Origin of the sequence: Azospirillum sp. TSO5, assembly GCF_003116065.1 — a bacterium.
Taxonomy (GTDB): Bacteria; Pseudomonadota; Alphaproteobacteria; order Azospirillales; family Azospirillaceae; genus Azospirillum.
This window is the reverse complement of record NZ_LGQY01000105.1, coordinates 1-55235: the sequence shown is the minus strand read 5'-3', so window position 1 is coordinate 55235 and position 55235 is coordinate 1. Positions and strand designations below refer to the sequence as shown.

45 protein-coding genes are annotated in these 55235 nt (G+C 69.0%); 17 read left to right on the top strand and 28 right to left on the bottom strand.

The features are described from left to right. From TSO5_RS24050 to TSO5_RS24015, 8 genes are all read right to left on the bottom strand, one after another. On the bottom strand, positions 1–1016 hold a 1016-nt coding region (locus tag TSO5_RS24050; RefSeq protein ID WP_146203829.1), incomplete at its 3' end, for a DUF4347 domain-containing protein. Between the two features lie 394 nt (positions 1017–1410). Next, the gene (locus TSO5_RS24045; RefSeq protein WP_109153988.1) at positions 1411–2001 is read right to left on the bottom strand and encodes a YigZ family protein; all 591 of its coding nucleotides are present in this window, start codon (positions 1999–2001) and stop codon (positions 1411–1413) included. Between the two features lie 7 nt (positions 2002–2008). After that, complete coding sequence (locus tag TSO5_RS33720; RefSeq protein ID WP_109153987.1) at positions 2009–4405, bottom strand: hypothetical protein; 2397 nt, start codon at positions 4403–4405, stop codon at positions 2009–2011. Positions 4406–4503: 98 nt separating this feature from the next. Further along, positions 4504–4800, bottom strand: coding sequence for a hypothetical protein (locus TSO5_RS24035; protein ID WP_044553747.1), 297 nt, complete (start codon positions 4798–4800; stop codon positions 4504–4506). Positions 4801–4947: 147 nt separating this feature from the next. Continuing rightward, positions 4948–6528, bottom strand: coding sequence for a flippase (locus tag TSO5_RS24030; RefSeq protein WP_109153986.1), 1581 nt, complete (start codon positions 6526–6528; stop codon positions 4948–4950). 184 nt (positions 6529–6712) lie between these two features. Then, positions 6713–7960 (bottom strand): UDP-4-amino-4,6-dideoxy-N-acetyl-beta-L-altrosamine transaminase, encoded by a 1248-nt coding sequence (gene pseC / locus TSO5_RS24025; RefSeq protein ID WP_109153985.1) that lies wholly within the window; start codon positions 7958–7960, stop codon positions 6713–6715. Next, positions 7960–9036: a UDP-N-acetylglucosamine 4,6-dehydratase (inverting) gene (gene pseB / locus TSO5_RS24020; RefSeq protein WP_109153996.1), complete on the bottom strand. Its 1077-nt coding sequence runs from the start codon at positions 9034–9036 to the stop codon at positions 7960–7962. The genes pseC and pseB overlap by 1 nt, the downstream gene beginning before the upstream one ends. 140 nt (positions 9037–9176) lie before the next feature. Beyond that, positions 9177–10475, bottom strand: a complete 1299-nt coding sequence (locus TSO5_RS24015) for a glycosyltransferase family 4 protein (protein ID WP_109153984.1) — start codon at positions 10473–10475, stop codon at positions 9177–9179. Positions 10476–10655: 180 nt separating this feature from the next. Here TSO5_RS24015 and TSO5_RS24010 point away from each other — a divergent pair, with 180 nt between their 5' ends. The 3 genes from TSO5_RS24010 to TSO5_RS24000 all read left to right on the top strand — a co-directional run bounded on the left by TSO5_RS24010 (position 10656) and on the right by TSO5_RS24000 (position 13816). Next, positions 10656–11321 (top strand): aspartyl/asparaginyl beta-hydroxylase domain-containing protein, encoded by a 666-nt coding sequence (locus tag TSO5_RS24010; protein ID WP_109153983.1) that lies wholly within the window; start codon positions 10656–10658, stop codon positions 11319–11321. A 150-nt stretch (positions 11322–11471) separates the two neighbouring features. Then, positions 11472–13328, top strand: coding sequence for an ABC transporter ATP-binding protein (locus TSO5_RS24005; protein WP_247870936.1), 1857 nt, complete (start codon positions 11472–11474; stop codon positions 13326–13328). Further along, positions 13325–13816: a hypothetical protein gene (locus TSO5_RS24000; protein WP_247870935.1), complete on the top strand. Its 492-nt coding sequence runs from the start codon at positions 13325–13327 to the stop codon at positions 13814–13816. The genes TSO5_RS24005 and TSO5_RS24000 overlap by 4 nt, the downstream gene beginning before the upstream one ends. Before the next feature lie 191 nt (positions 13817–14007). Here the strand turns inward: TSO5_RS24000 and TSO5_RS23995 are convergent, their stop codons facing one another. Continuing rightward, positions 14008–14952, bottom strand: coding sequence for a replication protein RepA (locus tag TSO5_RS23995; protein ID WP_012978551.1), 945 nt, complete (start codon positions 14950–14952; stop codon positions 14008–14010). A gap of 763 nt (positions 14953–15715) precedes the next feature. On the opposite strand from TSO5_RS23995, the gene TSO5_RS23990 reads away from it, so the two are divergent. The 6 genes from TSO5_RS23990 (at position 15716) to galE (ending at position 25082) form a co-directional block, all read left to right on the top strand. Continuing rightward, positions 15716–17188 (top strand): mannose-1-phosphate guanylyltransferase/mannose-6-phosphate isomerase, encoded by a 1473-nt coding sequence (locus TSO5_RS23990; RefSeq protein WP_109153994.1) that lies wholly within the window; start codon positions 15716–15718, stop codon positions 17186–17188. Positions 17189–17344: 156 nt separating this feature from the next. After that, on the top strand, positions 17345–17755 hold the full coding sequence (locus TSO5_RS23985; RefSeq protein WP_109153982.1) for a hypothetical protein: 411 nt from the start codon (positions 17345–17347) through the stop codon (positions 17753–17755). Between the two features lie 3 nt (positions 17756–17758). Continuing rightward, a complete protein-coding gene (locus tag TSO5_RS23980; protein WP_199230996.1) occupies positions 17759–19969 on the top strand; it encodes a peptidase domain-containing ABC transporter in 2211 nt (736 codons plus the stop codon). Positions 19970–19972: 3 nt separating this feature from the next. Then, on the top strand, positions 19973–21502 hold the full coding sequence (locus tag TSO5_RS23975) for an HlyD family type I secretion periplasmic adaptor subunit (RefSeq protein WP_109153981.1): 1530 nt from the start codon (positions 19973–19975) through the stop codon (positions 21500–21502). Positions 21503–21673: 171 nt separating this feature from the next. Further along, positions 21674–23893 (top strand): hypothetical protein, encoded by a 2220-nt coding sequence (locus TSO5_RS23970; protein ID WP_109153980.1) that lies wholly within the window; start codon positions 21674–21676, stop codon positions 23891–23893. Between the two features lie 187 nt (positions 23894–24080). Further along, positions 24081–25082 carry a UDP-glucose 4-epimerase GalE gene (gene galE, locus TSO5_RS23965; RefSeq protein ID WP_109153992.1) on the top strand — a complete coding sequence of 334 codons (1002 nt, stop codon included), beginning with the start codon at positions 24081–24083 and terminating at the stop codon, positions 25080–25082. Positions 25083–25103: 21 nt separating this feature from the next. On the opposite strand, the gene TSO5_RS23960 is transcribed toward galE, so the two are convergent. From TSO5_RS23960 to TSO5_RS33045, 11 genes are all read right to left on the bottom strand, one after another. Then, positions 25104–26669 (bottom strand): calcium-binding protein, encoded by a 1566-nt coding sequence (locus TSO5_RS23960; protein WP_109153979.1) that lies wholly within the window; start codon positions 26667–26669, stop codon positions 25104–25106. Positions 26670–26797: 128 nt separating this feature from the next. Then, positions 26798–27913, bottom strand: a complete 1116-nt coding sequence (locus TSO5_RS23955) for an acyltransferase family protein (RefSeq protein WP_109153978.1) — start codon at positions 27911–27913, stop codon at positions 26798–26800. A 260-nt stretch (positions 27914–28173) separates the two neighbouring features. Next, entirely contained in the window at positions 28174–29130 is a 957-nt protein-coding gene (locus TSO5_RS23950) for a UDP-glucuronic acid decarboxylase family protein (RefSeq protein WP_109153977.1), read from the bottom strand. Positions 29131–29260: 130 nt separating this feature from the next. Further along, positions 29261–30124, bottom strand: a complete 864-nt coding sequence (gene rfbA / locus TSO5_RS23945) for a glucose-1-phosphate thymidylyltransferase RfbA (protein WP_109153976.1) — start codon at positions 30122–30124, stop codon at positions 29261–29263. A gap of 11 nt (positions 30125–30135) precedes the next feature. Further along, positions 30136–31038, bottom strand: coding sequence for a dTDP-4-dehydrorhamnose reductase (rfbD, locus tag TSO5_RS23940; protein WP_247870934.1), 903 nt, complete (start codon positions 31036–31038; stop codon positions 30136–30138). Beyond that, positions 31035–32102, bottom strand: a complete 1068-nt coding sequence (rfbB, locus tag TSO5_RS23935) for a dTDP-glucose 4,6-dehydratase (protein ID WP_109153975.1) — start codon at positions 32100–32102, stop codon at positions 31035–31037. The genes rfbD and rfbB overlap by 4 nt, the downstream gene beginning before the upstream one ends. A gap of 73 nt (positions 32103–32175) precedes the next feature. After that, a complete protein-coding gene (gene rfbC, locus TSO5_RS23930) occupies positions 32176–32727 on the bottom strand; it encodes a dTDP-4-dehydrorhamnose 3,5-epimerase (protein ID WP_109153974.1) in 552 nt (183 codons plus the stop codon). Positions 32728–32730: 3 nt separating this feature from the next. Then, positions 32731–36123 carry a glycosyltransferase gene (locus TSO5_RS23925; RefSeq protein WP_247870933.1) on the bottom strand — a complete coding sequence of 1131 codons (3393 nt, stop codon included), beginning with the start codon at positions 36121–36123 and terminating at the stop codon, positions 32731–32733. Between the two features lie 214 nt (positions 36124–36337). Next, entirely contained in the window at positions 36338–37762 is a 1425-nt protein-coding gene (locus tag TSO5_RS23920) for an ABC transporter ATP-binding protein (RefSeq protein ID WP_109153972.1), read from the bottom strand. Further along, positions 37752–38582, bottom strand: a complete 831-nt coding sequence (locus tag TSO5_RS23915) for an ABC transporter permease (protein ID WP_109153971.1) — start codon at positions 38580–38582, stop codon at positions 37752–37754. Before TSO5_RS23915 ends, TSO5_RS23920 begins: the two co-directional genes overlap by 11 nt. Before the next feature lie 721 nt (positions 38583–39303). Then, the gene (locus tag TSO5_RS33045) at positions 39304–39543 is read right to left on the bottom strand and encodes a hypothetical protein (protein ID WP_199230999.1); all 240 of its coding nucleotides are present in this window, start codon (positions 39541–39543) and stop codon (positions 39304–39306) included. A 6-nt stretch (positions 39544–39549) separates the two neighbouring features. Between TSO5_RS33045 and TSO5_RS23910 the strand changes: the two genes are divergently transcribed. Genes TSO5_RS23910 through cysN form a run of 3 tightly spaced genes read left to right on the top strand, consistent with a single transcriptional unit; the run spans position 39550 to position 43266 of the window. Then, positions 39550–40314 carry a sulfotransferase gene (locus TSO5_RS23910; RefSeq protein ID WP_247870932.1) on the top strand — a complete coding sequence of 255 codons (765 nt, stop codon included), beginning with the start codon at positions 39550–39552 and terminating at the stop codon, positions 40312–40314. Beyond that, positions 40304–41317, top strand: a complete 1014-nt coding sequence (gene cysD, locus TSO5_RS23905) for a sulfate adenylyltransferase subunit CysD (protein ID WP_282183530.1) — start codon at positions 40304–40306, stop codon at positions 41315–41317. Before TSO5_RS23910 ends, cysD begins: the two co-directional genes overlap by 11 nt. Further along, positions 41317–43266, top strand: coding sequence for a sulfate adenylyltransferase subunit CysN (gene cysN / locus TSO5_RS23900; protein WP_109153970.1), 1950 nt, complete (start codon positions 41317–41319; stop codon positions 43264–43266). Before cysD ends, cysN begins: the two co-directional genes overlap by 1 nt. 70 nt (positions 43267–43336) lie before the next feature. Here cysN and TSO5_RS23895 read toward each other — a convergent pair whose 3' ends face one another. Then, positions 43337–44224: an S-methyl-5'-thioadenosine phosphorylase gene (locus TSO5_RS23895; RefSeq protein WP_109153969.1), complete on the bottom strand. Its 888-nt coding sequence runs from the start codon at positions 44222–44224 to the stop codon at positions 43337–43339. A gap of 191 nt (positions 44225–44415) precedes the next feature. Between TSO5_RS23895 and mtnA the strand changes: the two genes are divergently transcribed. Continuing rightward, positions 44416–45507 carry an S-methyl-5-thioribose-1-phosphate isomerase gene (gene mtnA / locus TSO5_RS23890; RefSeq protein WP_109153968.1) on the top strand — a complete coding sequence of 364 codons (1092 nt, stop codon included), beginning with the start codon at positions 44416–44418 and terminating at the stop codon, positions 45505–45507. A gap of 31 nt (positions 45508–45538) precedes the next feature. On the opposite strand, the gene TSO5_RS23885 is transcribed toward mtnA, so the two are convergent. The 3 genes from TSO5_RS23885 to TSO5_RS23875 are packed head-to-tail and all read right to left on the bottom strand — an operon-like array spanning position 45539 to position 48400. Next, on the bottom strand, positions 45539–45724 hold the full coding sequence (locus TSO5_RS23885; protein ID WP_109153967.1) for a hypothetical protein: 186 nt from the start codon (positions 45722–45724) through the stop codon (positions 45539–45541). A 42-nt stretch (positions 45725–45766) separates the two neighbouring features. Then, positions 45767–47185, bottom strand: a complete 1419-nt coding sequence (locus TSO5_RS23880; RefSeq protein WP_109153966.1) for a UdgX family uracil-DNA binding protein — start codon at positions 47183–47185, stop codon at positions 45767–45769. A 3-nt stretch (positions 47186–47188) separates the two neighbouring features. After that, positions 47189–48400: a putative DNA modification/repair radical SAM protein gene (locus TSO5_RS23875; RefSeq protein WP_109153965.1), complete on the bottom strand. Its 1212-nt coding sequence runs from the start codon at positions 48398–48400 to the stop codon at positions 47189–47191. Between the two features lie 428 nt (positions 48401–48828). Here TSO5_RS23875 and TSO5_RS23870 point away from each other — a divergent pair, with 428 nt between their 5' ends. Next, on the top strand, positions 48829–49524 hold the full coding sequence (locus TSO5_RS23870; protein ID WP_109153964.1) for a DUF2076 domain-containing protein: 696 nt from the start codon (positions 48829–48831) through the stop codon (positions 49522–49524). A gap of 58 nt (positions 49525–49582) precedes the next feature. On the opposite strand, the gene TSO5_RS23865 is transcribed toward TSO5_RS23870, so the two are convergent. The 4 genes from TSO5_RS23865 to TSO5_RS23850 form a co-directional block, all read right to left on the bottom strand. Next, a complete protein-coding gene (locus TSO5_RS23865; RefSeq protein WP_282183529.1) occupies positions 49583–50959 on the bottom strand; it encodes a nucleotide sugar dehydrogenase in 1377 nt (458 codons plus the stop codon). Between the two features lie 123 nt (positions 50960–51082). Continuing rightward, on the bottom strand, positions 51083–51400 hold the full coding sequence (locus TSO5_RS23860) for a HigA family addiction module antitoxin (protein WP_014190039.1): 318 nt from the start codon (positions 51398–51400) through the stop codon (positions 51083–51085). 7 nt (positions 51401–51407) lie between these two features. Continuing rightward, positions 51408–51731 (bottom strand): type II toxin-antitoxin system RelE/ParE family toxin, encoded by a 324-nt coding sequence (locus tag TSO5_RS23855; RefSeq protein ID WP_109153962.1) that lies wholly within the window; start codon positions 51729–51731, stop codon positions 51408–51410. A gap of 61 nt (positions 51732–51792) precedes the next feature. Next, positions 51793–52728 carry a neutral zinc metallopeptidase gene (locus tag TSO5_RS23850; RefSeq protein WP_109153961.1) on the bottom strand — a complete coding sequence of 312 codons (936 nt, stop codon included), beginning with the start codon at positions 52726–52728 and terminating at the stop codon, positions 51793–51795. A 406-nt stretch (positions 52729–53134) separates the two neighbouring features. Between TSO5_RS23850 and TSO5_RS23845 the strand changes: the two genes are divergently transcribed. The 3 genes from TSO5_RS23845 to TSO5_RS23835 form a co-directional block, all read left to right on the top strand. Beyond that, positions 53135–53347, top strand: coding sequence for a hypothetical protein (locus tag TSO5_RS23845; protein WP_109153960.1), 213 nt, complete (start codon positions 53135–53137; stop codon positions 53345–53347). Between the two features lie 56 nt (positions 53348–53403). Further along, positions 53404–53937 carry a translation initiation factor IF-3 gene (infC, locus tag TSO5_RS23840; RefSeq protein WP_081506050.1) on the top strand — a complete coding sequence of 178 codons (534 nt, stop codon included), beginning with the start codon at positions 53404–53406 and terminating at the stop codon, positions 53935–53937. A gap of 220 nt (positions 53938–54157) precedes the next feature. Then, a partial coding sequence (locus tag TSO5_RS23835) for a PAS domain-containing sensor histidine kinase (protein WP_109153959.1) occupies positions 54158–55235 on the top strand: 1078 nt, incomplete at its 3' end.

Sequence of the window (55235 nt, the reverse complement as noted above, 5' to 3'; positions counted from 1 at the left end):
CGGCCATACATCAGGTCGGTGCCGCCGCCGCCGAAGATGGTGTCGTTGCCGTCGCCGGCCTCCAGCGTGTCGTTGCCGGCGCCGCCATACTCGACGTCGTTGCCACCATGGCCCCAGAACCAGACGGCGGTGTCGCCGGCGGTCAGGCTGTCGGCATGCTCCGACCCGACCCAGCGCTGGATGTTGACGAAGGTATCGCCGGCCGCCTCGCCGGTGTTGTTGGCACCGTTGGTCAGGTCCAGGGTGAGGCCGGTGGTGGCGTTCTCGTAGGTGACGATGGTGAAGCCGTTGCCGCCGACATAATGGTCGCCACCCAGCCCGCCGTTCAGCGTGTCGCCGGCCGACTGGCCGCTGTTGCCGCCGCCGACCAGCGTGTCGTCGCCCGTCCCGCCCAGCAGGCTGTCGTTGCCGGTGCCGCCGGTGATGCTGTCGTTGCCGGCCCCGCCGTTGATGGTGTTGCCGCCATTGTCGCCGACCAGCGTGTCGTCGCCGTCGGTGGCCGTGCCGCTGTAGGCCAGACGGTGGACCCAGGCGCCGGTGTCGGAGACGGGCAGGGACGCGGCGATCGGCCCGGTGGTCACGTCGAGGTCCCAGGAGGCGCCCAGCGATGAGTGCCCGACCGGATGGCTGGCGGCGGCGACGCGGGCGCCGGTCGCCTGCGCAAGCGCCGCGGCGAAACGTCCGCCGTCGGCGCCGGTGTCGCAGGCATGGATCAGGATCTCGGTCCCCGGCGCCTGCGGCCAGACGCGCCCCTCTGCCTTGCGGCCGGACAACGCCGCGACGTCGAGCCGGCCGGCACCCAACCGCACCGCGCCCGGTTCGCCATGGGCCAGCAGATGGATGGCGGCGGGCCGGTCGGCGAGGGCGTCGCCCAGGGCGTCGGCGAATGCGTTGGCCAGGGCCTCCCCGCCATCTCCGTCAGCCGTTACCCGGACGATCCGGACGTCGGGCCGGCAACGGTCGAGCAGCAGGTCGAGATCGTCGAGGCTGGCGTCCGCAATCAGTACGTCGCGCAAGGATGCTCCTCCTTCATGGCCGCCGGCGGTAGCGGCAATATTCCCTCAGACCGAACGGCCGTCCTCCCCCAAATGTGAGGAATGAACGCCCATCAACAATTCGATAAGTCGGGGTATTGCCGGCAAGAAAGGGTGATCACCTCTAGGAAATCGCAAGAAGGAGAATGCGATTTCAGACGGTGACTTCAGCGCATTTTCGCGTCCGGCGGTATTTGACCGAAATTGCCTCTTTGCGAGAAACTTCCATTTTGCGCACACGAAAAAGAGGTGGTTCGGAGCGGGGCTGCGGCAAGACTCCAGGCCATGAAACCAATATTTCAGATCATGATTTCATGGCATCAAATAGACACATAAGGATGTTTATGGAAAACAGCCAAGCTCCAGATCCGGCCACTCACTCCCCGGCGGGTTCGACCACCGCTTGCCCGCGGGAGATGTCGGCGACCAGCCGGATGAACGCGTCGGCCCGGTCGCGGGGTAGCGTGACGTGAAGCCGGACCCCCTCGGGGGTGAAGCCCGTCGTCTCAACCCGCGTGCCGGGAAAGCCGCCGAGGCTGGAGCGGATGCGCGCCTCGTCGGCGAAGGCACAGGCAACCGACAGAGTGGCGTAATCGACGATGGGCTCGCGCTCCGCCGCCTTCAGGCAGCTGGCCGCCGTGCCGCCATAGGCGCGCAGCAGCCCGCCCGCGCCCAGCAGGATGCCGCCGAACCAGCGGCTGACCACCACCGCCACCCGGTCCAACTCCTGCCCCTCGATGGCTTGCAGGATCGGCCGCCCGGCCGTCCCGCCCGGCTCGCCGTCGTCGCTGAAGCGATAGACGTCGCCGACCCGCAAGGCCCAGCAATTGTGGCCGGCGTCGGGCATGCTGTGTTCGGCGATGAAGCGGCGCGCCTCCTCCTCGCTGTCGGCTGGGGCGGCCTGGGCCAGGAAGCGGCTCTTCTTGATCTCCTGCTCGAACCGTTCGGTCCTGACGAGGGTGAACATCGCCCGCCTACAGCACGAAGTCGAAGGCGGAGAAGCTGTAGTTGGCGATGTTGACCTGGACGCGGAAATCGGCCGCCCCGTCGCCGTTCACGTCGCCCTCGATCAGCGTCACGGCGCCGGAGGCCTGATAGCGCAGCTGGCCGGCCGCGCTGAAGCCGGCGGTGCCGATGAAGGTGAAGGCGTCGTTGTCGGTGGTACCGGTGATGGCGTCGATCTCCGACAGGTCGATGCGGTCGCCCTCAGCGCCGACGGTGGCATAGCTCGCCAGCCCCTTCAGCGCCTCCGCCGCCACGACGGCGCCGTTGAAGTTGATGATGACGTCGGGGGCGGCCAGGGTGGATTCGGTCAGGTTGCGGATGGAGAAGACGTCCGCCCCGGCGCCGCCGTCCATCAGGTCGGCGCCATAGCCGCCGATCAGCGTGTCGCTGCCGTTGCCGCCCAGCAGCACGTCCTCGTAGGTGGTCGTCGTGTCGCTGGCGTTGACGGAGATCTCGTGGCTGCGGTCGGAATAGACGTCGCCGAACATCACGTCGTCGCCGCTGCCGCCGCGCAGCACGTCGCTGCCCAGCCCGCCATAGAGCGTGTCGTTGCCGCCGCCACCGTCCAGCCAGTCGTTGCCGGCCCCGGCATCGAGCCAGTCGTTGCCCTCCTCGCCCAGCATGGTGTCGTTGCCGACGACGTCGATGACGTCGCCGCGCATCAGATCGTCCCCCGCCCCGCCGAACATCAGGTCGTTGCCCGCCCCGCCCTCCAACTGGTCGGCGCCGTCGCCGCCCAGCAGAAGGTCGTTGCCGGCATTGCCGAACAGCGTGTCGTTGCCGGTCAGCCCGGCGATGGTGTCGTTGCCGCCGCCGCCGCCGATGGCGTCGCCCATGATCCCGCCGACCAGATAGTCGTTGCCGGTGGAGGCCGAGGACGAGACGGTCAGCCCGGTCAGCGAGGGCTGGGAGAAGCTGACCAGCGACCCCACCGGATAGACCCCGTCGGTCGCCTGCAGCAGCTCGATGCCGGTCAGCGTGTCGGTACCGTCGGGCCCGCTGACCAGCAGGGTGCCGTTGGCATCGATGGACAGCGAATAGGAGGCGAGCGCCCCGGTCAGCACGAAGGTATCGATGCCGCCCAGCCCGTCCACCGCGTCGGTGATCGGATTGCCCAATGCATCGAAGGCGGCGCTGCCGCTCAGCGTGTCGTTGCCGGTCGTTCCGGTCACCACGACCGGTGCACCCAATGGCGCACCTTGCGGGGACAGCAGGCCCGCCGCCCAGGCGGGAGCCGCGGCCCCCGACAGGCGGGGCGTCGCCCGCAGCGGCCGGCCCTCGTTCCGCCCGAAGACGAGGTAATGGAGTTCGGCCGCCGTGGCGTCGCCGCCGGTTGCCGCCGCCACATCGGCGTTGGCCGCCAGATAGGCCGCCGCGTCGAAGGTGATGCCGCGCCCCTCGCTCCGCCCGAAGCTCAAATAATGGAGGGTCGCGGCCCGGCTGTCGGTGCCGAAGGCGGCGATCAGGTCGGGATAGGAGGCGAGATAGCCCAGCGCATCGAAGCCGGTCGTCCGCCCTTCGCGGGCGCCATAGACCAGATAATGCTGTCTGGCGGCCTCGGCATCGACGCCGACCGCCGCCAGCACGTCCGGGTTGGCCGCCAGATAGCTCAACCCGTCGAAGCCGCCGAGGCTGCGCCCCTCGTTCCGGCCGTTCCAGGCGTAATGGGCCGCCGCCGCGATCGTGTTGTCGCCGAAGGCGACGGCGAGGTCGCGGTTGGCCGCGAGGTAGCTGCGCGCGTCGAAGGCGAAGGCCGAGGGGGCGGCAGTGCGGCCGTCGATGGTCAGCAGCTCGACATCGGTCAGGGTATCGATGCTGCGGCTCGACACCACGGCGTAGCGCCGGCCGCTGCCGTCGAGCGCCACCACCACCGGCGTCTCCGCCCGGTAGCTGCCGCCCTGCAGGGCATAGCGGCGCGGATCCGCGGTGTAGATGGCGCGGTCGGTACCGGCGCCGCCGTCGAAGCTGCGTCCGCCGGGGATGCCCAGATAGACGCTGTCGTTGCCGTCCGCCCCGACGAAGCCGTCGATCTGCTGGAAGATCCGGGCGCCGAGCCGGTCGAGCGTCCCGCCGGTCAGCGGAACATTCAGCCCCTCGATCCGGTAGCGCAGGGCGCCGGCCGGATCGCGGTCGGTCAGGCCGGTGAAGCCGACACTCGCCGCCGCCCCGCTGCCGGCGGCGGCATAGTCGAGCGTGGCGGCATGCGCCCGACCGGCGACGGTGCGGGTGACGGTCTGGCTGCCGGTCCCGGCGGCGATGGAGGCGGCATCCGGCAGGGTGGTGAAGGCATCGGCGACGAACCCGTTCGCCAGCCGGGACTCGTCCATATCGAGGGCGAAGCCCTGCCCCGCCACCAGCCGCGCCATGCACGCCCCCCTAGCCGTCCCCCCTGGCGCCGCAAGGCGGCGCCGACCGGCCGATCAGGCCGGATGAACCGGCCAAACAGACCGGCCAGATGAACCGGTCAGATGACCTGGAGATAGGCCGGGTCGAGCGCGCCGTGGCGGAACGGGATCCAGTCCTTGTGGTCGGCGCGGTACTGCAGGCCGTAGGGGTTCTTGAAGAAAATCTTCTGCAGCGGCTGGCCGCCTTCGGCGCGGGTGCGCTCCAGGTCGATCAGCGGCGAGGAGGCGAACACCTTCTCCCACAGCTCGGTGTTGTCCACCTCGCGGCCGGCGTTCTTCACATAGTCGCGCGCGGTGTCGCTGAGCTGCCAAGCCTCTTCGACCATCGCGTAATAGTCCACAGTACCCTCGGCCATGGCCTTCGAACTCCAACCAGCGTTGCACAGAGTTTCCGCTCACATAGCGCATTTCCGGCGGCAAAGGAACCACCTGCGCGCCGCAGCGGTCGAGCGCGGCCGGCCCCCGCGGACCACGCCCGCGCCGGCCACGCTCATGAGACGATGTCACGGACGGTCCGTCGCCGCTCCGTCGATGGCCCGCCCGTCGATCATGGGGGCGGGCAGCGCGGCGGCCGGCCGCGTCTTGCGCAGCGGGGCGGCCAGCTTCTCCCACGACCGGGTGCGCAGCAGCCGGCCGGCCACCCCAAGCCCGACCGCCAGCAGCCCGGTCAGGCTGATCGCCGCCCCCACCGGCCCGCCGACCAACAGACCGGCCAGCCCGGCCGCACCGGCCAGCAGCGCGCGCAGGCCGATGGTCAGCGCCACCGCCCCGGTTCCCGGCGCCAGCCGCGGCAGCAGCACCAGCAGAAGCCCGCAATCGACCGCGGTGCGCAGACTCCAGGCCACGGCGGCGCCGACCGCGCCATAGCGCTCGGCCAGCAGCCACAGCACGCCCAGATAGACCGGCAGCTCGGCCATCTGCAGCCGGGCCGTCACATCGACGCGGCCGACACTCTGGATCAGGGTGTTGGGCACATAGGCGGTGGCGTTGAAGAAGACGCCCAGCATCAGGATCGACAGAACCGACGCGCTGTTGGCGGCGAAGGCCGGCCCCAGCCACAGCTCCAGCGCCGTCTCGCCGCCGACGATGGTGGCGGCCTGCATGACCAGGAACACCGCCAGCGTCAGATGGCCGCCGGCATCCAGGATGCGGCCCAGCGCCGGCGGGTCCCGCCGGAACAGGCTGGAGGCCAGCGGAAACAGGGCCAGCGACAGCGCGCCCGGGATCACCATCAGCCGCGACAGAAGCTCGAACGGCGTCGTGTAGAAGGCGACCATCGCCGCCGGAACGAGGCTGAGCAGGATGAAGCGGTCGGCATAGAGCATCGCCGGGCCGACCAGATTGTTCAGCATCATCCAGGCGCTCATGGTGAACAGCCCGCGCAAGCTCGGCCGGCCCCAGCGGCCGGGCCGCAGCAGGTCCGGCACTTGGCCCACCGCCAGGATGCCGTAGCCGACCAGCCCGATGAAGCGCCCCACCGCGATGGCGGCGATCACCGGCACCAGGCTCTGGCTGAAGGGCAGCACGCAGAGCGGGCTCAGGTAATTCAGCACCCCCACCGTCATCCGCACCAGGCTGATCGGGCGGAAGCGCTGGTGCGCCTCCAGCACGCCGCGCAGGCCGGCGGAGACCAGCGCGATCGGCACGATGGCCGCCGCCACCAGCAGGCTGTTGCGGATTTCCTCCGGCGAGGTGCCGGTCTCCAACTGGAAGCGGTCGGCCAGCAGCCCGGCGCCCAGCGCCACCACCCCGCCGGTCAGCAGGCCGACGGCGCCCATCAGGGCGATGGCCGGCCCGGCGATGCCCGCAGTGTTCGCAGAGTTGTTCGCAGAGCTGTCGGCAGAGGCGTTCGCAGAGCCTTTGCCGTGCTCCGCATCATGCCCGATCCGGTCGGCGACGACCTGGACCAGCGACCGCCCCAGCCCGAGGTCCAGCACGCCCAGATAGCCGAGCAGCGCCCAGATCAGGGTCAGCGCGCCGAAGCGCTCCATCCCGACGGCGGAGATGAGCCACGGAATCGACAGCAGGGCCGCCGCCATGGGCAGCCCCTCGCCGAGCAGATTCCAGAGCGTGTTGCGAAGCAAAATCGAGGGTCCGTACGCGAAACACTGTGGAGCGGCGTTCGGGATGACCCGACCCCGGCCATGCGGCTCTTCAGCCGTTGGACCTAGGCCTATGCCGTCCTGACGACGCCATTGTTATCCGTCCATCCTGTCCAAAACGCTAACGGAATCGCTTGGACGAAACGGTCTGGACCCTGATCTTCTGTCAGGACAGAGCCCGCTCCAGCGCCGCGGCGACCCGGTCGACGTCGACGTCGGCCATGGCCGGGAACAGCGGCAGCGACAGCGTGTGGGCATAATGGGCCATGGCGCCGGGCAGGGCGAGATCGCCGTAGCGGCGGCGCCAGTAGGGTTGGCGATGGACCGGGATATAGTGCACCTGGGTGCCGACGCCCAGGGCGCGCAGGGCCGCCATCACGGCAGACCGGGTCCGCCCCGCGGCATCGAAGTCGATGCGGACGGCGCACAGGTGCCAGGCCGGCCGGCACCAGGGGACCAGGGTCGGCGACCGGACCAGCGGAGCCAGCGGCGCCAGCCGCCCGGCATAGAGCGCCATCAGCCGCGCCCGCCGGTCGACGAAGCGGTCGAGCCGGCCGAGCTGGCTCAGCACCAATGCCGCATGGATGTCGGAGAGGCGATGGTTGAAGCCCGGCTCCGCCATCTCATAGTACCAGGGGTTGGGCTTCCCTTCCGTGTCCAGCGCGGCCTCGGGATCGGCGAAGCCCTCCCCGGCATGGGGCTCGCGCATCATGCCGTGGTTGCACAGGCGGCGGACCCGCGCCATCAGCGCCGGATCGTTTCCGGTGACCGCCCCGCCCTCCCCCGCCGCGATGGTCTTGACCGGGTGGAAGGAGAAGACGGTCAGCGACCCCGCCTCCGCCCCTGCCCGCCCGGCGCCGACCGGCGTCTCGCCGTCTCCCGACAAATCCACCGTGCCGATAGCGTGGCAGGCGTCCTCGACCAGCGCCAGCCCTTCGGCCCGCGCGAGTGCCGCCAGTCCGTCCATCGGCGCGGTCTGTCCGGCATAATGGACGGGGGCGAGCGCGCGGACGCGCCAGCCGGCTTCGCGGGCGCGGGCGATGGCGGCCTCGGCCTCGGCGACGCCCATCAGGCCGCTGTCGGGGTCGACGTCGGCGAAGGCGACCTCGGCCCCGGCATGGCGGGCGGCCGATGCGGTGGCGAGGAAGGTGTTGGACGGCACCACCACCGCGTCGCCCGGCCCGATGCCCAGTGCGGCATAGGCCAGCCGCAGCGCCGCGGTGCCATTGGCGCAGGCGACCGCCTCGGCCGCCCCGACCCGAGCGGCCAACGCGCGTTCGAAGCCGGCGACCGCCGGCCCCTGGGTCAGCCAGTCGCCGCGCAGCACCGCCGCCACCGCGGCGATGTCGTCCTCCTCCACCGACTGGCGGCCGTAGGGAAGGAAGGCCAACTCCGCCGGCAGGGGGGGCGCCATCAGGGGGCTTCCGCCAGCAGGCGGCGCAGCCGCTCGCCGTCCAGCCAGTCGTCGTTGCCGTCGCTGGCATAGCGGAAGCCGTCGGCCACCGGGCGGGCGTTCAGCCGCTCGTACGGCGCATGCTGCCAGAAGGTGAAGGCCGGCTCGATGACGTAGCGGTCGGCCAGCTCGTAGGTCTGGCGGGAATCGTCCTCGGTGATCATCACCTCGTGCAGCTTCTCGCCCGGCCGGATGCCGACGATCTTCTGCGGCAGATCCGGCGCCATGGCGCGGGCGAGATCGGCGATGCGCATGCTGGGGATCTTCGGCACGAAGATCTCGCCGCCCTGCATCATGGCGAAGCAGGACAGCACGAAATCGACGCCATGCTGCAGGGTGATCCAGAAGCGGGTCATCCGCTCGTCGGTGACCGGCAGATGGTCGGCCCCCTCGGCGATCATCTTGCGGAACAGCGGCACGACGCTGCCGCGCGACCCCACCACATTGCCGTAGCGCACCACCGCGAAGCGGGTGTCGAGCGCGCCCGACAGGTTGTTGGCGGCGATGAAGATCTTGTCCGACGCCAGCTTGCTGGCGCCATAGAGGTTGATGGGATTGGCCGCCTTGTCGGTCGACAGCGCGACGACGCGCCGCACCCCCGCCGACAGCGCCGCCCGCACCACGTTCTCCGCCCCGTAGACGTTGGTGTTGATGCATTCCATCGGGTTGTATTCGGCGGCCGGCACATGCTTCAGCGCCGCGGCGTGGACGCAGAAATCGACGCCGCGCATCGCCAGCTTCAGCCGCTCGCAATCGCGCACGTCGCCGATGAAGTAGCGCAGCGTCGGCGCCCACTCCGCCGGCATGCGCTGCTGCATCTCGTACTGCTTGAACTCGTCGCGGGAGAAGATGATGACCCGGCGCGGTTTGGCGTGGCGCAGCACCGTCTCGACGAAGCGGCGGCCGAAGGAACCGGTCCCCCCCGTCACCAGGACCGAACGGCCGTCCAGCATGCGCAACCCCGCCTCCAGACCTCCGTCCCCCCCGTCCGGGGTCCATGCCTCGGGTCCGCTGGCCTTGCTGGAATGTGTGGTCACCGCCGGTTCCATCCGTTGAAGGTCCGCATCGCTCGAAACCGCCGGGTGGCCTCCCGCGCACCGGATGGTCCGGGCGGGCGCCAAGTCGGGATCGAAATGAACCCCGACCGTAGCCGGTGCTTTCTGACGATCGGGTTAATTCACTCCGTCCCCCGGCGCAAGGCCCCCGGCACAGCTCCCCCGGCGGACGGACCGGGCAGCCTCCCCGCCTGCACGTCCTCCAGCAGGCGGATCTGCGCCGGCAGGCAGACGGTGGCGAGGTCGAAGCGCTCCACCGCCGTGCGCCTTGCGGCGGCCGACAGGGCGGCGCGCAGCTCCGGATCGTCCAGTGCGGTCTCCACCCGATCGGCGAGCGCCAGCGGATCGAAGAAGCCGGTCAGCAGCCCGTTCACCCCGTCCTCGATCACCTCGGCGACCGGCGGCGTGTCGGAGCCGACGATGACGGCGCCGCAGGCCATCGCCTCCAGCATCGACCAGGACAGGACGAAGGGGAAGGTCAGGTAGATGTGGGCGCGCGAGATGCGCAGGACCGACAGGTAGCGGTCGTAGGGCAGCTTGCCCAGCACATGCAGCCGAGCCGCCTCAGGCCGCGGGTTGCCCGCGGCGTCCAGCATCGTCTCCCGCCACATCGTCTCGCGCCAGGTGCCGCCCCCCTCCGGTGGCGCGCCGTAGCTGACCTCGTCGCCGCCCACCACCAGGATGTGCAGCTTCGGCCGGCGCCGCAGCAGCTCCGCCGCCGCCCGCATGAAGGTGGGAAAGCCGCGGTAGGGCTCCAGGTTGCGGGCGACATAGGTCACCACCTCGTCCTCGCGCGACAGGGTCCGGCCGTCGGGCAGGGTAACGGTGGCGGCCGGATCCGGCCGGCAGACCGCGGTGTCGACCCCGTCATGGATCACCGAAATGCGCGGGCGGAACACGTCGGGATGCTGGCGCCGCTGCCATTCGGTCGGGCTGACGCCCCAGTCCATCGCCTCCAGCCCGGCCAGCAACGCGGCGTTCTTGGTGCGGATGCGGCAGCGCGTCTCCAGCGTCACCGGCTTTTCCGGGTCGAAGCCGACGTCCGACCCGTCGGCCCGATAGAAGAACTCGCAATAGAGCAGCAGGCGGGCGGCCGGGAACAGGTCCTTCAGGAACAGCGCCTCGCCCCAGCCGGGATGGGCGCAGATCACGTCCGGGGTGAAGCCCGCCTTCTGCAGGGCCAGCCCGGCCCGCACCGCGCCCTGCCCGTGCAGGACCTGCCCCTCGAACATGCGGATATAGGGGTGGGTGCCCTCCCCCGGCTCGCGCGTCGGCCGGTAGAGCGCCGTCTGCACGCCGGCCGGCAGCTCGCGCCGGACCTTGCCGATGAAGGCGACCTGATGGGCCGGGTCGGCCGCGAAATGGCGGACCAGATGCTTGTACTGGCCAGGGGTGTTCTGGTGGACGAACAGGATCCGCATGGAAAAAGAATGTCCGGACGACGGAGAAACGGAGCGACAGCCTGCAACCATCCGGCGGCGCTGTCGATGCATATGACCATAGGCTTCACCGACGGGCCGCCCCATCGGTGAGCCGACTGGCATAGCTCCGCAAAAAAGTTTAATAACCGGGCAGACCCACAACCGAACAGCCCGTCCGCCATGCAGCCCCTCCATCCCTGGCAGCAGGTCACCGTCGGCAGCGGCCTGATGCTGCATGCCCCCCTGACCGTCCGCGCCGACGCGGCAACGCTTCAGCGCGAGTTCGCGGCCCTCGACGCGGCGACGGGGGACGAGGGGCGCCAGTTCAGGGCCGGCGACGGCAGCTGGTCGTCGATCACCCTGATCGACGAGGGGCTCGGCTCCGACGGCCTGCGCGCCATCGGCCGGCCGACCCCGGCGCTCGACCTGATGCCGGGCGCCCGCAGCCTGCTGGAGGGGTTGGGCTGCCGCATCCTGTCCTGCTACGTCCACCGGCAGGAGCCGGGCGGCCTGCTCCGCTGGCATTATGACAACGCCGCCCTGCACTGGCCCGAAGCGCGGCTGATCGTTCCGGTCCTCGTCCCGTCCGCCGCGGTGACCTGGATCGGCGACAGCCCCGCCGCCTATCCGGCCGGCACGCTGTGGGCTGCCGACTTCACCTTTCCCCATCAGGTGGAGAATGCGCCGGAGGAGCAGCGCATCGTCCTGCTGGTGGACGTGGTCAGCGACGACCGCGCCCGCTCCCTCGCTCCGATGGAGCTGTACGACCGGCCGGCGCTCCGCCACACATTGAAGGAGCAGGCGGTGAACAGCCTCCTGGCGAACCGGAACCTGGGGCCTGTCTGACGCGGGAGGCCCGGCGGCGGCTCATCCTCCGCAAGCCGCCGCCTTCCCAAGTCCCACGAAGGATCCGTTCCGCCCCTGTCGCCTTGCGCCTATAAGGTCTCCGTCCGCCGGCGGTGCCCGGCCCATCGCGCGACGGAGCGCCGACGCCCCTTGTCTACTCCCATCCCGTCTCCCCTGCCGTCCTCTCCCTGGCGCTTCCTGTGGATGTTCGTGCGCGAGCGTTTCCTTGGCCGCGCCATCCTGCTGAACCTCGCCGCCGCCGGTGGGATCGGGCTGATGGGGATGGAGCCGGTGGCGATGCGCGGGCTGGTCGACGCGCTTGCCGGGATATCCGGGGCGGGGATATCGGGGCAGCCGCCTTCCGGCTCTCCCGCCTGGACCGCGGAGGTGATGCGCTGGTTCCTGCTGCTGGGTGGGCTGTGGATCGCGTCCGCCCTGTTCAACCGCCTGCGCGAGCTGGTGGACCTCCACACCTCGCCGGCGCTGCGCCATGCCATCCAGGTCCGGCTGTTCGACCATCTGATCGACCATTCGCCGCGCTACTTCCAGGACAATTTCGCCGGCAACCTGGGCCAGAAGGTCAAGCAGGCCGGGCAGAGCGCCATCCAGATCCTGGAAATCCTGACCAACGACATCATCCGCATCGTCGTCATCCTCGCCATCGGCCTGACCCTGCTGGCCTCGGCCCAGACCCTGTTCGCCGGTCTGCTGGTCGGCTGGACCGCCGCGCACCTGACCCTGTCGGCGCTGCTGGCCCGGCGCTGCCTGCGGCTGTCGCACGCCTTCTCCGAAGAGGTGTCGTCGACCACCGGCCGCATGGTCGACGTCATCGCCAACGCCGAGCTGGTGCGCGCCTTCGCCCGCCGCCGCCAGGAGCTGGCCGGCCTGTCCGACGCGCTGACCGGCGAGATCGACCGCTCCAAGGAACTGCGCTGGTTCCTGACCAAGATGTGGTTCTGGCTGTTCAACGCCCTGCTGGTCTTCCAGATCACCCTGATCGGCATCGCCGTGTCGGAGGCGACGGCCGGCCGGATGAGCGTCGGCGACTTCGCCATGGTCTTCTCGCTGGCCAGCATCGTCGGCACCAATGTCTGGGGCCTGTCGACGCGCATGCTGGGCTTCTTCGAACAGCTGGGCATCCTGTCCGGCGCCCTGGAGCTGATCGTCCGCCCGCACGAGATCCCGGATCCGCCCGGCCGCCCCGATCTGGCCGTCACCGCAGGCGCCATCCGCTTCGAGGATGTCCGCTTCGCCCATCCGGGAGGCGGGGCGGTGTTCGACGGCCTGTCCCTGACCATCCGGCCGGGGGAGCGGGTGGCGCTGGTCGGCCCGTCGGGGGCGGGCAAGAGCACGCTGGTCCGGCTGCTGCGCCGCCAGTTCCCGGTGCAGGGCGGCCGCATCCTGATCGATGGCCAGGACATCGCCGCGGTCAGCCTCGCCTCGCTCAACCGCGCGGTGGCCGAGGTGCCGCAGCTGCCCAGCCTGTTCCACCGCTCCATCCGCGACAACATCGCCTATGGCAGCGAGGGAGCGGACGGAAAGGGAGCCGGGGACGACGCCATCCGTGCGGCCGCGGCCCGCGCCCATTGCGACCGTTTCATCGAGGGCCGCGCCGGCGGCTACGACACCGTGGTGGGAGAGCGCGGCATCCAGCTGTCGGGCGGCGAGCGCCAGCGGGTGGCCATCGCCCGCGCCTTCCTGAAGGACGCGCCGGTCCTGGTGCTGGACGAGGCGACCTCGTCGCTCGACTCCGAGACGGAGCACCTGATCCAGGACGCACTGCTCGGCCTGTTCGAGGGGCGCACGGTGATCGCCATCGCCCACCGGCTGTCGACCGTCACCGGCATGGACCGCATCCTCTATATGGAAGCCGGGCGGATCCTGGAGGACGGCGACCATGCCACCCTGCTGCGCCGCGACGGCCCCTATGCCCGGCTGTGGCGCCGGCAGGTCGGCGGCTTCCTGCCGGACGATGCCGGCGCCACCAGCCTGGAGAAGGTGCGATGATGCGGATCCGCCCGGTGCTGCTGCTCGCCGCCAGCCTGTTCACCCTCGCCACGGAGGCCGCCGCCATGTCGCCACTGCCCTTCTTCCAGCGGGTCGAGCGCGTCGGCCTGCTCTGCGCGGTGGATGCCGAGGGCGGCCCGGCGGCCGATCTCGGGGACGACGCGCTGTGCGGTCGCGCCGCGGCAGTGCTGTCGGGACTGCTGGCCTCCGGCCCGGCGGTCACGGCGCTCGTCCCCAACGACGCCCGCATCGCCGATCCCGGCACCCTGCTGCTGCTGGTCCACGCCACGCTGCGGCCGGACGACGGAAAGCGGCTTCTGTCGGTCGCCGCGACCCTCCAGCGCAGCGGGTCCGTCGGCGGTGCACCCTTCTTCATGATGCCGCCCCAGGCCCTGGCGCTGTCCGGCAAGCTGGACGAAAGTCTTTTGGAGTCAACGCTCCTCCGCCTGCTGACCCCGCTGGCGAAGGCCCTGCGCGCCAATCCCTGAGGGGCCGGAGTTTGGAGTCTTGTCGCAGGGGGGAGAAAGCGGCACCGCAGGCTTGAACGTCCACAAGCCGTCATCCCCGCGAAGGCGGGAATCCAGTCATGTCAAACGCTTGGACCGGAAGCCTGGATCCCCGCCTTCGCGGGGATGACCGCCCTGCAGGCAGAGTGGCAGGCAGGGTGCGCGCTCCGCCTTCACCGGCAAAGCTGGGCGAATTTGCGCTCGGGGATCGGTGGCGGCGAGGGGTGCAGCATCAGCCCCTGTTCCTCCACATCGACCCGCGCGTCGGGATAAACCGCAAGCGCAAGCTGCAGAGCCTCGATGAACCGCTTCCTGAAATCGCGCAGGCGGCTGTAACCGGCGCCGAACTGCTCGAACACCGCCGGCCAGGTGATCGGGGTGGAGCGGTTCAGGCTGTGCAGCCGGTAGGCCAGCCAGATGTAGATGTCGATGCTGGTGCTATTGTTCTGGATGTGGCGCAGTGCCGGTTCCCAGATCGGCACCGGATGGGCCTTCAGCTCGCGGAAGAAGGCCTCGGACAGCAGGACGCGGTCCTCCCACAGCGACCCCTGGCCCGGCTCCGCCCCGGCATTCGCCGAGAAATGGATGCCGCCCTTGACGATCGACCCCTTTTCGAAGCCGATGCTGTGGGCGTCCTCCCAGGCGAAGGTCAGGTTGCAGGCGGCGATGCGCGAGGCCTGCTCGCGGATGTCGCGATAGGTCTGGCCGCCGACCGACAGGCCCATGCGGTCCAGCCATTCGTGCATGCTGCGGCCCAGCTCGACCTCGCGGCTGTCGGTCTGGATCGCGCGGGTCTGGAGATACAGCAGGATCATCCGCGCGCGGCTGCCGTACGGAACGCCGTAAAGCTTAAAGCCACCGTTGCGGATCGGCAGTCGTCCCGGCTCGATCAGCAAGCGGATCTTATGTCCGCGACGCTCCCACGGCTGGTCATCGGGAAGACGACGATGCGGAAGCGCGGTCAGCGCGAAGCCCGAATAGGTGATGCCAAGCTCCTGCCGCTCCTCTTCGAGGACGGCAGCGGCGACGTCGACTAGCGAACGCTGATCCGGATCGGTCTGGAGCGCCTTCGCCTGGTCACGTCCTAGCTGGGTGATCAGGGTATGTATCTGTCCCATAGCGAGCTGACCTTGGCACGACTTTGCGAGGAACCCTATATCACGGCCGGTTAGTGCCAGCAATTTGGAGTCTTGTCGCTCAAACTATTTGTACGGTTATTTGATTCAGTTAATAGTTTGCGCGACAAGACTCCAGTAGAGAATCGCGAGTCGCGCGACAAAACTCCAGAACTCCCGCGACAAGACTCCAGCGGATAGTCCCGATTGCCTGTGGATTTTTCGCCGGACGCGACAAGACTCCAGGCGGGACATTTCGATTCGGCCCCGAATCGCTTCCGATTCGCTTATTTCCGAGTCGCGGAGCCGAATCGGCCGCCGCTTGCCCATGATTCATGCCCCGCGCCGGTCCGATCCGGACCCGGGGTTTGGAGTTCTGTCGCGCCCCCCTCCGTCCAGCCTTTGCCGCATCGCCGTCCCCATTCGTCCCTGCCGGGACCGCCGGCCCGGCTCCGGGGATGGATCCGGGGTTCGGCCGGCAGGGGGGGCGCGACAAGACTCCAACCTCGACCCTGGCCTTGGTGCCGCCGGCAGGGGGGCCGGCAGGGGAATGTTTGGAGTCTTGTCTCGCTCCCTCCCGACACCGGTTCGGCCCCGTTCCAGAAGAGGCGCCCCGGTCGGGTGGGTCTCGGAGGGGTGCTTGTGGAGCGTGGAAAGCGCGGTCTATAACGAACCGCCGTGGCGCCGGCCTTGGTCCTGCCTTGGTTTTCCGGCGCCCGGCCAGATGCTCAACACCCAGATGCTCAACACAATGAATGGCGGCAGGATGAACGGCAATTCCGCGCAGAAGATCGTCCCGGTGCTGCTGTCCGGCGGTACGGGGTCCCGTTTGTGGCCCTTGTCGCGCGAACTGTATCCCAAGCAGTTCCTGCCGCTCTGCTCCGACCGGACGATGCTCCAGGACACCGCCCTGCGGGTCAGCGCGCAGCCTGGTTCCACGCCGGCCGGCGGCGCGGCCGCGGAGGCCGTCTTCTCGGCCCCCCTGGTGATCTGCAACCAGGAACACCGCTTCCTCGCCGCCGAGCAGCTGCGTCAGTCGCGCTGCACGCCGCGCGGCATCATCCTGGAGCCGGCCGGCCGCAACACCGCCGCCGCCTGCGCGCTCGCCGCCCTCGCGGTGACCGCCGACGACCCGGACGCGCTGCTGCTGATCCTGCCGGCCGACCACGAGATCCGCGACGCCGAGGCCTTCCGCCGCGCCGTCGCCATCGCCGCCCGCGCGGCCCAGGCCGGCCGGCTGGTCACCTTCGGCATCACCCCGACCCGGCCGGAGACCGGCTACGGCTATATTCGCCGCGGCCATTCGATGGACGAGGCCGACGGCGCCTACAACGTCGCCGCCTTCGTCGAGAAGCCGTCGCTGGAGGTGGCCGAGCGCTACCTCGCCGAGGGCACCTATGCCTGGAACAGCGGCATGTTCCTGTTCCCGGCCGCCCGCCTGCTGGCCGAGCTGGAGCGCCACGCCCCGGCGGTGCTGGGGGCCTGCCGCGAGGCGCTGGAGCAGGGCTCCAGGGACCTCGACTTCTTCCGCCTCGACGCCGCCGCCTTTGCCAAGGCGCCCAGCATCTCCATCGACTATGCGGTGATGGAGCGCACCGACCGCGCCGCCGTCGTCCCCTGCGAGATCGGCTGGACCGACGTCGGCGCCTGGTCGGCGCTGTGGGACGTCGGCAACAAGGATGGCGAGGGCAACGTCGTCGTCGGCGACGTGCTGCTGGAGGGGGCCCGCGACTGCTACGTCCGCAGCGACAACCACCTGACCGCCGTGGTCGGGGTGGAGAACGCCGTGGTGGTGGTGGTCGACGACGCCGTGCTGGTCGCCGATCGCAGCCAGGCGCAGGACGTCAAGCGCATCGTCGACCGGCTGAAGGCGGAGGGGCGCAGCGAGTCGGTCAGCCATCGCCGGGTCCACCGCCCCTGGGGCTCCTACCAGTCGCTGCACACCGGCGACCGCTTCCAGGTGAAGAGCCTGACCATCGCCCCCGGCTCGCGCCTGTCCCTGCAAAAGCACCATCACCGCGCCGAGCATTGGGTGGTGGTCAACGGCACCGCGCTGGTCACCCGCGGCGAGGAGCAGGTGATGGTCTACGAGAACCAGTCGATCTACATCCCGATCGGCACGGTCCACCGGCTGGAGAACCCCGGCAAGGTGCCGCTGACCATCATCGAGGTGCAGTCCGGCTCCTATCTCGGCGAGGACGACATCGTCCGGCTCGAGGACGTCTACGGCCGCAACTGAGCGGCTAAGCGTTCGCAGTGAGACATAAGCGCGAGCGGCGCTTGTGTCTCTTTGCGGCTGCGGGCATTGGCGGCTTGGTCCGGATCGCCGCCTTCCGGTAGAAAGAGGATGCGAGGGTGCCGCAGCGGCGCCCCGCCTTCTGCTGCCGGAACCATCATGACCATCGAGCCGCCGCCCGACGACCGCATCCCCGAACTCTATGCCGACGGGGTCTTCGACATCGGCTTCGGCAACGGCATGGTCCGCATCGACCTGTTCAGCCTGTCGGCTCTGCGCAAGGATGCCAACGGCCAGCCGCTGCCCGCCATCCGCCAGCGGGTGGTGATGAGCCTGCCCGGCTTCCTTGCCAGCCTGTCCGCCCTGGAAGGCATGCGCCAGCGGCTGGAGGCCGCCGGGGTGCTGCCGCCCAATTCCGGTACCGTGCCGGCTCCCGCGCCTGCTCCTTCCCCGGCCTTCCAGACCCCCGTGCAGGCCCCGATCCAGCCCGCCACCCCCACCGGTCCGTCCACTGGCCCCGCGGCCCTGGTCTCCCCGCCCGGACGGCCCCGCTCGCCGAATTTCGGCTGACCGATGCCGGACGCCAGCACGACCGTCGCGCCGCCCCCGCCGGATGCCGCCTTACCGCCCGGCGCCGATGCGGACGAAAGCACCGCGCTGCGCTGCCTGACGCTGGTGGCGCGCCATCACGGCCTGTCGGCCTCGCCGGCCGCCCTGCGCGCCCGCGTCGCTCCGGGCCGCGGCGAACCGTCGACCGCCGACCTGCTGCGCATCGCCGCCGCCACCGGCTTCAAGGCGACCGCCCGCCGGCTGGACTGGAAGGCCCTGCAGGCCCTGCCCCCCGTCTTCCCGCTGTTGGCGCGGCTGTCCAACGGCAACACCGTCATCCTGGTCGGGCTGTCGCGTCCAGCCGATCCGGCGGAGGAACCGATGGTCGGCGTCGTCGACCCGCTGGCCGACCGGCTGGACGTGATCGACGTGCCGCGCGACCGCTTCCTGGAGCGCTGGGACGGCGAGCTGGTCTTCCTCAAGCCGCGCCACGGCCTTGCCGACCCGCGCCAGCCCTTCGGCCTGCGCTGGTTCGTGCCGGAAATCCTGCGCCAGAAATCCGCCTTCCGCGACGTGGTCGTCGCGGCGCTGGTGCTGCACGCGCTTGCCCTTGCCGTCCCGGTCTATTTCCAGATCGTGATCGACAAGGTGCTGGTGAACGAGACCGTCGCCACCCTGCAGGTGCTGACCATCGGCGTGCTGGCGGCCCTGCTGTTCGAGGCGGCTTTCCGCTTCCTGCGCCAGTTCATCCTGCTGGCGGCGGCCAACCGCATCGACATCCGCCTGCTGAACCGCACCTTCGGCCATCTGCTCGACCTGCCCATCACCTTCTTCGACGGGCATTCGGCCGGCGTCACCGTGCGCCACATGCAGCAGGTGGAGCGCATCCGCGAGTTCCTGACCGGCAATCTGCTGTCCACCGTGCTCGACAGCCTGGTGCTGCTGGTCTTCCTGCCGGTGCTGTTCTTCTATTCGGTCAAGCTGACGCTGGTCGCCCTGCTGTTCGCAGCCCTGATCGCCGGGGTGGTCGTCGCCCTGGTGCCGGTCTACCGCAGCCGCCTGCGCGACCTCTACAACGCCGACGCCGAGCGGCAGGCCATGCTGGTGGAGACCATCCACGGCATGCGCACTGTCAAGTCCTCGGCGCTCGAACCGCAGCAGCGCCGCGGCTGGGACCGCAAGGCGGCGCGCGCGGTGACCAGCCATTACCGGGTCGGCCGCATCTCCATCGCCGCCCGCACGGTGACGGAGTTCCTGGAGAAGGCGATGATGGTGGCGGTGGTCGCCGTCGGCGCCTTCGACGTCTTCGACCGCCAGCTGTCGGTCGGCGCGCTGATCGCCTTCCAGATGCTGTCGGGCCGGGTGGTGACGCCGCTGGTCCAGATCGTCTCGCTGATCCACCAGTACCAGGAGACCGCCCTGTCGGTGCGCATGCTGGGCGAGGTGATGAACCACCCGGCCGAGCCCAGGCGCGAGGGCAGCGGTGCCTGCCCCGCCCTGATCGGCCGCATCGAGATCGAAGGGCTCGGCTTCCGCTACGACCGCAACCGCCCGCCGGCGTTGGACGGCGTCACCCTGACCGTGCCGGCCGGCTCCGTCGTCGGGCTGGTCGGGCGCAGCGGCTCGGGCAAGAGCACGCTGATGCGGCTGCTCCAGGGCTTCTACCCGCTGCAGGACGGCAGCATCCGCTATGACGGGCTGGACATCCGCGAGCTGGATCTGGCTCATCTGCGCCGCTCCATCGGCGTGGTGCTGCAGGAGAATTTTCTGTTCCGCGGCACCATCCGCGACAACATCGCCATGACCATGCCCGAGGCCAGCCGCGAGGAGATCGTCGAGGCCGCCCGGCTGGCCGGTGCCGACGAGTTCATCCACCGCCTGCCCGACGGCTACGACACGCTGGTGGAGGAGGGGGCGACCAACCTGTCCGGCGGCCAGAAGCAGCGCATCGCCATCGCCCGTGCCCTGCTGCCCCAGCCGCGCCTGCTGATCCTGGACGAGGCGACCAGCGCGCTCGACCCCGACAGCGAGGCCATCGTCATGGCCAACCTGCGGCGCATCGCCCGCGGCCGCACCGTGCTGATCGTCACCCACCGGCTCTCCACCCTGACCGGCTGCGACACCATCGCCGTGCTGGAGCAGGGCCGCCTGCTCGACCTCGCCCCCCATCCCATCCTGCTCGACCGCTGCGCCGAATACCGGCATCTGTGGCAGCAGCAGAACCGGGGGCGCTGAGCCATGCCCGACACACAGATGCCCGAGATGGAGCAGGACGCAGCACCGGCGGAGACCGGCCGCGAGGTCGTCCCGGCCAAGGCCGACCCCACCCCCGCCGCTTCTCCTCCCGCTCCTTCTCCCTCTGGCCGCCGCCGCACCGCCCTGCCGGCGCCGTCGGCCCCGCCGCCGGGCTTCGCGCTGGATTACCTGCCGGACGGGGCGGCGATCGAACATGCGCCGCTGCCCTGGTTGGCGCGCTCCACCCTCTATGTGCTGGCCGGGCTGCTGGTGGTGCTGGTCCTGTGGGCCGGCTTCGCCCAGGTCGACCGCATCGTCACCGCCGGCGGCCGGCTGGTGACCACCGCGCCGCTGGTGGTGGCCCAGCCGCTGGAGACCGCGGTGGTGCGCGGCGTCGACGTCCAGGTCGGCGACCGCGTCCGGGCCGGCGACCGTCTGGCGACGCTCGACCCCACCTTCGCCGCCGCCGATCTGGCCGACCTGACCGGCAAGCTCGCCAGCGTCGAGGCGCAGATCGGCCGGCTGCGCGCCGAACTGGACGGCAGCGACTACGCCCCGCCCGCCGGCAACCCCGCCAATAATTCCGATTTTGCGGTTCAAGCGGCCATCCTGGAGCGTCGCCGCGCCGAATACCGCTCCCGCCTCGCCTCGCTGGACGAGAAGGCCGGGCAGTTGGACAGCGCCATCGCCGCCAGCCGCCGCGCCCAGGCCGGCCTTGCCGAGCGGCTCGCCGTGGTCGGCGAAGTGGAGGACATCCGCCGCCAGCTTCAGGAACGCCAGACCGGCTCCCGCCTGACCTATCTCGAGGCGCGGATCGAGCGGCTGCGCATGCGCGACGACCTGACCGCCCTGCAGGACCGCGAGCGGGAAAGCGCGCACGAGCTGCGCGGCGTCCAGGCCGACCGCGCCGCCTTCGTCGACGAATGGCGGCGCAAGACGGCGGAGGAGCTGGTGGAGCAGACCCGCCAGCGGGCCACCCTGGTCGAGCAGATCGCCAAGGCCGAGCGCCGCCGCTCGCTGGTCACCCTGACCGCCCCGGTCGACGCGGTGGTGCTGGAGGTGGCCAAGCGCTCCGTCGGCTCCGTCATCCGCGAGGCCGAACCGCTGGTCACCCTGGTCCCCGCCGACGTGCCGCTGGAGGTGGAGGCCGATATCCCGTCGCGCGACATCGGTCTGGTGCGGGTCGGCGACTTCGTGCGGGTGAAGCTGGACGCCTTCCCCTTCCAGCGCCACGGCACCCTGTCCGGCGAAATCCGCACCATCAGCGCCGACGCCTTCACCCACGACCCGACCGGCGCTCAAGGCGGCTCTTCGGCCGCCGCCAATCCCGACGCCCCCCGCCCGGCCGCCGGCGCCGTCTTCCGCACCCGCATCCGCCTGACCGACACCCGGCTGGAGGCGGTGCCCGACGGCACCAACCTCAGCCCCGGCATGGTCGCCTCGGCCGAGATCCGCGTCGGCACCCGCTCCGTCCTGTCCTACTTCCTCTATCCCGTCATCCGCGCGCTGGACGAGAGCATCCGCGAGCCTTGAGAGCGGGGGCATGCCCAACAGAGTGCCGTCGCTCCATGTTGGATCATCGCCATTGCGATGCTACAAGGCCAGCCGGCTGCCAAGCTTTGACTTGAGCGGCCCGGCGACCTTTCCCGCCCTTCCGCGACATCCTCCGGCGCGTTCGTCGGTCTGCAATCTGGTGAGTCCCCGATGCCCAAATCCTTGACCGTTTCCGCCGGGGGGCTGTTCGCCACCGTCGTGCTGACCCTGTCGGTGCTCTACGCGGCGATGGCCTGGACGCCCTCCTCCTACGGGGTGGCGCTGCGCCAGATGGGGGTGACGGAGGACAGCGGCCTCGTGCTCGGCAAGCCGCGCGACATCCGCAGCGACGAATGGGCGGTGTGGACGCCCTATCTCCAGATCGCGGTCGACAATGATTTCGCCCGCTACAACGCCCATTCGCCCTATCACGAGGATCTGCGCAACTTCAACGCCCTGCCCCTGCTGGACTGGGCGCTGCCCTTCAAGCCGCAATACTGGGCCTTCTTCCTGGTCGATCCGGCCCATGCCTTCGCCATCTACCATGCCGCCTTCATCGCCCTGTTCCTGATCGGCTATCAGCGGATGGGGCGGATGCTGGGGATGGCGCCGGGCATCTCCGTCTGCTTCTCGCTGCTCGCCTTCTTCGCCGGCTACACCCAATATGCCTGGACCACCACCGGGCCGCTGCTCGCCCTGTTCCCCTGGCTGCTGGTGACGCTGGCGGCGGCGCCGCTGCGGCTGCCGGTGAAGGGGCTGCTGCTCTACTGGCTGGCGGCGGTGTGGCTGCTGTCGCATTTCTACCCGCCGGTGATCCTGTCGCTGGGCTTCGTCGGCGCCGTGCTGGTGCTGGCGCTGCGCCGCGACCTGCTGCGGTGGCCGCTGCTGGCGACGGCGGGACTGGCCGCCGCCCTGGCCGCCGGCACCGTCTACGGCTATCTGGCCGAACCGCTGCAGGCGATGACCGCGACCGTCTATCCCGGACAGCGGCACAGCGACGGCGGCAGCGGCGACTGGCGCATCTGGCTGTCGACGGTCCTGCCCTTCATCACCACCCGCGGCTTCGACAGCCTGATCGTCCACAACATCGTGGAGACCGGGGCGATCGGCAGCTATTGGCCGCTGCTGCTGCTGGTCTTCGCCGACTGGCGGCAGGGCCTCTCCGGAGGAGCCGTCGATCGCGGCCGGCTGCTGACCGGCCTGGCGGTGCTGGGCGGCGGGCTGGCGCTGGTGTCGGCCTGGATGCTGCTGCCCATCCCGGCGGCGGTGGGGAAAATCCTGCTGTGGGACCGCGTCTTCCCGCCGCGCATGATCGTGGCGGTCGGCCTGCTGGCGCTGGTCGCCACCGCGCTGCTGGCCGGTTCGGTCCGCTGGCGGATCACGCCCCTGCGCGTCGCGCTGTTCACCGCCGCCGTGCTGGCGGCCTGGGTGCTGTCCAAGCGCGCCGGCGGCGTGGCGCCCTGGTCCAGCCTGTTCGACGGGACGATCCTGCTGGTGCTGGCCGGCGGGCTGGCGCTGTGGCGCCTGATCCCGGTGATGGGACTGCCGCCGTTGCGCACGGGCACGCTGGTGGCAGGGGTGGCGGTGGCGGCCAACCTGCTGACCTTCGGGCAGTTCAACCCGATCCAGTCGGCCAAGCCGATCTTCGACCGGCCGCAGACCGCGCTGACCGCCCGGCTGTCGGCCCAGCAGGCGGCGCACCCCAAGGGCTGGCTGGTGGAGACGCTGCCGATCTTCACCGGGGCGGTGCTGGCCGGCTGGGGCTACAACTCCATCGCCCACACGCTGATCGCCCCGCATGTGGACTTCTTCCGCCCGCTCTTCCCCGACATGGCGGAGGACCGCTTCACCCAGGTCTTCAACCGCTATGCCCACATCATCCCGGACACGGTGACGGAGCCGGTCTCCCCCTATCCCGATCAGGTCCGGGTGCCCTGGTCGGCTCTCGATCCCAGGGCCGCGAATTCCGGCATGCCGGCGCGGGAGGCGAGCGCCCTTCCGGCCGATGCGGTCCCGGCCGGCGGGCCGTTCCCGACCGGCGGCAGCCTGGACGAGGTCCGGTTGGAGAACGGGATGCTGCGCCTGCGCGGCTGGGCGCCCTGGACCGGCGTCCGTGCCATGCAGACCATCGCGGTGGTGAGCGACGTGCCGCTGACCGTGGTGTCCCATGGGCCGGAGCGCCGGCCCGACCTGCAGGCCGCCTTCCCCGCCGCCGACCGCGGACAGGCCGGCTTCACCATCCTGCTGCGGCCGGCGGCGGCATTGGACCGGCCGCCGGTGCTGTGCGTTCTGGCCGGGGACACCGATGCCGGCACGGTCGCCCTGGCCTCCCCCCGTCCGGCGAATGACGGAGGGGAGCCGGGCTGCCGCCGGCTGGGGCTGGCGAAGTGATGCGGCGGATGCCCAGGGGAGATGCCCGGGGAAGATCGTTGTGGTGACCCCGCATCGCTCACAACGGGGTAACGCGTGCCCTCTCCGGCCTCTCCGGAAGCCCTAGCCTTAAGCCGGAAAAACCCATGCCGGAGGCCGCGGGCGCGCTACTTTCAGGCGGATGACGCCCAACGACGAAGAGCGGACCATGACCAGGAGCGACAACGCGACCGTGCTGGTGACCGGCGGCGCCGGCTATATCGGCTCCCATGTGGTGCTGGCGCTGCGCGACCAGGGACGCGCCGTCGTGGTGCTGGACGATCTGTCCACCGGCCGGCGCCAGGCCCTCCCCGACGACGTGCCGCTGGTCGAGGGCGACGTCGGCGACAAGGCCCTGCTGGCCGAGACCTTCGCCCGCCACGGCATCGGCACCGTGATGCATTTCGCCGGCAGCATCGTCGTGCCGGAATCGGTGGAGCGGCCGCTCGCCTACTACCGCAACAACACGGTGAAGAGCCACGCCCTGATCGAGGCCTGCGTCGAGGCCGGGATCGGCCGCTTCATCTTCTCCTCCACCGCCGCCGTCTACGGCATGCCCGACCGCCTGCCGATCGACGAGCAGACGCCGACCAAGCCGATCAACCCCTACGGCTCCTCCAAGCTGATGACGGAGTGGATGCTGCGCGACAGCGCGGCGGCGCACGATCTGCGCTATGTCGCGCTGCGCTATTTCAACGTCGCCGGGGCCGACCCGCAGGGCCGCTCGGGACAGGTGTCGAAGGTCGCCACCCACCTGATCAAGATCGCCGCCCAGACCGTCACCGGCCAGCGGGCGGAGCTGCAGATCTTCGGCGACGACTACGACACGGCGGACGGCACCTGTGTGCGCGACTACATCCATGTCAGCGACCTCGCCGACGCCCATGTCGCGGCGCTCCGCCATCTGGAGGCGGGCGGCGCGTCGGAGGTGCTGAACTGCGGCTACGGCCGCGGCTATTCGGTGCGCGAGGTGCTGTCGATGGTGGAGCGGGTGACCGGCCGTCCGCTGCCCATGCGCATCGCCCCGCGCCGCGCCGGCGATCCCCCGGCCCTGGTGGCGGGCGTCGAGCGCATCGGCCGGACGCTCGACTGGACCCCGCGCCACGCCGACCTGGAGACCATCGTCGCCTCGGCGCTCGCCTGGGAGGAGCGGTTGGTGAAGGGCGTCTGAGAGCGCTCCCCTCGCCGGCCCTCAGACCGCCGCGATCATTCCCGCCGTCAGCTGGCCGGGGGTGAGGCCGGCCAGCCGGATTTCCAGCGTGGAGTTGGTGGTGTAAGCGCTGCTGAAATCGGCGTCGGTGAAGCGGCCGACCAGCATCGGGGTCCCGTCGGACGACAGGAAGGACGCCATGCTGAAGCGGTCGGCGATCTGCTGCGCGGACAGGGTGGTCTGCTCGAAGCGCAGCGTGTCGGCACCGGGCTGGAAGTCGGTGATCGTCGTCACCCCGGACGGCCCGGCATAGACCATGAAACCCGGCGCCGGCCCGGTCGTCGGCCGCGCGACGACGAAGCTGTCCGCACCGGCTCCGCCGGCCAGCGTGTCGGTGCCCGACGACAGATAGATCGTGTCGTTGCCGTTCCCGCCGTCGATGAGGTCGTCAAACGATTTGTAAGAGGTGGGATGGCCATACTGGCTGACCCAGAAGGACGACATGATGGTGTCGTTGCCGTCGCCGCCATTGATGGTACCCGTCATCCGGATGAAGTCGTTGCCGGCACCGGCGTTGACCGTCACTGCCTTGGAGTAATAGCCGCCCATCGGCAGGTTGACGTCGTAGGGCATCAGGACGGTGTCGTCCCCGCTGCTGCCGGTCAGGAAGACGGTCGAGTTGGGATAGTCCCCGTTGGTGAGATAGTAGGAGAGGTTGGTCACCTCGACGTTGGACGGAATGGTGTAGCTGGTGATCCTGTCGCCCAGCCACATCGTGTCGGTGCCGCCGTTCGCCCCTTCCTGGACCGTGACGCTGTTGGTGTAGACGTAGTAGGTGTCATCGCCGGAGCCGCCGTTCAGATAGTCGCTCTGATAGCCGTAGAGGACGTCGTTGCCGGTCTCGCCGAAGATGGTGTCGCTGCCCAGCCCGCCCTGCAGCGTGTCGTTGCCCGACCCGCCGTTCATGCGGTCGCCATGGCCGGTGACGCTGTAGATGCTGGCGATGCTGTCGTCGCCGCTCAAGGCGGCCAGATCGCGCGGCAGCCGCCCCTCGCGCAGGCCGAACTCCTGCCAGTGCTGCGCGGCGGAGGTGACGCCGGCGGCCGCCGCCTCGGCGACGTCGGGATAGGCGGACAGGTACCAGGCGGTGTCGGGCGCCCCGCTGCGGTCGGTCTGCGGCGCCGGCGCCATGTAGTAGGCGATGCCCTCGTAACGCATGTTGGGCAGGGTGGCGATCACCGCGTCCCGCTCCTCCGCCGAGCCGGTGTAGAAATGCGCGCCGTTGTCGGAGTTCCAGAACCGGTAGACCGCCTGCGACGCGCTCGCCGTCTGCGCCGTGCTGGCGGCGTAGGCCGCCCCCTCGTAGACGTAGTTCGGCATCGTGCTGCGCACCGCGTCCCGTTCGGCGGTGCTGGCGGTGTAGAAGAAGGTGCCGGTGTCGGCCCGGCGGAACCGCCAGACGGTGGTGTCGGTCGCCGTGGGGTTGGTGAAGGCGATCCCCTCGTAATTCATCGAGGACAGGTTGGTTGCGACGACGTCCCGCTCGACCTCGCTCCCCGTATAGAAGTGCGAGCCCGTGATGGTGTTCCAGAAGCGCCAGACCGGCATCGCTCACCCCCAGATTGCGTTCCGCGAGCGGAGGATAGGAGCGGAGTCAACGATTTGGAATGGTGCTAATCGTCATAGCCGCTATCCCAACGTGCATGGCAGTTCCGGCGCCGCCGCGTCTCACACCCTCACACCAACCGGCGCAGCAGCGGGATCCGCGACAGCACGAAGGCGATGGCGCCGGACCCCAGCACCACCGTGGCGATCCCGGCGAGCGCGATGAGGCTGGGATTGGCGAACCAGTTCCGCGTGTCGCCGATGAGGTACAGGATGACGACGGGGTGGACGGCGTAGACGCCGAAGGACAGGCTGCCGAGGAAGCGGATGACTGCCTGCGCCGCCCGGCCCAGGCGGCGGGACAGCCCGTCCAGGGCCAGAAAGGCCGCCACCGCCCCGACCGCCACGTTGGGGGCGAAATATCCCATGAACTGTTCGCTGGCGGTGCCCAGCCGGACCGACCAGACATAGGTCAGCAGCGTCGTCGCCGCCGCCGACAGCCCGAACAGCCCGCCGACGGCCCAAAGCGGAATGCGGTCGCGGAACCGCAGCAGCGCGCCGCCCAGCAGCACATAGCCGAGGTAATAAGGATAGTCCGGCCACAGGACGCCCGGCTCGGCATTGCCGGCGGCGAAATTGTTCGCGAACATCCAGGCCGTCGCCAGCCCCCACAGGACGAGCGCGTAGCCGACCAGCCGCCCGCCCTGGGCGAAGACCGCCCGCATCAGCGGCATCGCCAGATAGGAGAGCAGCAGCGGATAGAGGAACCACAGATGGAAGAAGGCCGGCTGGCGCGGCAGCGCGCTCAGCGGCGGCGTTCCGGCGAAATGGATGATCTGGTGTCCCCAGACCAGATAGAAGCCGCTCCAGGCCACCATCGGCACCACCACGGCGACGAAGCGCTTGCGCAGGAAGGCGGCGATCGGCTCGGCGCGCGGCAGCAGCAGGGCGCCGCTGACCATGAAGAACAGCGGCACGCTGCTTCGGCACAGGCTGTCGATCGCCGCGGCGATCCACCAGTGGATGTCGAAGCGGAAGGGCTGGCCCGGCGGCGTGGCCGGGATCTGGCCGAAGAAATGCGGGCTGATGACGTGGATGCCGATCACCATCAGCATCGCCACCACCTTGATCGTGTCGCCCCCCGGCCAATGGCCGGCCAGCCGATCCCGCTCCGGTGCGGCGGCCGGCGCCGCTTCGTCCACCGGCTGTCTTCCCTGCAGGCCGGCCGGCATCGGCAGAACGCCCATCCTCACACCCTGTAGCCGCTGGGGCAGCCGCTGGGGCTGATCGGCAGCATGCGGCACCTCCCGAACGATGAGGTGGCCGGCGCAGGAGAGCGGGCCGGCCACACGTATCCGTCATGTGGAGGTGCGGGCTTGATCGGCGGCCCGGCACCCGCGACGTGGAGCCGGACAATGCGTCAGGCGCAGCGGCGCGGGCTAGGCGCTCATTGGCGGTAGGATGGACGGCAGAGGATGGGGGCCGCAGAGCCCTCTCAGGCCCCTTCTCAGGCGAAGAAGCGCCCGCGGAAATAGGCGATGGTGCGGGCCAGACCCTCTTCCAGCGACACGACCGGTTCCCACTCCATCAGGGCGCGGGCCTTGGCGATGTCGGGCTGGCGCTGCTTGGGATCGTCCTGCGGCAGTGGCTTGTGCACGATCTTCGAGTTCGAACGGGTCAGGCGGATCACCTTCTCCGCCAGTTCCAGCATGGTGAACTCGCCGGGGTTGCCCAGGTTGATCGGGCCGGTGACGCCCGCCGGCGTGTCCATGAAGCGCAGGAAGCCTTCGATCAGGTCGTCGACATAGCAGAAGGACCGCGTCTGCTGGCCGTCGCCGTAGATGGTGATCGGCTCGCCTTTCAGCGCCTGGATGATGAAGTTCGACACCACGCGCCCGTCGTTGGGGTGCATGCGCGGGCCGTAGGTGTTGAAGATGCGGATGACCTTGATGTCCAGCTTGTGCTGGCGGTGATAGTCGAAGAACAGCGTCTCGGCGCAGCGCTTGCCCTCGTCATAGCAGGCGCGCGGACCGATGGTGTTCACGTTGCCCCAATATTCCTCGGGCTGCGGATGCACCGCCGGGTCGCCGTAGATCTCGGAGGTCGAGGCCTGCATGATCCGCGCGCGCACCCGCTTGGCCAGCCCCAGCATGTTGATGGCGCCATGCACGCTGGTCTTGGTCGTCTGCACCGGATCGTGCTGGTAATGGATCGGCGAGGCCGGGCAGGCGAGGTTGTAGATCTCGTCGACCTCGACATAGAGCGGAAACGTCACGTCGTGGCGCATCAGCTCGAAATGCGGGTTGTCCAGCAGGTGCAGGACGTTGTCGCGGCTGCCGGTGAAGAAGTTGTCGACGCACAGCACGTCGTTCCCGGCCGCCAGCAGCCGGTCGCACAGGTGGGATCCCAGAAAGCCGGCGCCGCCGGTGACGAGGACACGCTTTCGGTTGGTGAGAGCCGGCAAGGGCTGCCTTCCTGTCTTGGCTGTTGGTGTTGGCGGCTTGTCCGCGGCCCGTCAGGGGGACCGCGGGACAGCCGCCAAGGGACAACACGGCGGAGGCGCCGCTTGATCCTTGGTCTTTAGCCCTTGGTCTTTAGCCTAGCAGCCCAAGCAGGTAGCGCCCGTAATCGTTCTTCTTCAGCGGCTCTGCCAGGCGGCGTACCTGCTCGGCGTCGATCCAGCCGGAGGTGTAGGCGATCTCCTCCGGGCAGGCGATCTGCAAACCCTGGCGGTGCTGGATGGTGCGGACGAACTCCGCCGCCTCCAGCAGGCTGTCGTGGGTGCCGGTGTCGAACCAGCCGTAACCGCGGCCCATCTGCTCGACCGACAGCTTGCCCAATTCCAGATAGGCGGCGTTGACGGACGTGATCTCCAACTCGCCTCTGGCCGACGGCTTCACCGCGGCGGCGATGTCCAGCACGTCGTTGTCGTAGAAATAGAGCCCGGTCACCGCCCATTTGGAGCGCGGCGCGGCCGGCTTCTCCTCGATGCTCAGCGCCCGGCCTTCGCTGTCGAACTCCACCACGCCGTAGCGCTCGGGGTCGCGCACGGCATAGGCGAAGACGCTGGCGCCCTCGGCCTTCTCGCCGGCGGCGCGCAGGATGTTGGTCAGGCCGTGGCCATAGAAGATGTTGTCGCCGAGAACCAGCGCGCAACTGTCGTTGCCGACGAACTCGCGGCCGATGATGAAGGCCTGGGCCAGCCCGTCGGGCGAGGGCTGGATGGCGTAGGTCAGGTTCAGGCCCCACTGCGACCCGTCGCCCAGCACCGTCTGGAACAGCGGCTGGTCGTGCGGCGTGGTGATGACCAGGATGTCGCGGATGCCCGCCAGCATCAGGGTGCTGAGCGGGAAATAGATCATCGGCTTGTCGTAGATCGGCAGCAGCTGCTTGCTGATCGCCCGGGTCACCGGGTAGAGCCGGGTGCCGGATCCGCCGGCCAGGATGATGCCCTTCATGGTCCTCGTCCTCACGCCTGCGGCGGGTTGGTGAACAGCTCGTCGATCACGCGGTCGACGCTCTCCTGCCACGGCGGGCAGGCGACGCCGAGACGCTCCCTGGCGCGGCTGCAGTCCAGCCTCGAATTGGCCGGGCGGCGCGCCGGGGTCGGGTAGTCGGCCGTGCCGATGGCGGTCAGGCGCGGCCGCTTGCCGGTGCGCTCTTCCAGCTGCCGGAAGATGTGCTCGGCGAAATCATGCCAGGTGGTGTAGCCGCTGCCGGTCAGGTGGTAGGTGCCCCAGGCGGCGCTGCCGGTCTTCTCGATGGTCTGGGCGATCTGCACGATGGCGGCGGCGAGGTCGGCGGCGGCGGTGGGCGAGCCGTGCTGGTCGGCGACCACCCGCATCTCCTCGCGCTCCTTGCCGAAGCGCAGCATCGTCTTGATGAAGTTGTTGCCGTAGGCGCTGTAGACCCAGGAGGTGCGCAGGATGACGTGATGCGGCGTCGCCGCCCGCACCGCCTCCTCGCCCGCCGCCTTGCTGGCGCCATAGACGCCCAGCGGGTTGATCGGGTCGTCCTCGCTGTAGATGCCGTCCTTCGTCCCGTCGAACACATAGTCGGTCGACACATGGATGAAGGGAATGCCGCGCGCCGCACAGGCCGCCGCCATGGCGCCCGGCCCGTCGCGGTTGATGGCGAAGGACAGGTCGACCTCGCTCTCGGCCTTGTCGACGGCGGTGTGGGCGGTGGCGTTGACCAGTAGGTCCGGCGCGTGGGTGGCGACCGCCTTCTCCACGTCGCCCGGCCGGGTCACGTCGAACTCGGGATAGGGCAGACCGACCACATCGGTGCCCGGCGCCCAGTTGGCCCGCATCAGCTCGAAGCCGAGCTGGCCGTTGCTGCCGAGAACCAGGACTTTCATGGGAACCTTCATTGCGCGGCTCCTTCTTCCGTCAGGCCGAGCCGCTCGCCCTGGTAGGAGCCGTTCAGGATGGCCTGCCACCAGTCGCGGTTCTCCAGATACCAGGCGACCGTCTTGCGCAGGCCGCTCTCGAAGGTTTCCTGCGGGGTCCAGCCCAGTTCGCGCTCGATCTTGCCGGCGTCGATGGCATAGCGCTTGTCATGGCCGGGGCGGTCGGTGACGAAGCTGATCAGGCGGTCGTGCGGGGCGCCGGCCGGGTGCATCTCGTCCAGATGCGCGCAGATGGCGCGGACGACCTCCAGGTTGGTGCGCTCGTTGTGGCCGCCGATGTTGTAGCTCTCGCCGATCCGGCCCTTCTCCAGCACCAGCCGCAGCGCGCGGGCATGGTCCTCGACATAGAGCCAGTCGCGGATGTTGTCGCCCTTGCCGTAGACCGGCAGCTTCTCGCCCGCCAGACCCTTCAGGATCATCAGCGGGATCAGCTTCTCCGGGAAATGGTAGGGGCCGTAATTGTTGGAGCAGTTGGTCAGCACCACCGGCAGCCCGTAGGTCTCGTGCCAGGCGCGCACCAGATGGTCGCTCGACGCCTTGCTGGCCGAATAGGGCGAGTTGGGGCTGTAGGCGGTGGTCTCGGTGAAGAAGCCGTCGTCGCCCAGCGTGCCGAACACCTCGTCGGTCGAGATGTGGTGGAAGCGGAAGCGCTCCTTGCGCTCCGCCGGCAGCGCCGACCAGTAGCCGCGCGCCGCTTCCAAAAGGCGGAAGGTGCCGACCACGTTGGTCTGGATGAACTCGCCCGGCCCGTCGATCGAGCGGTCGACATGGGATTCGGCGGCCAGATGCATCACCGCGTCGGGCTGGTGGGTGTCGAACACCCGCCTCAGCTCGGCGGCGTCGCAGATGTCGACCTTCTCGAAGGCGTAGCGCGGATTGCCCTCGGCGCCCGGCAGGGAGGACAGGTTGGCCGCGTAGGTCAGCTTGTCGACATTGACGACGAAGGCGTCGGTTTCGGCGAGAAGCTGGCGGACCACCGCCGAGCCGATGAAACCGGCGCCGCCGGTGACGAGAATGCGCGTCATCAAACCACCTTACCGCCAAAAACGGAGCCCAAAGCCCCACCGGGCAAAAAAGAGCCGAAATCCAATAGCGCCGTCAGAACCAGTCGCCAAGCTGGGCGAAGGTCGGATGCTTGTGGTCCTTGGCCGACAGATGCGCCTTGTCCGCCGACACCGGCCAGTCGATGCCCAGTTCCGGATCGTTCCACAGCAGGCCGCGGTCATGCTCGGGCGAATAATAGTTGGTCACCTTGTAGATGACCTCGGTGTCCGGCTCCAGCGTGCAGAAGCCGTGGGCGAAGCCGATCGGCACCAGGATCTGGTTCCACTCCGCCGCGCTGACCACCGCGCTGACATGCCGGCCGAAGGTGGGGGAGCCTTTGCGGATGTCGACCGCCACGTCCAGGATGGCGCCGCGCACCACCCGCACCAGCTTGTCCTGGGCGAAGGGCGGCAGCTGGAAATGCAGGCCACGCACGGTGCCGACCTCGGCCGACAGCGAGTGGTTGTCCTGAACGAAGTCGTACTGCAGCCCGGCCGCCTCGAACGTCTTCTTGGTGTAGGTCTCCGAGAAGAAGCCGCGATGGTCGCCGAACTTCTTCGGGCGGATGATCTTAACGTCGGGAATGTCGAGGGAGACGACGTCCATGGCTCAGATGCTTTCCTTCAGGCGCTCTTTGCGCAGCTCGGGGCAGGCCTTGCGCAGCCACGGCTTGACCGTGCGCGGCGGGAAGGCCAGCCCGAAATTCTCGGCGTCCAGCGTCAGGTTCGGGTTGTAGTAGGGATCGGCCAGCAGGCTGTCGCCCCAGCGCTCCTGCATGTAGGCCACCTCGCCCATGAAGCGCTTGACCTTGTCGGGGGCGGTGTCCGGCCCGCGCGAGGCCGATTCCAGATGGTACAGCTCGGCGAACGGCGTCCAGACGACCAGATAGCCCTTCTCGCGGATGCGCAGGCAGAAATCGACGTCGTTGAAGGCGACGGCCAGCTTCTCGGAATTCAGCCCGCCGACCTCGTCGAAGATCTCCTTGCGCAGGATCAGGCAGGCGGCGGTGACGCAGGACAGGTCCTGGGTCAGCTGGGCCCGGCTGAAATAGCCGTAGGCGTCGCGGGTCAGCCCCTTGTGAACATGGCCGGCCACGCCGCAGATGCCGGTGACGACGCCGGCATGCTGGATGGTGCCGTCGGCGTAATAGAGCTTGGCGCCGACGGCGCCGACCTCCGGCCGCAGGGCGTGGGAGACCATCTCGGCCAGCCAGCCCGGCTCCATCACCTCGATGTCGTTGTTGATCAGGCCCAGCACCTCGCCGGTCGCCTCGGCGGCGGCGAAGTTGTTGATCGAGGAGTAGTTGAAGGGCGCCTTGTAGGTCAGCACCCGCACCCGCGGCTCGTCCTTCAGCGTGTCGAAATAGGCGAAGGTCGCCGCTTCCTCGCTGTTGTTGTCGACGATCAGGATTTCCAGGTCCGGATAGTCGGTGCGGTGCAGCAGCCCGTCGACGCAGCCCTTCAGCAGATCGACCTTGTCGCGCGTCGGCACGATCAGCGACACCCGCGGCAGCTTGGCCGGCAGGGCGTAGCGGATGCGGGTGAAGCGGTTGGTCGCCGGCGAGGTCTCCACCGTGGCGTCGACGCCGCGGCGCTGGAAATGCTCGGTCAGCGCCTTGTGGGCGGCGGCGGTGGCGCGCGGCAGATCGACCGTGGAGAAGGCCGCGGATTCGGGGAAGACGCGCCAGTGATAGAGGATCGCCGGGATGTGGCGGATGCGCTCAGGCTGCGTCGCCTCGACCGCGCGCAGGGTCAGGTCGTAGTCCTGGCTGCCTTCGAAGCCCAGGCGGAAGCGCCCGGCCTGCTCGATCAGCGAGCGGCGGAAGACGCCCAGGTGGTTGACCATGTTCTGGCCGTGCAGCAGGTCCAGATTGAAGTCCGACTTGAAATGCGGGTCGTAGCGCTCGCCGTCGGCATCGATCTTGTCCTCGTCGGAATAGAGGATGTCGGTGTCGGGATGGCGGGCCAGCTCGGCCGCGACCATGTAGAGCGCGTGCGGCGGCAGCCGGTCGTCATGGTCCATCAAGGCGACAAAATCGCCGGTCGCCAGATCCAGCGCGCTGTTGCTGGCGGCGGAGATGTGGCCGTTGGTCTCGCGCCGGACCACCTTGATCCGGTTGTCGCGCGCCTTGTACTCGGCCAGCACCGTCTGCACATGCGCGGCGGTCGAGGCGTCGTCGGCGATGCACAGCTCCCAGTCCGGGTAGAACTGGGCCAGCACCGAGTCCAGCGCCTCGCGCAGGTAGGCTTCCGGCGTGTTGTAGACCGGCATGACGACGGAGAAGCGCGGGCGCGCCGGCAGCCGGGCGATGTCGGCCTTGATCGCCGCCCCGTCCTCCGGCGTCAGGCTGTCGTACATCCGCACCCACGACTTGTAGTCGGCCGACCAGCGGTTCGGCTGCAGCTCCTGCAGGACGCGCTGCTTGGTCGCCTGCCAGCCGTGGCGGCGCAGATAGTCCAGCACGCGTGCCGGCTGGTTCTGCCGGACATAGTCGAGCAGGATGTTGGTCTTGCCGATCTCGCGGATGGTGAAGTCGGCGATCTCGAAGGACAGCGGCCGGGTGGCGGGGTCGAAGCGCAGCGCCTTGACCGTCTGCGGCAGCAGGACCAGCTGGCGGAACTCGCCGACCGTGTCGACCGGCAGGCGGATCATCGTCCGCTCGTCGAAGCCGTTGCCGGCATCGACATAGATCACCGGCACCAGCGGGGCCGAGGCGCGCACCACCCGGTAGGAGATCACGCACCAGTGGCCGGGCAGCCGCCCGCGGTCGGAGCGCAGCAGGAAGGCGGGATCGCTGCCGGTCGCCTCATAGCCGCCCTGCGGGCTCGGCTTCACGTCGTGCAGCGGCTCCAGCGTGATGCTGTGCAGGCGGCGGCGGTAGAAGCGGCCGGCCTTCTGGGTCAGGCGGCCCAGCTTGCGCACCGGCGCCGACAGCTTCCAGGAGGTGGAGTTGACCAGGCTGTGGATGTGCTGGTCGCGGCTGGCCACCACCCCGTGCAGCTCGGCGATCGCCTGCTCGCGCGCCGCCAGCTCGCGGGCATGGGCGGCGAGGTTGCGCTCGCGGTCGTCCAACTCCTCGCCCTGGCGGCGGATCTCGGCCTGATGGTCGGTGAGCCAGCCCTGGATCAGCGCGATGTCGCGGTCGCGCGTCGCGATCATCTCCTTGAGATCTTCGCTGTGGGCGATCTGGTCGTCCAGCACCTTGCGGACCATCGCCACCTCGGTGCGCAGGTGCTTTTCCTGCTCTTCCAGGCGCTGGATGGTCTCGGTCTCGATGGCGGCGTCGCCCAGCCGGTCGAACCAGCTGCGGACCGCCCGCAGCCCCTCGCCGCCGGCGGCTTGCACGGCGAACAGCTCGCGCACCGCGTCGGGCAGATCCTCGCCGACGCCCAGCACGCCCAGCCCGTTCGAATGCAGGAAGGTGAAGGACGGATGGTCGCGGGTGATCTCGTCCCACAGGCGCCAGACGCCGAAATCGCCCTTGCGGACATTGATGTCGTGGAACAGCACCACGCCGCGACGGCTCATCTTCGGCAGCCACGTCTCGAAATCGTGGCGCACCGCCTCGTAGGTGTGCAGCCCGTCGATGTGCAGCAGGTCGACGCTGCCGTCGGCGAAATGGACCAGCGCGTCGTCGAAGGTCATCCGCAGCAGGCGCGAGAAGCCGGCATAGCGCGGGTCATGATAGGCGGCGAGCCTGTTGTAGATGTCGTCGCCGTAGAAGCCGGCCTGCGGGTCGCCGGCCCAGGTGTCGACGGCATAGCAGGAGGTCGGCAGCCCGACATGGCGGACCGCCTGACAGAAGGCGGCATAGGAGTTGCCGGTGTGCGTTCCCAGTTCGACGAGGCTGTCCGGGCGCAGGGCCTCGACGATCCAGAAGGCGAAGGGGACATGGCCGAGCCAGGAGGCCGGCGCCGTGACGAGATCCGGGGTCAGGAGCGTGATCGGCCGGCAGATACGACGGAGAGTGTCCGATCCCTGGTCCTTCAAAAACGAATCCACCTGCGCCTCTTCTTCTGCCTGGCTTCGCGGCGGGGTGCGACCCATCGGGCACCATTTTTCAGGCCCGTCGGACGGCCCCGTCACAGCCGCCGACACACATACGCCGACACCCTGCCGGAATGCAAGCCGCTGTCCGGAACCCGCTTTGCGGCGCCCGACAATGCCCGGAACTGCGGTTTTCCTGCCTCAGTCCGGGCTTATCGGCGGCCTGTCGCTATTTTGTCGCGGGGGCAGGCTGGGGTGCTGACGCCCCCTCCGCCTCCAGCGTGATCGCCAGCATCGGCATGCCGACCAGCCCGCGCACGACATGGCTGGCGTGGACCTTGAAGAACAGCGCGTCCTCGACCCAATGGTGCTGGACGTGGTCCTCCTGCGTGCCCTCGGCGAGCGCCACGGTGATGGAGAAGTCGCCGCTGGGCAGGTAGGGCATCTGGAAGCGGAAGCGGGCGGCGAAGTCCTGCCCGGCCGGGATGGTGACGGGGTCGAGCTGGTAGCTGAGGAAGGTGTTGTCGCCGAACAGGTTCTGGCCCAGCTTGTCCTTCACATAGAAGCCGACGATGGGGCGGTGGACCTGCTGGTCGGCCCGGCAGTCCACCTTCAGCACGATGACCTCGCCGCCCTCCAGCACGTTGAGCGGATGCTCCTCGGCATCCAGGATCGAGACGTTGGTGATGGTGGCGCCGCGGTTGCCGAACCAGGGGCCGCTGTCGTTGAAGTCGAACAGCTCGATGGCGTTGCGGTGCTGGGAGGCCTTCAGCAGATCGGCGCGGGCGTCCTCCACCGGTTCCTCGCGCTTGGCCTGGGGCAGCGCCTGCCGCGCCCCGCCGATGCGGAAGCCGCGCGAGGTGTCCTGGTCGCTGTAGAGCGCCGCCAGATAGTCGTGGCAGACCTCCCGTGCCGGGCCGATCGCCCGCACCGACCCGTTGTCCAGCCACACCACCCGGTCGCACAAATTCACCACCTGGCCCGTGTCGTGCGACACGAAGAACAGGGTGCCGCGCTCCTTGAAGCGGTGGATGAAGCGCATGCATTTCTGGGTGAAGGAAGCGTCGCCGACCGCCAGGATCTCGTCGACGATCATGATGTCGGCATCGACATGCGCCGCCACCGCGAAGGCGAGGCGGGCGTACATGCCGCTGGAATAGAGCTTCACCGGCTGTTCGATGAAGTCGCCGATGCCCGCGAACTCGGCGATGGAGTCGTAGCGCTGGGCGATCTGCTCGTTCGACAGCCCCAGCACCGACGCGGCGAGATAGACGTTCTCGCGCCCGGTGAATTCCGGGTTGAAGCCGGCGCCCAGCTCCAGCAGCGCGGCGATGCGGCCATCGACCGCGATGCGGCCGGAGGTCGGCGTCAGCGTGCCGCAGAGAAGCTGCAGGAAGGTGGACTTGCCCGAGCCGTTGCGGCCGATCAGCCCGACCGTCTCGCCGCGGCGGACCTCCAGGTCGACACCGCGCAGCGCCCAATACTCGTCGTAATATTTGCGCCGGCCGCGCACCAGCATCTGCTTCAGCCGGTCCTGCGGGCGCTTGAAGATGGCGTAGGCCTTGCCCAGCCCCTCCGCCCGGATGACCACAGGGGCATCGGCGTGGGGATCGGCGGGGGTGTTGGCGGTGGGAGTCTCGGTCTCAGACGACATCGGCGAACCCCCGGCGGGTCTTCATGAACCAGAGATAGCCGAGCCACGCCACCACCCAGGCGCCCAGCGTCGCCAGACCCCATTCCACCGGCGACGGGACGCGGCCCCAGAACAGCAGGTCCTTCGACTGCTCCAGGATCGCGGTCATCGGGTTCAGGTGCAGGATGGCGCGGAAGCGCTCGGGAATCGCGGTCATCGGATAGAAGATCGGGCTGAGGAACATCAGCACGGTGACGGCCACCCCCACCACCTGCCGCAGGTCGCGCAGGAACACGCCGGCGGCGGCGAAGAACCAGCTCAACCCCAGCGTGGTCAGGCACAAGGGCGCCAGCACCAGCGGCAGCAGCAGCGCCGTCAGCGGCGGCAGCCCCGCCACGGCGAGGTGGAAGACCAGCAGGATGACGAAGCCGATGCCGGCGTTGAACAGAGCGACCGCCAGCGACACCAGCGGCAGGATCTCCAGCGGGAAGACCACCTTCTTGATGTAGCTGATGTTCTCCAGCAGCAGCCCGGGCGCCCGATTCAGGCATTCGCCCAGCACGTTGAACAGGATCAGGCCGGAGAACAGCAGCAGGGCGAATTCGGTGTTGCTCTCGCCCGCAGCTCCGCTGGGCGTGCCCCAGCGCGCGCGGAACACCACCGAGAAGACGAAGGTGTAGACCGCCAGCATCAGGATCGGATTCAGCACCGCCCAGACGATGCCCAGCACGGAGCCGCGATAGCGGGCGTCGATCTCCCGCCGGGCCAGCCGCAGGATCAGCGACCTGTGGTGCCAGGCGGTCTGGAAAAGGGCAAAGGGACCGGCGCCGAAACCCGCCACCTTAGGGTTTCCCGACTGAGAGTTAAACAATTTAGAGTATTCCCCGTCTGCGGCCGGCCGACCATAACCCCCGCCCCGGCGGCGTTCAAGCGAAAGCATCCCCGGCACTGGGCCCAGCATCGGGCCCAGCATCGGGCCCGGCACCGGGTCCGGCACCGGAGGGGCGGCAGCGGGACCGGCCGGGCGGGTGGACTCTCCTGAAAAAGAACAGGAGGGGGGAACAGACCTTCGGTTTCCCCCGTTTACCCGAAAGATCGGAGAGGTGGTGACTCTGCGCAGGGCTTTCCGTTATCACGAAAGAAAAATCTACAGTAAACATTTGGTGAGACGGCACTATACGGGCTAACGCCACAGGAAGTGACGGAGTTCTGTGTCCTATGCGTATCAGTAAATTTGAAGTTGAGATCAAACGTGACTTTCCTATGCGTAGGATAGGGACATGCCTTGTCATGAGGTTGCTATCCGATGCGAGATCCACCATTGGGGGTCGCATCGGCAACTTTATAAGCCCATGGGGTTAGATCCGGATTAGAGCTAAAAAAGCCCATCAGATAGGGCCATAACTAGCCCTGAGAGGCGGCGATTGCCCGATTTGCAGGAAAGACGCACCGATTGCCGAAGACCGGGAAAAACCGGATTGCCCGGCAGAGCGGTGACGCAAAAGGAGGCCGTTGTGTTTTGGAATGCAAAGACCCTGACAGCCGATCATTATGCCGCATCGTTAAGAAATCACTTCGGTAATGGTGCGGTTCATCGTCTTCAAAAAGAGATCGGTTTTGTTGGAAAGCGGCTCCTTAGACTTCCCAGTACGGAAAGATCCAGCTTCTTCGATCCCTGGTTCACGGAGGAGAACGCCCGTCACCTGCGGTCGGTCGCCCAGTCGGTCCGCGGGATCGCGCCGGATGCCGCCGGTGCGGCCGGTGCCACTCCTCGCGCCACCCCCCGCATCGTCTTCCTGCACGGGGTGATGCCGCGCAGCGGCACCAACTATCTCCAGAGCCTGCTGGAGCTGCATCCCGACGTGGTGGTCAACCCCTACGGCGTCCGGGAGCTTCCCTTCCTGAACACGGTGGAGGACGCGCGCATCTATGAGGGACGCTTCCTGCGCCTCTATCAGCGCAACCGGGAGTCGTTCAGCGATCTGGAAACCTTTTGCTATATGATCAGCGGCTTCCTCCGTCGCATCGAGGCCGAATTCCCGGCGGACAAGACGGTGGTGATCAAGTCGCCGCACACCCGGATGATGCGCTATTTCCCCTACCTGTTCCCGACGGAGCGCTGCCTGATCGTGCTGCGCGACGGCCGCCGAGCGGTGCAGTCCACCATCGACACCTGGCCCTTGCGCTTCCTGGGCCGGACCTTCGCCGACGTCTGCCGCGAATGGAGCTTCGGCACCGAGGCGGCGCTGGAGGCGCAGAGCCGGATGAGCGCCGACGCCTGCCGTCTGGTCCGCTTCGAGGATGCGGTGGCCTCCCCCGACGGTACCGCCCGCGACCTGCTGCGCTTCCTGGACCTGAACGAGGAGCGCTATCCGTTCGAGCGGATCGGCGACCTGCCCATCCTGGGATCGTCCCGCGTCTCGCGCCGCGATGGCGAGGTCAGCTGGACCCCCGTCAAGAAACCCGAAGGCTTCGACCCGTCGAAGCGCCAGATCGACTGGCCGCGCAAGCGTCGGACCGTGTTCGACGCCGTGGCCGGAGACATGCAGAAGAAGGCCGGCTATGCTGCTTGATCCACTGCTCGACCCCCGCCCCGCGGCCAGGGAGCTTCCCGGTTCCGTCCCCGCTTCCGCACCCGGTTCTGAGGACAGCTTGCCCGCCATCCTGACCACGCCGGCCCGCCTCACCCACCTGCAAAGGCTGGAGGCGGAGAGCATCCACATCATGCGCGAGGTGGCGGCCCAGTTCCAGAAGCCGGTCATGCTCTATTCGGTGGGCAAGGACAGCTCGGTGCTGCTGCATCTGGCGATGAAGGCCTTCCATCCGTCGAAGCCGCCCTTCCCGCTGCTGCATGTCGACACGACCTGGAAGTTCCGGGAGATGATCGAATTCCGCGACCGCACGGCGCAGGAGTTGGGCATCGACCTGATGGTCCACATCAACCAGGACGGCGTGCGCCAGGGCATCGGCCCCTTCACCCACGGCTCGGCCGTCCACACCGACGTGATGAAGACCCAGTCGCTGAAGCAGGCGCTCAATGCCCATGGCTTCGACGCCGCCTTCGGCGGGGCGCGCCGCGACGAGGAGAAGAGCCGCGCCAAGGAGCGCATCTTCTCCTTCCGCACGGCCTCCCACCGCTGGGAGCCGAAGAACCAGCGGCCGGAGCTGTGGAGCCTCTACAACGGCCGGATCAACAAGGGCGAGAGCATCCGCGTCTTCCCGCTGTCGAACTGGACCGAGCTGGACATCTGGCAATACATCCACCAGGAGAACATCCCGGTCGTCCCCCTTTATTTCGCCAAGCCGCGTCCGGTGGTGGAGCGCGACGGCACCCTCATCATGGTCGATGACGACCGCATGCCGCTGAAGCCCGGCGAGACGCCGGAGATGGCCTGGGTGCGCTTCCGCACGCTCGGCTGCTATCCGCTGACCGGGGCCGTGCGCAGCACCGCCGCCACCCTGCCCGAGATCATCCGCGAGATGCTGCTGTCCACCAGTTCGGAACGGCAGGGCCGCGTGATCGACCAGGACGCCGCCGCTTCCATGGAAGCGAAGAAGCAGGAAGGCTACTTCTGATGCTGAAGGAACTCGATCCCGCCGCCATCACGGTCGCCGACATCACTCCCGCCGATGCCGCGGCCCCCGATGCCGCCGCGGAGGTGCAGGAGTATCTGGCCCGCCAGAACAGCAAGGATCTGCTGCGCTTCATCACCTGCGGGTCGGTGGACGACGGCAAGTCGACGCTGATCGGCCGGCTGCTCTACGACTGCAAATGCCTGTTCGAGGACCAGCTCGCCAGCCTGGAGACGGACTCCGGCCGCTTCGGCACCACCGGCGCCGGCCAGCTCGACCTCGCGCTGCTGGTCGACGGGCTGGCGGCGGAGCGCGAGCAGGGCATCACCATCGACGTCGCCTACCGCTTCTTCACCACCGACCGCCGCAAGTTCATCGTCGCCGACACGCCGGGCCACGAGCAGTACACCCGCAACATGGTCACCGGCGCGTCCACCGCCGACGCCGCGGTTCTGCTGGTCGACGCGCGCAAGGGCGTGCTGACCCAGACCCGGCGCCACAGCACCATCGTCTCGCTCCTGGGCGTGCGCCATGTCGTGCTGGCGGTCAACAAGATGGACGCCGTCGGCTGGGACCGCGAGACCTTCGAGCGCATCGCCGCCGACTACCGCGTCTTCGCGGCGCGCATCGGCATCACCGAGGTCACCTGCATTCCGGTCTCCGCGCTGACCGGCGACAACGTCACCAAGCCGTCGGATGCCATGGGCTGGTACGGCGGCCCCACCCTGCTCGGCCATCTGGAGAGCGTGGACGCCGCGGCGGAGCGGAAGCTCGGCTCCTTCCGCATGGCGGTGCAGTGGGTGAACCGGCCGAACCAGGACTTCCGCGGCTTCAGCGGCACGGTGGTCGGCGGCGCGGTGCGCGTCGGCGACGACGTCGCCATCCTGCCCGGCGGCCGGACCAGCCGGGTCGCCCGCCTCGTCACCATGGACGGCGACCTTGAGACGGCGGAGCCCGGACAGGCGATCACCCTGGTGCTGGCCGACGAGGTCGACGCCAGCCGCGGCGACATGATCGTCGCCGCCGCCGGCCGGCCGGAGGTGGCCGACCAGTTCGCCGCGCATGTGGTGTGGATGGACGAGCAGCCGCTGCTGCCCGGCCGCTCCTATCTGCTGCGCGCCGGCACGGCGACGGTCGGCGCCCAGGTGACGGAACTGAAGCACGCCATCAACGTCAACACCCAGGAACACGCCGCCGCCAAGAGCCTGGACCTGAACGACGTCGGCTTCTGCAATCTGGCGCTCGACCGGCCGATCCCGTTCGACGCCTATGCCGACAGCCGCGAGACCGGCAGCTTCATCCTGATCGACCGGCTGACCAACGCCACCGCCGGCTGCGGCATGATCCGCTTCCCGCTGCGCCGGGCGTCGAACATCCACCGCCACGCCACGAAGGTGGACAAGGCGGCGCGGGCGGGCGGCCTGCAGAAGCCCTGCGTGCTGTGGTTCACCGGCCTGTCCGGCTCCGGCAAGTCCAGCGTCGCCGACCGTCTGGAGCAGGAACTGCACCGTCTCGGCCGCCGCACCATGATCCTGGACGGCGACAATGTCCGCCACGGCCTGAACCGGGATCTGGGCTTCACCGACGAGGACCGGGTGGAGAACATCCGCCGCGTCGCCGAGGTGTCGAAGCTGATGGTGGAAGCCGGCCTCATCGTGCTGGTCAGCTTCATCTCCCCCTTCCGCGAGGAACGCCGGATGGCGCGCACCCTGGTGGAGGACGGCGAGTTCCTGGAGATCTTCATGGACACGCCGCTGGAGGTCTGCGAGGCCCGCGATCCCAAGGGGCTCTACAAGAAGGCGCGTGCCGGCCAGCTTCCCCACTTCACCGGCATCGACAGCGCCTATGAGCCGCCGGAAGCCCCGGAGATCACCCTGAAGGGCGGCGAACACGGCACCGACGAGATGGTCGCCCAGGTGATCGAGGAACTGCGGCGGCGCGGGGTGATCTGACCGGGCAACGCCTCGATGAGGAGAAGGGTGTCCGCTTCCATCGGGAGCGGACACCTTTTTCCAGTGTGGCTCACCCCAGCGTGCGCTTCACGATCAGCGACAGCTTTTCCAGCATCGCCGGGTCGCGGTGGGAAGGGGCGGTCATGATGGCGTTGTCGAGGGCGGTGTGGCAGCCCTGGGTGCACGCGCCCTCGCGCCCCGCCACCTTCGGCGCCAGGGCCGAGACCAGCGCGCGCGCCCTGCCGGCATTGGCGACCACCACCCGGATCACCGCATCGACCGACACATGGTCGTGCCCCTCGTGCCAGCAGTCGTAGTCGGTGACCATGGCGACGGTCGCGTAGCACATCTCCGCCTCGCGGGCGAGCTTGGCCTCCGGCATGTTGGTCATGCCGATGACGTCGCAGCCCCAGCTGCGGTAGAGGGTCGATTCGGCGACGGTGGAGAATTGCGGCCCCTCCATCACCATGTAGGTGCCGCGCCGCTGGTGCGGAATGTCCAGCTCGACCAGCGCCTCCTCGATCAGGTCGCCCAGCCGGCCGCAGACCGGATGGCCCAGCGCCACATGGGCGACCAGCCCGCTGCCGAAGAAGGTCTTGTCGCGGGCGAAGGTGCGGTCGATGAACTGGTCGATCACCACGAAGGTGCCCGGCGGCAGATGCTCCTTCAGCGAGCCGACCGCCGACACCGACAGGATCTCGGTCACGCCCAGCTGCTTCAGCGCGTGGATGTTGGCGCGGAAATTCAGCTCCGACGGCGGGATGCGGTGGCCGCGGCCGTGGCGCGGCAGGAAGACCAGCTTCTGCCCCGCCAGCTCGCCGGTCAGCAGTTCGTCCGACGGGTCGCCGAAGGGGGTGGTCACCTTGACCCAGCGGGTGTTCTCCAGCCCGTCGATGTCGTACAGGCCGCTGCCGCCGATCACGCCCAGAACAGTACCACCAACCGCATCGCCGCTCATGCCTTGCTCTCCCCGCTGAAACCGGTGCGACTATTCCGGGCGCACCGGGAGAAGGCAACAGCGGACTTCCTCCACAAGCGGCCACAAGCGGCCACAAGCGGATTGATGCCGGGCCATCCACCCCCTACCCTCGCCAGTCCTGTTGTGGCCAGCCCGGCTTTTGAGGGCCGGCTTTTGATGGAGTGTCAGTCATGCGGATCGACGGAACGGCCTATCGCACCATCTGGCCGGACGGCGACGGTGCCGTCGCCATCATCGACCAGACCCGGCTGCCGCACGATTTCGCCGTCGTCCGCCTGACCAGCCTGGAGGAGGCCGCCCACGCCATCCGCGCCATGCTGGTGCGCGGCGCCCCGCTGATCGGCGCGGCGGCGGCCTATGGCGTGGCCCTGGCCCTGCGCGCCGACGCCAGCGACCGCGGGCTGGAGCGGGCCTGCGCCACCCTGCTGGCGACCCGTCCGACCGCGGTCAACCTGCGCTGGGCGCTGGAGCGCATGCGCGGCCTGCTGGCCCCGCTGCCGGAGGCCCGGCGCGTCGAGGCCGCCGAGGCGGAGGCCGCGGCCATCGCCGACGAGGATGTGGAGATCAACCGCTCCATCGGCTTGCACGGCGCGGCCTTGATCCGCGCCGCGGCGGCAAACAAGGCTCCGGGGGAGCCGGTGAACGTGCTGACCCACTGCAACGCCGGCTGGCTCGCCACCGTCGACTGGGGCACGGCGCTCGCCCCCGTCTATGCCGCCTTCGAGCAGGGCATCCCGCTGCATGTCTGGGTGGACGAGACGCGGCCGCGCAACCAGGGCGCCAGCCTGACCGCCTGGGAGCTGAAGCACCACGGCGTCCCCCACACCGTCATCGCCGACAATGTCGGCGGCCATCTGATGCAGCACGGCAAGGTCGACCTGTGCATCGTCGGCACCGACCGCACCACCGCGACCGGCGACGTCTGCAACAAGATCGGCACCTATCTGAAGGCGTTGGCCGCGCACGACAACGGCGTGCCCTTCTATGTCGGACTGCCGTCGCCGACCATCGACTGGACCATCGCCGACGGCGTGCGGGAGATCCCCATCGAGGAGCGCGACGGCCGCGAGGTGAGCGAGCTGACTGGCCGCACCGCCGACGGCCGGATCGAAACGGTGCGCGTCACCCCCGACGGCAGCCCGGTCGCCAATTACGCCTTCGACGTCACGCCGGCCCGGCTGGTGACCGGCCTGATCACCGAACGCGGCGTCTGCCCGGCCACGCGCGACGGGCTGCTCGGGCTGTTTCCGGAGCGGGGCTGAGGGCGTTGCCGTCCACTGGCGGCCGCCTCGGTCAGGTGGAGCGGGAGCGGGCGGATAGTATTTCCCCCCGTTCGGCGATCCGGCCGGCGTCGAAGTCCGTCAGGCGCCCTTCGGTAAGATCGGTCATGCCCTGGTCAATGTCGGCCTTCAGCGACGCGAATTCCTGGCGCTGCAGGACGGCCGGCAAGGTGATGGTCGGACGTTCGATCTCGGTCATGGCTGCTCCTCATGGAATACTCGATCATACCCGTTGAGGCCGTCAACCCGCCCCTTCCACCATCTCCCGTGCCCGCCGCAGGTCGGCGACGAAGTCGCGATAGGCCTGCTCCGCCCCCTCCCCGGCCGGCAGGCGCAGCAGGTAGGACGGGTGGACGGTGACGAAGCCGTTCCAGTCGCCGAACCCCATCGGCCCGCGCTCCCGCAGGACCGACACGCTGCGTCCGGTCAGCGCGAGCGCCGCCGTGGCGCCCAGCGTCACCACCAGGCGCGGGCGGACGAAGGACAGCTCCTTCATCAGCCACCAGCGGTAATGCTTCACCTCGCCGGCGGTCGGCGACTGGTGGATGCGGCGCTTGCCGCGGGCGACGAACTTGAAATGCTTCACCGCGTTGGTCAGGTAGGCGGCGCTCCGCTCGATCCCGGCCTCCTCCAGCGCGCGGCTCAGCAACTGCCCGGCCGGACCGACGAAGGGGCGGCCCTCGACATCCTCCTGGTCGCCCGGCTGCTCGCCGACGATGGCGATGGCGGCGCCCTCCGGCCCCTCGCCCAGCACGGCTTGCGTCGCCCCCGGCACCAGCGGATCCGCGCCCCGGATGATGCGGTTCAACTCGGCCAGCGTCGCCGGTTCCTGGCGGGCCATGGCGGCGACGGCCTTGTCGGGATTGCGGCGGCGGGGAGCGGCGGCCTCCGCCTCGATCATCGCCTGCACCCGCGCAGGCGCGGAGCGGATCATGGCTGGAATTGCGGCCGCTTCCGGCAGGTTGGCCCAGTATTTCCGCGGCATCTCCGCCCGCATCGCCGTCGGGTTCACCCGCGCCGGGTTGAAGGTACTCTCGTAATAGCGCTGCCAGCCCTCGGCGAAGCGGTCGTCGCGGTCGAGCCCCTCCGGCTTCACCGCCGCCGGCCCAACGGTCAGCGACCGCCGGTCCCACTGCAGAGACCCGACCGGCGTCAGGATGGTCCAGACCAGACTCTCGAAGCGCTCGACGAAGAAGGGGGCGGTGGCCTCGACGATGAAATGGTCCGGCTCGAACCACGCGACATAGCGCTCGCTCCCATCCGGATCCCTCACCTCGCGGAAGCGCAGGAAGGCGTGCATCTTGTGCAGGTCACGCCGCACCGCCTTGTCGAGCAGCGCCAGCCGGTGCACCAGCGGATCGGCATGGTGGTCGAGCATGTCGCGCTCCCCCCGCAGCACCCGCCAGACCAGCCGGTGCAGCAGGGCATAGCGTTCCGGATCGCGGTGGCAGACCACGCTTTCGATCATCGCCCCCACCGGCCGCGGCAGCGAAACCGGCGGCGCGTCCGCCGGCAAGGGAGCCGTATCGCCGAACAGCGACGGCGCCGCCCCGACGCTCCATTCCACCTCGTCCGGCCCAACGCCGAGCGCGACCAGCCCACGCAGCGCGTGGCGGAAGCCGTCGAGGTCGGCGCCGTCCTTCAGGTCCACACGATGCATGGCTCAGAACAGGCTGAGCTGCTTGGGCGGCGCTACCAGCCTTTGCCGCAGGTCGGCGCGGTCGGTCAGCCCGCCCGGATGGTGGTCGGCGGCGATCAGGAAGGCGCGCGCCCGCTTCAGCCCCGACGACAGCCGGGCCACATCCTCCAGCCGCAAATTGGTGTGGCGCCGCGCCTCGACGATCTTGTCGACCGCCCGCGCCCCCAGCCCCGGCACGCGCAGCAGCATCTCGCGGTCGGCGCTGTTCACGTCGACCGGGAAGCGCTCGCGGTTCTTCAGCGCCCAGGCCAGCTTGGGGTCGATGCCCAGATCCAGCATCCCGCCCTCGCCCCCGGCGGCGATCTCCTCCACCGTGAAGCCGTAATAGCGCAGCAGCCAGTCGGCCTGGTACAGCCGGTTCTCGCGCTGGAGCGGCGGCGGCTTGGCCGGCAGGGCGGAACTCGCCTCCGGGATCGGGCTGAAGGCCGAATAATAGACCCGGCGCAGCCCATAGCGGCGATAGAGCGTGTCGCTGGTCTCCAGCACCGACAGGTCGGTGGACGCATCGGCGCCGACGATCATCTGGGTGCTCTGCCCGGCGGGGGAGAAGCGCCGCTTCTCCTCCTTGGCCTCCAGGATGCGTTCGCCGACCTGCCCCATCACTGCCTTGATCGCGCCGCCGTCCTTCTCCGGCGCGAATTCCTTCAGACTGCGGTCGGAGGCCAGTTCCAGATTGATCGACAGCCGGTCGGCCCACAGCCCGGCCTGCTCGATCAGCCAGGGGCTGGCTTCCGGGATCGTCTTCAGGTGGATGTAGCCGGCGAAGCCATGGTCGCGCCGCAGCGTGCGCGCCACCAGCATCAGCTGCTCCATCGTGTAATCGGGCGAGCGGATGATGCCGGAGGACAGGAACAGCCCCTCGATGCAGTTGCGCTTGTAGAAGCCCAGCGTCAGCCGCACCACCTCGTCGACGCTGAACCGCGCGCGGCGCACGTTGGAGGAGCGGCGGTTGATGCAGTAGGCGCAGTCGAACAGGCAATAGTTGGTCAGCAGGATCTTGAGCAGCGAGACGCAGCGCCCGTCCGGCGTATAGGCGTGGCAGATGCCGGCCCCGGTGGTCGAGCCGATGCCGTCCGGCCCACCCGTCCGCCGCTTCGCTCCCGACGACGCGCAGGAGGCGTCGTACTTCGCCGCGTCGGCGAGAATTTCGAGCTTGTCGAGCAGCGCGTCATCCACCGTGGAGGCTTCCCTCTCCCTTGAAGATGTTCGCAATATGTTCTTTTGAAAGCAAAAGGCAAGCCGAATGGCGGGGGCAAATTGTGCGGGGCGCCGTCTTGACAGGAAAGCGGGACGGGGCCACGTGCTCATCACCTGGATCCGGGCCCCTCTGGCGACTTAGACGTGGTCGCGATGTCGGATCTCTTCACCTGCTTTTGCGCCGACGGGCGTGACCGCACTTGGAGGGACCGATGTCCTTTTCCCCGACCGTCTTCCCCAATCCTCGCCTGAGCAGCCCGTCCCCTCCCGCTTCCGACGCCTCCCCGACGCGCGCCACCTTTCCGGCGCGTGGTCGCAGCCCCATGCCTCTTCGGCTGGCGCCCCTTCGGGATGCAGGCGCCGGAAACGGGATCCCTTCCGCAACCCTCATGAGAACGAGCATCGCCATGGACCAGACCGAACGCCAGATCATCGACGACCTGTTCGCCAAGCTGCATCAGGCCGAGGCGCAATCCGGCCCGCGCGATCCCGAGGCCGAGGCGCTGATCCGCGAGCGCATCGCCCGCCAGCCGGCCGCTCCCTATCTGATGGCCCAGGCCATCGTGATGATGGAACAGGCGCTCGCCGCCTCGCAAGGCCGCAACGAGGAACTGGAGCGCCAGCTGCGCGAGCGCCCCGCCGCTCCGGCTCAGTCCGGCGGCGGCGGGCTGTTCGGCAGCCTGTTCGGCGGTGGCCGGCCGGCCCCGCAGCCCCAGCCCCAGCCTCAACCCCAGTACCAGCATCCTGCCGCCGCCCAGGCGGCCATGCCGCCGGGTTCGCCCTGGGGCCGTCCGGCCGCCGCCAATGGCCCGGCAGGCGCCCCTGCCTATGGCGACCCGCGCGTCGCCGGCTATGCCCAGCAGCCGCGGGCCGGCGGCGGCTTCATGGCCGGCGCCATGCAGACGGCGGCTGGCGTGGCCGGCGGCATGCTGATCGGCAGCGCGCTGTCCAGCATGCTCTCCGGCGGCGAAGCCGTGGCTGCCGAGGCCGCCGGTGCGGCCACCGACGCGGCGACCGCCGCCACCGACCACGCGGAACAGGCGGTCGAGGACAGCGGCTGGGGCGATTTCGGCGGCGATTTCGGCGGCGACGACGAGATCTGATCCCGGTGCCGGCCCGCGGGAGGGAGGCGGCCCGCCGTCCCCCGCGGGCCGAACCTCATCAGGCCTTCACCACACGGTCGGCGAAGCCCTCAATGCCCTCCACGGCGCGCATGGCGTTGCGGGTGTCGACCATCAGCGGGCAATGGGCGGCGAGGCTTTGATAGTCGATGCCGTCATGGTCGGTGACGATCACCGCCGCGTCGAACCCCGCCAGCGTCTCCGCGTTCCAGGCGATGGAGGTCCGGCCGGCAAGCGCCGCATGCTCGCGGGTGACCGGCAGCACGGGGATGAAGGGGTCGTGGTACTCGACCGCCGCCCCGCGCTCCAGCAGCATCTCCATCAGCCGCAGCCCCGGCGACTCCCGGCTGTCGTCGACATTCTTCTTGTAGGCCATGCCGACCAGCAGGATACGCGCCCGGCTCAGCCCGATGCCGGCACGGCGGTCGAGCGCCAGGGCGAGACGGTCGACCACATGGCGCGGCATCATCGTGTTGACCTCGCCCGCCAACTCGATGAAGCGGGTGGAGATCTGGTACTCGCGCGCCTTCCAGGTCAGATAGAAGGGGTCGATCGGGATGCAGTGGCCGCCCAGGCCGGGGCCGGGATAGAAGGGCATGAAGCCGAAGGGCTTGGTCTTCGCCGCCTCGATCACCTCCCAGATGTCGATGCCCATCGGCTCGAAGACGATCTTCAGCTCGTTCACCAGGGCGATGTTGACCGAGCGGAAGATGTTCTCGGTCAGCTTGGTCGCCTCCGCCGCCCGCGTGCCGGACACCGGCACCACCTGCGGCACCACCTGCTCGTAGAGCGCCACCGCCAGCCGCCGCGCGCCCTCGTCGTCGCCGCCCACCACCTTGGGGATGGTGCTGGTGGTGAAGCTGATGTTGCCGGGGTCCTCGCGCTCGGGCGAATAGGCCAGGAAGAAGTCGCGACCGCTGACCAGCCCGGTCTCCTCCAGGATCGGCCGCATCACCTCGTCGGTGGTGCCGGGCCAGGTGGTCGATTCCAGAACCACCAGCTGGCCCGGCCGCAGCCGGTCGCGGATCAGCCGGGTGGAAGCCTCGACGAAGCTCAGATCGGGCTCGCGCTGCGGCGACAGCGGGGTGGGGACGCAGACGATCACGGCGTCGCAGGCGGCGAACTCGCCGGCATCGGTCGTCGCCCGGAAGCGCCCGGTCGCCACCGCCTCGGCGACGCGCCCGTCGGCGATCTGCCGGATGTAGGAGCGCCCGCTATTCAGCGCCGCCGCCTTCGCGGGGTCGATGTCGAAGCCGGTGACCGCGAAGCCGGCCCCGGTCAGCGCCAGGGCCAGCGGCAGCCCGACATAGCCGAGCCCGACCACCGCCACCCGTGCGCTGCGGCCGCGATAGGCGCTTTCCAGACCCTGGATGTCGGGCGCCTGGAGATCGGGCGAGGTGTCCGCTGTGCTCATCATGCCGTTCCGTATCGACGCTTCGAAAGGCTGGGCGACCTGCCAGCCATCGCCGAATGTGTGACGGTCGGCACGGCTTTGCGCAACCCTCCCGTTCCGCGTGGGGTTCGGGGGAGCGATGGGACCTCAGGCCGCCTTGCCCGGATGCGGCAGCGGCTGGATAGCGTCCAGCGCATCGCCGATCTCCGCCCGCGCGACCTTGGTTTCGAAGATGCTCTGCAGGTTGGTCCAATAGCGCGCGTCGGTTCCGAAGGCCTTGCCCAGCCTCAGCGCCATCGGGGCGGTGATCCGGCGCTCGCCGTTCATGATCTCCGTCACCGCGTTGGGCGGCACGCCGATATGCTCGGCAAAGCGCCGGGCGCTCAGGCCCAGCGCCTCCAACTCGTCGCGCAGGAACTCGCCGGGATGAATGGGCGGCAGATTGTCGGTGGCGGGATGGCTCATGGCGACCTCAGTGGTAATCGGCGATTGCGACGTCGTAGGGCTCCCCCGGGACAGTCAGGAGGTCGGCATCAGCCTGAGCGTCGCCAACCACGGCCCAGCGGAAACAGATGCGCCACTGGTCGTTGATGCGGATGCTGTATTGGCCTTTCCTCTCTCCGCCCAACGCTTCGAAGCGGTTGGATGGAGGGTGCCGGAGATCCATCAGCCGGGTGGCCGCCTGGAGCTTGGTCAATGCCTTGGCGGCCTGGCGTTCGAAGGACTGGAACTCCTTCACCCGCTTGCCGGCCAGGAAATCGGCAGTCCGTCTGTCCGCACATGTTCTTATCGGCATCCGCGTCCCCTCGCGGACTATTATGCGTTATGTAACAGATAACGGTCAAGCCTGCCTCCCCTCACAGCCGGTCCGCCCCGAAGGTGTCGCAGGATTCCAGCCGGCCGCTTTCCAGGCCGGTGCGGAACCAGCGGACGCGCTGGGCGGAGCTGCCGTGGGTGAAGCTGTCGGGGCTGACGGTGCCGCGCGCCTGACGCTGCAGGCGGTCGTCGCCGATGGCACTGGCGGCGGTCAGCGCCTCCTCGACGTCGCCGGGCTCCAGCATCTTACGGTCGCGGTTGGCATGGTTGCCCCAGATGCCGGCGAAGCAGTCGGCCTGCAGCTCCAGCCGCACCGACAGGGCGTTGGCCTCGGCCTGCCCGCGCGCCCGCTGCTGAGCCGCCTGCACCTTGTCGGAGATGCCCAGCAGGTTCTGCACATGGTGGCCGACCTCATGGGCGATGACATAGGCCTGGGCGAAGTCGCCCGGCGCCTGGAAGCGGTCGCGCAGCTCGCGGTAGAAGCCGAGGTCGATGTAGAGCTTGCGGTCCATCGGGCAGTAGAAGGGCCCCATCGCCGCCTGCGCCCGGCCGCAGCCCGACGACACCGTGCCGGTGAACAGCACCAGCGTCGGGTCCTGGTACTGGCGCCCCATCTGCTGGAACAGGCCCTGCCAGGTGTCCTCGGTGTCGGCCAGCACGACGGAGACGAAGCGCTTCAGCTCGTCGTCGGCCTGGCTGCGCGGGGCGGCCTCGCCGATCTGCGTCCGCCCGGCCGTGCCCTGGTCCGCCTGCTCGCCGCCGCCCAGCAGCACCGTCGGGTCGACCCCCAGCACCATCGACACCACCAGCAGAACGATGGCTCCGCCGATGCCCAGCCCGCCCTTGCCGATGCGGATGCCGCCACCCCTGCCGCCGAAGCCGCCCCCACCGAAGCCGCCACCGAGGCCGCCACCGGCACCCCCTTGCCCGCGGCGGTCCTCGACATTCTCGCTTTCCCGTCCGCCCTGCCACCGCATCGCCACCCTCCTTCACCCGTCCGTTCCGATCATCAGGCCCGCTGTGCCGGTGGAGACGAAACCACGGGAGAGCTTCCCGCGTTCCATTCAGGTTCGGCGGCCGGATGGAGAAGCGGAGCGGAACGCTTGAAAAGCCAGGACCCGGCCCCCATCTGGGGAAAGGTCGAAAACCGCTTGCGCGGTGCGTTTCCCTGCCTTTGCTCCCCGCCTTCTCCGTTCCGACGGGAGGGAGCCTTTTCCAGGGCCGCCGGCCTTTTGGAACATGCCCGCATCCGGGCCTGTTTCGTTTTATCGGAGCCTCTCGCGGCGGTGCGCCGCTTTGGTTCCCGTTTCACGACGCCACACACAAGCAAGAGCCGGCCGGCACCGAATCCATCGGTCCGCCCATCCGGCCTGGAGGATTTTCATGACGACCCCGATCGTTTCCGCCCTTTCGCATTCCACCGGCCATTTCACCGCCCAGCCCGCGCTTATGCCGGCCCAGCTGGCCTCGAACCGCCTCTCTGCTGGCCAATTCGCCGCAGTTGAGGGCAAAAAGGCCGATTTCCGCTCCGATCCGGAGCCGTCCGGCTTGACCCGGAGCGAAGTGCGGCAGATTGTGCTCGACATCCTGGGCTGAGCCTCTCGACCCGGGCTTAGCCCCTTTCTACCCCTCCACGACCACAGGAGATCACCATAGCCAAGCTCTACGACGCGGACCCCGTCCGCGAAGGCCCGCGCCTCAACCGTGAAATCACCGCCCGTATGGTCCGCCTCGTCGGCGCCGACGGCGAGATGGTCGGCGTGGTGCCGCTCCGCCAAGCGCTGGAAGCCGCTGCGGATGCCGACCTCGACCTCGTCGAAGTGGCGCCCCAGGCGGATCCGCCTGTCTGCAAGATCCTCGATTACGGCAAGTTCCGTTTCGAGGAGCAGAAGAAGGCCAACGAGGCGCGGAAGAAGCAGAAGATTATCGAGCTGAAGGAAATCAAGCTTCGGCCGAACATCGACGATCACGATTATGACGTGAAGATGCGCTCCGCCATCCGCTTCATCGAGGAAGGCGACAAGGTCAAGATGACCATGCGCTTCCGCGGTCGCGAGATGGCGCACCAGGATCTCGGTCTGAACGTGCTCGTCCGCGTGCGCGACCAACTCCAGGACATCGCCAAGGTCGAGCAGATGCCCCGGGTCGAAGGTCGTATGATGGTCATGGTGCTGGCTCCGCGCTGAGCCCTGGCCAAAAGGGAACCCGCGGGGCGGTGCGCCGCCCCGCCCCTTTCCCCTGATGACTGCAAATCCCGCCCCAAATTGCGCCGGACAACTCCCGGCAAATTCCGCGTAATGCGGCGGAATAATACCTGGATATTCGTATTGGGTTATTGACCCTGTCGGTATCGAGCGCGGATCATTGGGAGCTTTGCTTCCCCCTTTGTTCCGGAAAGTCGTTGTTATGAAGGACGAACGTGTCGCGCCCGCCTGGGAACCCATCTCTGGCGAACGGCAGTTCCGCCTGCTGGTCCAGAGCGTGGTCGACTACGCCATCTTCATGCTCGACCCCACCGGCGTCGTCCGCAGCTGGAATGCGGGAGCGGCCCGGATGAAGGGCTATGCCGCCGACGAGATCATCGGCCGGCACTTCTCCAGCTTCTATACCGAAGAGGACCGCGCCGCCGGCATGCCGCAGCGCGCGCTCGCCACCGCCCTGTCGGAGGGCAAGTTCGAGGCGGAGGGCTGGCGCCTGCGCAAGGACGGCACCCGCTTCTGGGCCAGCGTCGTCATCGACCCCATCCGTGACGAGACCGGAACCTTGCGCGGCTTCGCCAAGGTCACCCGCGACATCACCGAACGCCGCAAGGCCCAGCAGGCGCTGGACGAGGCGCGCGAGGCCCTGGCCCAGGCGCAGAAGATGGAGGCGGTCGGCCAGCTGACCGGCGGGGTCGCCCACGACTTCAACAACCTGCTGCAGGCCATCAGCAGCAGCCTGGAGCTGATCGAGCAGCGGCTGTCGGCCGGCCGCACCGACGTCGCCCCCTTCGCCGCCACCGCCCGCGCCGCCGTGGACCGGGCCGCCACCCTGACCCGGCGCCTGCTGGCCTTCGCCCGGCGCCAGCCGCTGAAGCCGGAGCGCGCCGACCTGAATATGCTGGTGGTCGGGCTGTGGGACCTGCTGGGCCGCTCGGTGGGCGAGGAGATCCGGCTGGAGCGCCGGCTGGCGGAGCCGCTGTGGCCGGTCCATGCCGATGTGAACCAGATCGAGAGCGCCCTGCTGAATCTGGTCATCAACGCCCGCGACGCCATGCCCGACGGCGGATCGGTAACGGTGGAGACCGCCAACGCCAGCCTGCGGCCGGCCGATCTCGCCAACGAACCGGGGGTGGAGCCCGGCGACTATGCCGTGCTGACCGTGCGCGACAGCGGCACCGGCATGCCGCCGGACGTGCTGGCCCGCGTCTTCGAGCCCTTCTTCACCACCAAGCCGATCGGCCAGGGCACCGGGCTGGGGCTGAGCCAGCTCTACGGCTTCGCCC

Excerpts from the sequence above, each read along its gene's own strand:
- TSO5_RS23885 (WP_109153967.1), bottom strand. The coding sequence starts at position 45,724 with ATGACCGAGATCGAACGTCCGACCATCACCTTGCCGGCCGTCCTGCAG.
- TSO5_RS24010 (WP_109153983.1), top strand. The coding sequence starts at position 10,656 with ATGCAGCCCCTCCATCCCTGGCAGCAGGTCACCGTCGGCAGCGGCCTG.
- TSO5_RS23995 (WP_012978551.1), bottom strand. The coding sequence starts at position 14,952 with ATGGGACAGATACATACCCTGATCACCCAGCTAGGACGTGACCAGGCG.
- TSO5_RS23955 (WP_109153978.1), bottom strand. The coding sequence starts at position 27,913 with ATGGGCGTTCTGCCGATGCCGGCCGGCCTGCAGGGAAGACAGCCGGTG.
- pseC (WP_109153985.1), bottom strand. The coding sequence starts at position 7,960 with ATGGCGCCCCCCCTGCCGGCGGAGTTGGCCTTCCTTCCCTACGGCCGC.
- TSO5_RS23850 (WP_109153961.1), bottom strand. The coding sequence starts at position 52,728 with ATGCGGTGGCAGGGCGGACGGGAAAGCGAGAATGTCGAGGACCGCCGC.
- TSO5_RS23880 (WP_109153966.1), bottom strand. The coding sequence starts at position 47,185 with ATGCATCGTGTGGACCTGAAGGACGGCGCCGACCTCGACGGCTTCCGC.
- rfbD (WP_247870934.1), bottom strand. The coding sequence starts at position 31,038 with ATGAAGGTTCCCATGAAAGTCCTGGTTCTCGGCAGCAACGGCCAGCTC.
- TSO5_RS23970 (WP_109153980.1), top strand. The coding sequence starts at position 21,674 with ATGCCCAAATCCTTGACCGTTTCCGCCGGGGGGCTGTTCGCCACCGTC.
- TSO5_RS23860 (WP_014190039.1), bottom strand. The coding sequence starts at position 51,400 with ATGAGCCATCCCGCCACCGACAATCTGCCGCCCATTCATCCCGGCGAG.
- galE (WP_109153992.1), top strand. The coding sequence starts at position 24,081 with ATGACCAGGAGCGACAACGCGACCGTGCTGGTGACCGGCGGCGCCGGC.
- TSO5_RS23895 (WP_109153969.1), bottom strand. The coding sequence starts at position 44,224 with ATGAGCGGCGATGCGGTTGGTGGTACTGTTCTGGGCGTGATCGGCGGC.
- TSO5_RS24045 (WP_109153988.1), bottom strand. The coding sequence starts at position 2,001 with ATGTTCACCCTCGTCAGGACCGAACGGTTCGAGCAGGAGATCAAGAAG.
- TSO5_RS23870 (WP_109153964.1), top strand. The coding sequence starts at position 48,829 with ATGGACCAGACCGAACGCCAGATCATCGACGACCTGTTCGCCAAGCTG.
- TSO5_RS23920 (WP_109153972.1), bottom strand. The coding sequence starts at position 37,762 with ATGTCGTCTGAGACCGAGACTCCCACCGCCAACACCCCCGCCGATCCC.
- TSO5_RS23910 (WP_247870932.1), top strand. The coding sequence starts at position 39,550 with ATGCCGCGCAGCGGCACCAACTATCTCCAGAGCCTGCTGGAGCTGCAT.
- rfbA (WP_109153976.1), bottom strand. The coding sequence starts at position 30,124 with ATGAAGGGCATCATCCTGGCCGGCGGATCCGGCACCCGGCTCTACCCG.
- rfbB (WP_109153975.1), bottom strand. The coding sequence starts at position 32,102 with ATGACGCGCATTCTCGTCACCGGCGGCGCCGGTTTCATCGGCTCGGCG.
- TSO5_RS23990 (WP_109153994.1), top strand. The coding sequence starts at position 15,716 with ATGAACGGCAATTCCGCGCAGAAGATCGTCCCGGTGCTGCTGTCCGGC.
- mtnA (WP_109153968.1), top strand. The coding sequence starts at position 44,416 with ATGCGGATCGACGGAACGGCCTATCGCACCATCTGGCCGGACGGCGAC.
- TSO5_RS24000 (WP_247870935.1), top strand. The coding sequence starts at position 13,325 with ATGATGCGGATCCGCCCGGTGCTGCTGCTCGCCGCCAGCCTGTTCACC.
- TSO5_RS23960 (WP_109153979.1), bottom strand. The coding sequence starts at position 26,669 with ATGCCGGTCTGGCGCTTCTGGAACACCATCACGGGCTCGCACTTCTAT.
- rfbC (WP_109153974.1), bottom strand. The coding sequence starts at position 32,727 with ATGGACGTCGTCTCCCTCGACATTCCCGACGTTAAGATCATCCGCCCG.
- TSO5_RS23845 (WP_109153960.1), top strand. The coding sequence starts at position 53,135 with ATGACGACCCCGATCGTTTCCGCCCTTTCGCATTCCACCGGCCATTTC.
- TSO5_RS24035 (WP_044553747.1), bottom strand. The coding sequence starts at position 4,800 with ATGGCCGAGGGTACTGTGGACTATTACGCGATGGTCGAAGAGGCTTGG.
- TSO5_RS23855 (WP_109153962.1), bottom strand. The coding sequence starts at position 51,731 with ATGCCGATAAGAACATGTGCGGACAGACGGACTGCCGATTTCCTGGCC.
- TSO5_RS23985 (WP_109153982.1), top strand. The coding sequence starts at position 17,345 with ATGACCATCGAGCCGCCGCCCGACGACCGCATCCCCGAACTCTATGCC.
- TSO5_RS23865 (WP_282183529.1), bottom strand. The coding sequence starts at position 50,959 with ATGATGAGCACAGCGGACACCTCGCCCGATCTCCAGGCGCCCGACATC.
- TSO5_RS24015 (WP_109153984.1), bottom strand. The coding sequence starts at position 10,475 with ATGCGGATCCTGTTCGTCCACCAGAACACCCCTGGCCAGTACAAGCAT.
- TSO5_RS23975 (WP_109153981.1), top strand. The coding sequence starts at position 19,973 with ATGCCCGACACACAGATGCCCGAGATGGAGCAGGACGCAGCACCGGCG.
- TSO5_RS33720 (WP_109153987.1), bottom strand. The coding sequence starts at position 4,405 with ATGGCGCGGCTGGTGGCGGGGCAGGGCTTCGCCCTCGATATGGACGAG.
- TSO5_RS23980 (WP_199230996.1), top strand. The coding sequence starts at position 17,759 with ATGCCGGACGCCAGCACGACCGTCGCGCCGCCCCCGCCGGATGCCGCC.
- cysD (WP_282183530.1), top strand. The coding sequence starts at position 40,304 with ATGCTGCTTGATCCACTGCTCGACCCCCGCCCCGCGGCCAGGGAGCTT.
- cysN (WP_109153970.1), top strand. The coding sequence starts at position 41,317 with ATGCTGAAGGAACTCGATCCCGCCGCCATCACGGTCGCCGACATCACT.